Source organism: Arthrobacter sp. YAF34 (assembly GCF_052113245.1).
Taxonomy (GTDB): domain Bacteria; phylum Actinomycetota; class Actinomycetes; order Actinomycetales; family Micrococcaceae; genus Arthrobacter.
Genome location: NZ_JBFRCV010000019.1, coordinates 1 through 43,998, shown reverse-complemented (window position 1 = coordinate 43,998; position 43,998 = coordinate 1). Strand labels below are relative to the sequence as shown.

Annotated in this window: 39 protein-coding genes and 2 pseudogenes; 20 read left to right on the top strand and 21 right to left on the bottom strand. The window is 67.1% G+C overall.

Annotated elements, in window-relative coordinates:
- Positions 1–705: 705 nt before the first annotated feature.
- From rpsN to rpmB, 3 genes are read right to left on the bottom strand one after another with little or no spacing between them, the layout of a single operon-like run.
- Complete coding sequence (gene rpsN, locus AB4Y72_RS18600) at positions 706–1,011, bottom strand: 30S ribosomal protein S14 (protein WP_043485315.1); 306 nt, start codon at positions 1,009–1,011, stop codon at positions 706–708.
- Positions 1,012–1,015: 4 nt separating this feature from the next.
- Positions 1,016–1,183, bottom strand: a complete 168-nt coding sequence (rpmG, locus tag AB4Y72_RS18595; protein WP_003798558.1) for a 50S ribosomal protein L33 — start codon at positions 1,181–1,183, stop codon at positions 1,016–1,018.
- Positions 1,183–1,419, bottom strand: coding sequence for a 50S ribosomal protein L28 (rpmB, locus tag AB4Y72_RS18590; protein ID WP_011693744.1), 237 nt, complete (start codon positions 1,417–1,419; stop codon positions 1,183–1,185). The genes rpmG and rpmB overlap by 1 nt, the downstream gene beginning before the upstream one ends.
- Positions 1,420–1,924: 505 nt before the next feature.
- Between rpmB and AB4Y72_RS18585 the strand changes: the two genes are divergently transcribed.
- The 3 genes from AB4Y72_RS18585 to AB4Y72_RS18575 are packed head-to-tail and all read left to right on the top strand — an operon-like array spanning position 1,925 to position 4,714.
- Entirely contained in the window at positions 1,925–3,367 is a 1,443-nt protein-coding gene (locus AB4Y72_RS18585; RefSeq protein ID WP_441427613.1) for a ferredoxin reductase family protein, read from the top strand.
- Positions 3,364–3,927 carry an FMN-binding protein gene (locus tag AB4Y72_RS18580; RefSeq protein ID WP_441427612.1) on the top strand — a complete coding sequence of 188 codons (564 nt, stop codon included), beginning with the start codon at positions 3,364–3,366 and terminating at the stop codon, positions 3,925–3,927. The genes AB4Y72_RS18585 and AB4Y72_RS18580 overlap by 4 nt, the downstream gene beginning before the upstream one ends.
- A gap of 40 nt (positions 3,928–3,967) precedes the next feature.
- The gene (locus AB4Y72_RS18575) at positions 3,968–4,714 is read left to right on the top strand and encodes an FAD:protein FMN transferase (RefSeq protein WP_441427616.1); all 747 of its coding nucleotides are present in this window, start codon (positions 3,968–3,970) and stop codon (positions 4,712–4,714) included.
- 24 nt (positions 4,715–4,738) lie between these two features.
- Here AB4Y72_RS18575 and AB4Y72_RS18570 read toward each other — a convergent pair whose 3' ends face one another.
- Together AB4Y72_RS18570 and AB4Y72_RS18565 are read right to left on the bottom strand one after the other, a co-directional pair.
- Positions 4,739–5,500 carry an SGNH/GDSL hydrolase family protein gene (locus AB4Y72_RS18570; protein WP_441427611.1) on the bottom strand — a complete coding sequence of 254 codons (762 nt, stop codon included), beginning with the start codon at positions 5,498–5,500 and terminating at the stop codon, positions 4,739–4,741.
- A 62-nt stretch (positions 5,501–5,562) separates the two neighbouring features.
- Complete coding sequence (locus AB4Y72_RS18565; RefSeq protein WP_441427610.1) at positions 5,563–6,042, bottom strand: MarR family winged helix-turn-helix transcriptional regulator; 480 nt, start codon at positions 6,040–6,042, stop codon at positions 5,563–5,565.
- Positions 6,043–6,145: 103 nt separating this feature from the next.
- Between AB4Y72_RS18565 and AB4Y72_RS18560 the strand changes: the two genes are divergently transcribed.
- Entirely contained in the window at positions 6,146–6,433 is a 288-nt protein-coding gene (locus AB4Y72_RS18560; protein ID WP_441427609.1) for a YciI family protein, read from the top strand.
- Positions 6,434–6,486: 53 nt separating this feature from the next.
- Here the strand turns inward: AB4Y72_RS18560 and AB4Y72_RS18555 are convergent, their stop codons facing one another.
- Entirely contained in the window at positions 6,487–7,320 is an 834-nt protein-coding gene (locus AB4Y72_RS18555) for an SGNH/GDSL hydrolase family protein (RefSeq protein ID WP_441427608.1), read from the bottom strand.
- Positions 7,321–7,747: 427 nt separating this feature from the next.
- Here AB4Y72_RS18555 and AB4Y72_RS18550 point away from each other — a divergent pair, with 427 nt between their 5' ends.
- On the top strand, positions 7,748–8,242 hold the full coding sequence (locus tag AB4Y72_RS18550) for an FBP domain-containing protein (protein WP_441427607.1): 495 nt from the start codon (positions 7,748–7,750) through the stop codon (positions 8,240–8,242).
- Positions 8,243–8,356: 114 nt separating this feature from the next.
- Here AB4Y72_RS18550 and AB4Y72_RS18545 read toward each other — a convergent pair whose 3' ends face one another.
- From AB4Y72_RS18545 to AB4Y72_RS18530, 4 genes are all read right to left on the bottom strand, one after another.
- Positions 8,357–9,874, bottom strand: a complete 1,518-nt coding sequence (locus AB4Y72_RS18545) for an APC family permease (protein ID WP_441427606.1) — start codon at positions 9,872–9,874, stop codon at positions 8,357–8,359.
- 98 nt (positions 9,875–9,972) lie between these two features.
- The gene (locus tag AB4Y72_RS18540) at positions 9,973–11,406 is read right to left on the bottom strand and encodes an aminobutyraldehyde dehydrogenase (protein ID WP_441427605.1); all 1,434 of its coding nucleotides are present in this window, start codon (positions 11,404–11,406) and stop codon (positions 9,973–9,975) included.
- Between the two features lie 118 nt (positions 11,407–11,524).
- Positions 11,525–12,289: a cache domain-containing protein gene (locus AB4Y72_RS18535; protein WP_441427604.1), complete on the bottom strand. Its 765-nt coding sequence runs from the start codon at positions 12,287–12,289 to the stop codon at positions 11,525–11,527.
- On the bottom strand, positions 12,282–13,055 hold the full coding sequence (locus AB4Y72_RS18530; RefSeq protein WP_441427603.1) for a FadR/GntR family transcriptional regulator: 774 nt from the start codon (positions 13,053–13,055) through the stop codon (positions 12,282–12,284). Before AB4Y72_RS18530 ends, AB4Y72_RS18535 begins: the two co-directional genes overlap by 8 nt.
- A 297-nt stretch (positions 13,056–13,352) precedes the next feature.
- Between AB4Y72_RS18530 and AB4Y72_RS18525 the strand changes: the two genes are divergently transcribed.
- Positions 13,353–14,636: a CaiB/BaiF CoA transferase family protein gene (locus AB4Y72_RS18525; RefSeq protein WP_441427602.1), complete on the top strand. Its 1,284-nt coding sequence runs from the start codon at positions 13,353–13,355 to the stop codon at positions 14,634–14,636.
- On the opposite strand, the gene AB4Y72_RS18520 is transcribed toward AB4Y72_RS18525, so the two are convergent.
- On the bottom strand, positions 14,605–16,113 hold the full coding sequence (locus AB4Y72_RS18520) for a PucR family transcriptional regulator (RefSeq protein ID WP_441427601.1): 1,509 nt from the start codon (positions 16,111–16,113) through the stop codon (positions 14,605–14,607). The two genes, AB4Y72_RS18525 and AB4Y72_RS18520, sit on opposite strands and share 32 nt — an antisense overlap.
- Positions 16,114–16,381: 268 nt before the next feature.
- Between AB4Y72_RS18520 and AB4Y72_RS18515 the strand changes: the two genes are divergently transcribed.
- Positions 16,382–17,542 (top strand): acyl-CoA dehydrogenase family protein, encoded by a 1,161-nt coding sequence (locus tag AB4Y72_RS18515; RefSeq protein WP_441427600.1) that lies wholly within the window; start codon positions 16,382–16,384, stop codon positions 17,540–17,542.
- Positions 17,543–17,607: 65 nt separating this feature from the next.
- The gene (locus AB4Y72_RS18510; RefSeq protein WP_441427599.1) at positions 17,608–19,083 is read left to right on the top strand and encodes an aldehyde dehydrogenase family protein; all 1,476 of its coding nucleotides are present in this window, start codon (positions 17,608–17,610) and stop codon (positions 19,081–19,083) included.
- Positions 19,084–19,086: 3 nt separating this feature from the next.
- Here the strand turns inward: AB4Y72_RS18510 and AB4Y72_RS18505 are convergent, their stop codons facing one another.
- The 3 genes and pseudogenes from AB4Y72_RS18505 to AB4Y72_RS18495 form a co-directional block, all read right to left on the bottom strand.
- Positions 19,087–22,623 (bottom strand): ATP-binding protein, encoded by a 3,537-nt coding sequence (locus AB4Y72_RS18505; RefSeq protein ID WP_441427598.1) that lies wholly within the window; start codon positions 22,621–22,623, stop codon positions 19,087–19,089.
- Positions 22,624–22,925: 302 nt separating this feature from the next.
- Positions 22,926–23,732 (bottom strand): annotated as a pseudogene (locus AB4Y72_RS18500) (DUF4194 domain-containing protein); the annotation flags it as partial.
- Between the two features lie 2 nt (positions 23,733–23,734).
- Positions 23,735–25,204: a DUF3375 family protein gene (locus tag AB4Y72_RS18495; protein WP_441427597.1), complete on the bottom strand. Its 1,470-nt coding sequence runs from the start codon at positions 25,202–25,204 to the stop codon at positions 23,735–23,737.
- A 237-nt stretch (positions 25,205–25,441) separates the two neighbouring features.
- Between AB4Y72_RS18495 and AB4Y72_RS18490 the strand changes: the two genes are divergently transcribed.
- From AB4Y72_RS18490 to AB4Y72_RS18480, 3 genes are all read left to right on the top strand, one after another.
- Positions 25,442–25,780, top strand: coding sequence for a hypothetical protein (locus AB4Y72_RS18490; RefSeq protein WP_441427596.1), 339 nt, complete (start codon positions 25,442–25,444; stop codon positions 25,778–25,780).
- 63 nt (positions 25,781–25,843) lie between these two features.
- A complete protein-coding gene (locus AB4Y72_RS18485; RefSeq protein ID WP_441427595.1) occupies positions 25,844–27,847 on the top strand; it encodes an acyl-CoA dehydrogenase family protein in 2,004 nt (667 codons plus the stop codon).
- Between the two features lie 159 nt (positions 27,848–28,006).
- Positions 28,007–28,951, top strand: coding sequence for a hypothetical protein (locus tag AB4Y72_RS18480; protein ID WP_441427594.1), 945 nt, complete (start codon positions 28,007–28,009; stop codon positions 28,949–28,951).
- Positions 28,952–29,004: 53 nt separating this feature from the next.
- Here AB4Y72_RS18480 and AB4Y72_RS18475 read toward each other — a convergent pair whose 3' ends face one another.
- Positions 29,005–29,427: a YchJ family protein gene (locus AB4Y72_RS18475; protein ID WP_441427615.1), complete on the bottom strand. Its 423-nt coding sequence runs from the start codon at positions 29,425–29,427 to the stop codon at positions 29,005–29,007.
- A gap of 306 nt (positions 29,428–29,733) precedes the next feature.
- On the opposite strand from AB4Y72_RS18475, the gene AB4Y72_RS18470 reads away from it, so the two are divergent.
- From AB4Y72_RS18470 to AB4Y72_RS18455, 4 genes are all read left to right on the top strand, one after another.
- Positions 29,734–30,339 (top strand): hypothetical protein, encoded by a 606-nt coding sequence (locus AB4Y72_RS18470; protein ID WP_441427593.1) that lies wholly within the window; start codon positions 29,734–29,736, stop codon positions 30,337–30,339.
- Positions 30,340–30,379: 40 nt separating this feature from the next.
- Positions 30,380–31,384, top strand: coding sequence for an aldo/keto reductase family protein (locus AB4Y72_RS18465; protein WP_441427592.1), 1,005 nt, complete (start codon positions 30,380–30,382; stop codon positions 31,382–31,384).
- A 4-nt stretch (positions 31,385–31,388) separates the two neighbouring features.
- Complete coding sequence (locus AB4Y72_RS18460; protein WP_441427591.1) at positions 31,389–32,243, top strand: SDR family oxidoreductase; 855 nt, start codon at positions 31,389–31,391, stop codon at positions 32,241–32,243.
- A gap of 118 nt (positions 32,244–32,361) precedes the next feature.
- On the top strand, positions 32,362–33,513 hold the full coding sequence (locus tag AB4Y72_RS18455; protein ID WP_441427590.1) for a sulfite oxidase: 1,152 nt from the start codon (positions 32,362–32,364) through the stop codon (positions 33,511–33,513).
- Here AB4Y72_RS18455 and AB4Y72_RS18450 read toward each other — a convergent pair.
- Positions 33,510–34,391 (bottom strand): cytochrome c oxidase assembly protein, encoded by an 882-nt coding sequence (locus tag AB4Y72_RS18450; RefSeq protein WP_441427589.1) that lies wholly within the window; start codon positions 34,389–34,391, stop codon positions 33,510–33,512. The two genes, AB4Y72_RS18455 and AB4Y72_RS18450, sit on opposite strands and share 4 nt — an antisense overlap.
- Before the next feature lie 88 nt (positions 34,392–34,479).
- Entirely contained in the window at positions 34,480–35,259 is a 780-nt protein-coding gene (locus AB4Y72_RS18445) for an SDR family NAD(P)-dependent oxidoreductase (protein WP_441427588.1), read from the bottom strand.
- Positions 35,260–35,611: 352 nt separating this feature from the next.
- On the opposite strand from AB4Y72_RS18445, the gene AB4Y72_RS18440 reads away from it, so the two are divergent.
- The 3 genes from AB4Y72_RS18440 to AB4Y72_RS18430 all read left to right on the top strand — a co-directional run bounded on the left by AB4Y72_RS18440 (position 35,612) and on the right by AB4Y72_RS18430 (position 37,591).
- Positions 35,612–36,049, top strand: coding sequence for a hypothetical protein (locus AB4Y72_RS18440; RefSeq protein WP_441427587.1), 438 nt, complete (start codon positions 35,612–35,614; stop codon positions 36,047–36,049).
- A 112-nt stretch (positions 36,050–36,161) separates the two neighbouring features.
- Complete coding sequence (locus AB4Y72_RS18435; protein WP_441427586.1) at positions 36,162–36,644, top strand: hypothetical protein; 483 nt, start codon at positions 36,162–36,164, stop codon at positions 36,642–36,644.
- Positions 36,641–37,591 (top strand): hypothetical protein, encoded by a 951-nt coding sequence (locus tag AB4Y72_RS18430; protein WP_441427585.1) that lies wholly within the window; start codon positions 36,641–36,643, stop codon positions 37,589–37,591. Before AB4Y72_RS18435 ends, AB4Y72_RS18430 begins: the two co-directional genes overlap by 4 nt.
- A 49-nt stretch (positions 37,592–37,640) precedes the next feature.
- On the opposite strand, the gene AB4Y72_RS18425 is transcribed toward AB4Y72_RS18430, so the two are convergent.
- From AB4Y72_RS18425 to AB4Y72_RS18415, 3 genes are all read right to left on the bottom strand, one after another.
- Positions 37,641–39,506, bottom strand: coding sequence for a DUF4389 domain-containing protein (locus AB4Y72_RS18425; protein WP_441427584.1), 1,866 nt, complete (start codon positions 39,504–39,506; stop codon positions 37,641–37,643).
- Between the two features lie 154 nt (positions 39,507–39,660).
- A complete protein-coding gene (locus tag AB4Y72_RS18420) occupies positions 39,661–40,716 on the bottom strand; it encodes a zinc-dependent alcohol dehydrogenase family protein (RefSeq protein WP_441427583.1) in 1,056 nt (351 codons plus the stop codon).
- Positions 40,713–41,042, bottom strand: a complete 330-nt coding sequence (locus AB4Y72_RS18415; protein ID WP_441427582.1) for a hypothetical protein — start codon at positions 41,040–41,042, stop codon at positions 40,713–40,715. The genes AB4Y72_RS18420 and AB4Y72_RS18415 overlap by 4 nt, the downstream gene beginning before the upstream one ends.
- 319 nt (positions 41,043–41,361) lie before the next feature.
- Here AB4Y72_RS18415 and AB4Y72_RS18410 point away from each other — a divergent pair, with 319 nt between their 5' ends.
- A complete protein-coding gene (locus AB4Y72_RS18410) occupies positions 41,362–42,876 on the top strand; it encodes an amidohydrolase (protein ID WP_441427581.1) in 1,515 nt (504 codons plus the stop codon).
- A gap of 43 nt (positions 42,877–42,919) precedes the next feature.
- Here AB4Y72_RS18410 and AB4Y72_RS18405 read toward each other — a convergent pair whose 3' ends face one another.
- Complete coding sequence (locus AB4Y72_RS18405) at positions 42,920–43,429, bottom strand: hypothetical protein (RefSeq protein ID WP_441427614.1); 510 nt, start codon at positions 43,427–43,429, stop codon at positions 42,920–42,922.
- A gap of 234 nt (positions 43,430–43,663) precedes the next feature.
- Between AB4Y72_RS18405 and AB4Y72_RS18400 the strand changes: the two are divergent.
- Positions 43,664–43,998: pseudogene (locus AB4Y72_RS18400) on the top strand (HNH endonuclease); the annotation flags it as partial.

Sequence of the window (43,998 nt, the reverse complement as noted above, 5' to 3'; positions counted from 1 at the left end):
CCAGCGTTCATCCTGAGCCAGGATCAAACTCTCCGTTGAAGTAAAACAGACACACCATGCGCCCCCGGGAAAACGGGATGCACACAATGCACAAAATTTGAAACCAGCTAAAAACACCAGACCACACCACGGGGTGGCGGGCCCGGCACRATCAACCAATTCAATACAATAAATTGGTATCAACAAACTTGGCACACTATTGAGTTCTCAAACAACAGACACACCCGGCACCACCACAACCAACAAACAGTCGCGGATCGCTCCGGAGCAACTTTTCAAACTTACCCGAGTCCGGACCGCTTAGCAAATCAGCGTTTCCGCGACCCGCAAACCATCCAACCCGCCCCACCCGAACCCGGAGCGCACAAAACGCCGACCAGATCCGGTCTCGAAATTTAGGGGATTGGCCGCCTCCGGTTCCCAGCTTTCCGCTGGTCTCCCTCGCGGCGACTTAGAAAACAATACACCCACCACGCCCCCACCGCAAACCCGCCCCGGCGCCATCCCAAAACCCCGCCGCCACGGGCCGAAACCACCCCTGAAGCGCCCAACCCGGCTCCCGGCGTCGTAAATCAACGTTGTGTGGTGCGTCACCGCGGGAGGGGGTTCCAGGGGAGGCGTGGCGGCCGGCCTTAAACGCAAGAAGGGCCGGCAACCAATTGGTTGCCGGCCCTCCTTCAAGCCACTGGGTTCAGGGGTGCTGAATTACCAGGAAGACTTCGTGATGCCCGGGAGCTCACCGCGGTGAGCCATGTCGCGGAAGCGAACACGGGAGATACCGAACTTCTGGAACGTGCCGCGGGGGCGGCCGTCGATGATGTCGCGGTTACGCAGGCGAACCGGCGAGGCGTTGCGCGGCAGCTTCTGCAGGCCGAGGCGTGCAGCTTCGCGTGCTTCGTCGGTTGAGTTGGGGTCAACCAGAGCCTTCTTAAGTTCGAGGCGCTTTGCAGCATAACGCTCGACGATGACTTTACGCTGTTCGTTCTTAGCGATCATTGACTTCTTAGCCATGTGTTTAGCGCTCCTCTCGGAATTCGACGTGCTGGCGGATTTTGGGGTCGTACTTCTTCAGGACCAGGCGGTCCGGGTCGTTACGACGGTTCTTGCGCGTCACGTAGGTGTAGCCCGTGCCCGCGGTCGACTTCAGCTTGATGATCGGACGTACGTCCTTATCCTTTGCCATTAGAGCTTTACTCCTCGTGCCAGGATGGCGGCGACGACTACGTCAATGCCGCGTACGTCGATGGTCTTGATGCCACGCGCAGAAACCTGCAGCGTGACATTACGGCGCAGGGACGGAACCCAGTAGCGCTTCTTCTGGATGTTCGGGTCGAACCGGCGCTTGTTGCGACGGTGCGAGTGCGAAATGCTGTGTCCAAAGCCCGGCTCGGCTCCGGTCACCTGGCAGTGTGCTGCCATGACGACTCTCCTCAAAAGTTCAATGAAACGGCTAGCGGAGTTCCCGCTGGCCGTGCGCTTGGCGGCGTCCGCATCCGGCTCCCGCCCCCAACCGACAGTTCCGCAGGATTCTTGGCAGACGGCACAAACCGGCTGTTTCCTCATTGCGGCGAAGATTGTGGGCCACGGGCACCGGGCTTTGGCGGTCTGTGGGACAGCCATTGCGATGTGCCGGGATGCTGGGCGAATACAGGAATGCGCGCAACTTGAGCCCCTAACTACCGGCCGCCATGACCCCGGTTTCTCTCCACGGGTCCTGCCAACCGGAGCAATTGCACACGCTCCGCGCCACCTAGCGCCTACCAAGTCTACGAGTTCGATGAATTAAAGACCAATCCGACGTTGCATGGTGTATGGGGCGGTGCGCGCGAACCGGGCCGCGGCAAGGGGCCTGGCCCATGTAAGTCATATGCCGGACGAAGCATTTTCACAGCGAAATGAAAGGCGGGCGCGCGATTCTGGATACATGAACACACAACTTCTGACGACCCGTCCCGGGGTTCGCCGCAGCTCCCGTGGCGCCGCGAACCCCTTTAAGGGGCAGCATCGGCGGCGGTTGCTGCGAGCGGATCTGCTGACGGTCCTCTTCTGGGCGTCCCTGGCGGGCGCCGTCGCTTTGTGGCTGGCCGACGGCGGAGCGGCCGGCTTCCGGACTCCCGCCGGATCCTTCACCGCACTGGGAATTGTGGCCGGCCTGGCCGGCATGGACCTGGTGCTTCTCATGCTGCTCCTGGCGGCACGCATTCCCATCATCGACCAAACCGTCGGTCACGACCGGGCGCTTGAGTTCCACCGCAAGCTGGGCAAACCTGCCCTGTACCTCCTGCTGGCGCACGGAATCCTCATTGCGATCGGTTACGGCATGGCCGAGGGGCTGGACCCTGTCAGCGAGTCGGTTGCGCTGTGGGTCCTCGTGCCGGACATGTGGCTGGCCTATATATCCACGCTCCTCTTAATCGCCGTCGTGGTCACCTCCCTGGTGGCTGTCCGACGTCGGTTCCCTTACGAATTCTGGTACGCCGTCCACCTGCTCACCTACGCTGCGGTCCTGACGTCCCTCCCCCACCAGTTCAGCGTGGGCGGGCTCTTCGCCGAGGGCACATGGCAGCGCTGGTACTGGTTGGCGCTGTGCATCGCTACAGGCGCCGCCTTGCTCTACTACCGCGTGGTCCAACCCCTGGTGGCAACCTTCAGGCACCAGCTGACCGTTAAGCGGGTGGTGCGGGAGGCCCCCGGAGTTGTCAGCATTGAGATGACCGGCCTTCACCTGGATCAACTGGCAGGCAGCGGCGGCCGGTTCTTCATCTGGCGGTTCCTGGCCCCCGGCCTGTGGTGGCATCCGCATCCGTTCAGCCTGTCCGCAGAGCCCGTCCAGTTCGACGCATCCGGCCAGGGCACGCTGAGGATCACCGTCCGCAACCTCGGCCGGGGTTCGGCACAGCTGGCTTCGCTCAAGCCGGGCACCAAAGTGGCTGTGGAGGGTCCGTACGGGCTGTTCAGCACATCCGCGCGGAGCCGCAGCCGCGTGGTCATGGTGGGTGCCGGGATCGGCATTACGCCGATCCGCGCCCTCCTGGAGAGCACGCCGTTCCAGCCCGGCAACGCCACGGTCATTCTCCGCGGACACAGCGAATCCGAGCTCTACCTGGGCGCGGAAATCTTTGAACTCTGCCGTCGGCGCGGCGCCACACTATTCCACCTGACTGGCTCCCGCCCGGCCGGAGTCCGGACCTGGCAGCCGGAGAACTCCGAGCGCGCCGGCCACCGTCTGGCCAGCTACATCCCGAACGTCGCCGAAGCGGACGTCTACGTCTGCGGCCCGTCCGGCTGGGCGCAAAACGTGCTCGAGGATGCCCGCTCCGCCGGCGTCCGGGAAGACCAACTCCATTACGAAAGGTTCGACTGGTGAGAACTCGCGCAGCAGTTTCAGCAGCCCTGGCCTCCGCCGGCATCCTCATTGCAGGCTGGCAGTCGGGCGTCCACGTCGCCAATACCGGCAGCACCGTCGCGAGCACGGCAGCCGACACTACCGGCTCTACGGGCTCCACGGGCTCCGCAGGCTCCGCGGGCTCGAGCTCAGCGTCCGGCTCTGCTGGTTCCTCCGGGTCCACGGGAACGTCCGGATCAACAGGTTCCGCGGGCTCATCAGGCGCGTCGAGCGCGGCAGGCTCCACGGGGGCCTCGGCCAAGGCGGGCGGGACCTACGCCGGCGCCGTCGTCCAGACGCGGTACGGCTCCGTCCAGGTGCAGATCACGGTTCAGGCCGGAAAAATCACTGATGTCACGGCGCTGCAGTTGACCGACGCCGAACGCAGGTCCGTGCAGATCAGCAACGAGGCGGCCCCGCTTCTGCGCGACGAGGTGCTTCAGGCACAATCCGCGAACGTGCAGACCATCGGCGGCGCCACGGTGACTTCCGACGCATACCTGACCTCTCTGCAGGCGGCCCTCGATGCAGCCCACCTCTGAGGCGGGCGGTTCGGCCCTGACGGCCCGGACGTTTAGCTCCATGGGCACCGTCATCAGCCTGACCGTTCCTGCCGGGTCAGACCCAGGAACGGCCGGCGGGGCCGGGCTCGACGCCGCAACTGCCGCCGTCGAACGGGTGTTTACCGTGTTTGATGAAACCTTCAGCCTGTACCGCGCTGATTCCGAGGCCAGCCGGCTGGCGCGCGGGGAGTATTCGCTGCGGGAAGCATCCGCCGGGATGCGCGACCGCTACGCGGATGCGCTCAGCTGGCGGCTCATGACGGAGGGCGCGTTCACCCCGGAACGGCCCGACGGCGTGCTGGACCTTTCCGGGCTCATCAAGGGCTATGCGATCAGGCACGCCGGTGAGGCGCTGTGTGCCCGTGGCATCACCGACTGGTGCCTGAATGCCGGGGGCGACGTCTTGGTGATGGGCTCGCCCGTTCCGGGCAGCGGGGCCGCGTGGGCGGCCGGGATTGTCGACCCGCACGACCGGGCGGCGCTGCTTTCCGTATACGAACTCGGCGGCCGCGGCACCCGGCGGGCCCTGGCGACGTCGGGTTCGGCAGAGCGGGGTGACCATATTTGGACAGCGGGCGCAGCCGGCGCCGAGTTTAGCCAGGTCTCCGTCGCCGCGGCGGACATTGTCACCGCAGACGTGCTCGCGACGGCGATCGTCGCCGGCGGGCCCGCAATGCTGCGCCGGGCGACGGACGGCTGGGAAATCGATGTGCTCGCCGTGCGCCGCGACGGGGAACTGCTCGCGACGCCGGGATTCCGCGCCTAAGCTGCCGTCCTCCGCCCTAGCGGCCTAGAGGTGCGTGAGCTGGCCGTACTTCGGTGTCAGGCCATCTCCGGACGATTTGCCGGTGACGCGCCGGACAACCCACGGGGCGGCGAATTCGCGGACCCACCGAGCGTTGGCCCGGATGGCGTCTCCACGGCTCAACTCCGGCACCGGGGTCATGGGCGGGACGTCAATCGAGTGTTCGTGCGCCAAGACCGTGAGGACGCGCTTGGCCATGTTCGCGTGGCCGGCTGCGGACATGTGCATCCGGTCCGTGGCCCACATGCCCCAGTCGTAGTACTCGCTGAAGCGCCAGTAATCGACCAGCAGGGCACCGTGGTCACCGGCGATTCCGCGCACCAGTTCGTTGTAGATAGCGGTGCGGCCGCGCATGGTGCCGAAAATCTTGGAGCCGCGCGCGTCGAAGCCCGTGAACATCACGACGGTTGCCCCGGTAGCCGTGAGCTTCCGGATGCCGGCGTCGTATTCCGCGAGCAGGTCATCGATGTCGATCTTGGGCCGCAGGATGTCATTGGCACCCGCGTAGATGCTCACAAGGGTGGGCTTGAGCGCGACGGCGGCATCGACTTGTTCTGCCATGATCTGGCGGAGCTTCCTGCCGCGGATGGCGAGGTTCGCGTACCCGAGGCCCGGATCGGCGGCGCCGAGCTGCTCGGCCACCCGGTCCGCCCAGCCCCGGACGCCGTTGGGACGGCTGGGGTCGTCGTCGCCGACGCCTTCTGTGAAGGAGTCTCCAAGGGCTACATAGCGGGACGTGAAATCCATGAATCCAGTCTGCCAGCAGTTGCCGCGAGCAACAAAGACGCGAAGGAACCGGCGGTGGGCGCTCAGCTGTCGCGCAGGATCCAGTGGTCGTCGGCGAGGCGGCCGACGATCTTCTCGCCGATCCGGGCCAGGTCCGCGACATCCTTGGGGCTCAGGGCGTCGAGGAATAGCGACCGGACGGCCTCGACATGGCCTGGGGCGAGCTTCACGATCGTCGCCATGCCGGCGTCGGTCAGGTGCGCCGTGGTGACACGGGCGTCGCCGGGATGAGGCCGGCGCTCAAGCCAGCCGCGGTTCTGCAACTTGGTGACCACATGGGAGAGCCTGGACAGGGAAGCGCTGGTGCGCGCCGCGAGCTCACTCATCGGCAAGAAACGCCCCTCGGCCTCGGAAAGCATCGCCAGAACGTTGTAGTCGAACAGGGAGAGCTTGCCCGCGGCGTGGAGCTGGGTATCCAGGGCGGCCGGCAGCAGAGTGTTGATGCTCAGCTGGGCGAGCCAGGCCCGGCGTTCGTCGGCGTTCAGCCAGCGCGGTTCGGTCATGGCTACATTCTAGGAGACTCGAAGATTGACGATTCAACTTCGGCCCGGGAAATTCCGGAAAGGTCCCCGCCCGGTCCGCGCCCGCTACCGGTAGGCTGACCCCATGTACGTAGTCTCCCTGACTTATAAGGTCCCCGAGGACATCGTCGAGTTCCATCTCCCGGCGCACGTGACGTGGCTGCAGGCGGCCTTCGATGAGGGCGTCTTTATGGTCGCAGGGCGCAAAATCCCCCGCACCGGCGGCCTCCTGCTCTCCAACGCGGACCGGGCCAGCCTTGACGCCGCCCTGGCCAAGGACCCGTTCTACGTCAACGGCGTGGCCGACTTCGAGGTCATGGAGTTCCATGCCAACAGGGTGGCTCCGGGGTACGAAAACCTGTTGGACAGCTGAGCCGGGCCGGGCGCCCGCAGCCGGCCCTGCCGGCGCGGACCCAGCCCGCCGCCTCAGCTGGCGCGCTGTGGCGGTACCAACTTCTTTAGGCCGCCCTTGCGCGGGACCTTCACGGGCTCGGGCCAGCGTGGCCGAAGCTGGTCACCGAGGGTGACCCCGCGGATCTTCCGCCCGAACAAGGGCAGCACCCAATCGTGAACCCAGTGGCGCTGCCGACGCTCCCACTCCCGCAGGCCCGGCTTCACGGGCGGCTCCCACTCTTTTGGTTTGATTTTGTGGGGCACGCCGAGATGATCCAGGACCTGTGAGGCAAGGTACTTGTGGCCCGCCTTGGACATATGCAACCGGTCCGAATCCCACATCCGCGGGTCCTGGAAAGCATCGAAGCACCAGTAGTCCACCAGCACCGCGCCGTATCGTCCGGCGATCTCGCGGACGCGCCGGTTGTAGAAGGCGTTGCGTTTCTTCAGTGGTTCCAACAGGGCGGACACCTTGACGTCGAAGCCGGTGAACAGCACGACTGTTGCCCCCGTGCCGGCGAGCGCAGCCACCAAGGACTCGTAATCCTGCATGAGGGATCCGATGTCCGTGCCGAAATCGAGGATGTCGTTGCCTCCGGCGTACAGCGTGATGAGGGTCGGTTCCATGGCCCGGGCCGGCCCGAGCTGTTCGGCGGTGATGTGGCGCAGCCGTTTGCTGCGGATCGCCAGATTGGCGTACTCCCACCCCGGTTGCGCCTTTGCCAGCTTCTCCGCGACCCGGTCCGCCCAGCCCCGCACCCCATTGGGGAGACGCGGATCGTAGTCCCCGACCCCCTCGGTGAAGGAATCCCCTAAGGCAACATAGAGCCGTCGCCCGTCCGGGCGCGGCGTCAGGAAGTTCTCCACCCGGCCACGCTAGCCATCCCACCCGGCCAACAGGGAAAACCCGGGTTAACAAGTGGGGCATCCTCCGGTGGGTCCTGGAAGAAATTGGACAGCCATCCTGCGCTTTGCAAGGATAGGCTCGCCGGCGACTCGGAACCGGCGCATTGTTGAAACGCATTGTTGAAACCGAATTGTTGAAACGGGGGAAGTGAGCATGGGCATCGCAACGATGACTGCTGCCACGGTGAGCGGGGTGGCCGTTCTGGCCTGCTACGCGGCCGCGCCGCTGCCAGCCCTTCCCGTGCAATCCCGCCCCGCTGCGGGCTAAACCCGCGCGGACGCCCGGTCCCCACCGGAATCACAGGCTGGCACCGCTCTGCCCCTTTTCCGCTCTGTCCCGCCGCACGCTCGGGCGAGCCGGAGCCAACCGATTCCGAAAGTTACCACCATGCATAAATTCACGGCGCAACAGATTCGCTCATCCTTCATCAATGCGAGCCGGTCAGAAGCGGCGAAACTCAATCTGCCCAAGAACTTCGACACCCTCGACTGGGAACGCATCGACTTCCTGGCCTGGCGGGACGAAAAGATGCCGCTCCGCGGCTATCTCGTGGTTCCCGGGCCGAAGGGTCCCACCGGCATCATGCTCCGGGCACCTGAAGGCGGGGCCAAAAAGAACCGTTCCGTGCTCTGCGAGCTGTGCCGGGACGTGTTCTCCAAGGACGACGTGGTGCTGTGGGTGGCCCGGCGCGCAGGGCAGTCCGGCCGCAACGGCAACACCCTGGGCACCTTGATCTGCGCCGATTTCGTCTGCTGCCGCAATGTGCGGGTGGAGCCGCCGGCCAACGAGATCAACCCGGACCCCGCCGCCGTCGTGCTCCGGCAGATCGACGGCCTGGTGGCACGGACCGCCCAGTTCGTCCAGCGCGTACAGGGAACTTAGGGAACACAGGGAACGTAGCTCCGGCACCAGGCAACGCGGGGTCACTTGCGGCCCATTATGACGGCGTTTATGGACCGTAAATGACCCCGCGTTGCGGAAGGAAACCCCTCGCCTTCAGACCCCAGTAGGGCTGCTCGGCCGGACACCGCCGGCACGAAGCAGGGCGGCAACCTCAATAGCGTCACCGGTGGGCGCCGTCGACTTCGCGTCCGGGCGGGCCAGCAAGAGGTAGAGAAGACCGGTGCCCGCCACCACGGCCAGGCCGATCAGGACGGTCCAGTCCGTGACAAAGACGCCCGTCGATCCGGGCCACGCCAGCAGCACCATGGCAAAGATGCCGTAGCCCAGGGCGGCGACATTGATCGCGAGACCAGCGGCGCCCAGACTGAACGGGCCCGCCGGCCGCCAGCCCTTGAGCCGCTGGCGCAGGGATGCCAGCACCACGGACTGGAAGGCGATGTAGATGCCCAGGACCGCAAAGGACGTGATCTGCGTCAGCAGTTCATCGGAGCCCAGATAGATGATGATGCAGATGGCCAGCGGGATGCTGGCGGCCACGATGAGGGCGTTCGCCGGCACTCTGGCAGTGCCGGAAACCCTGGACAGCCAGCGGTGGCCGGGCACCATTCCGTCCCGGGCAAAGGAGAAGATCAGCCGGCTCGCTGCCGCCTGCAGGCTCAGCACGCAGGACAGGAAGGCCGTGATGGCAACCACCAGGAAGATCTTGGCACCCACAGGGCCGAGGGCCGATTCCAGGATGGCGGGGATCGGGTCCGGGTCCTGGCCGTTGACGATCTCCTGCAGGTTGGGCGCCGCAAGCACGTAGCCGCCGAAGGAAAAGAGTGCGGAGACGCCTCCCACCACGATGGTCATGATCATGGCCCGCGGGATCCGCCGGGCCGGACTGGCGACTTCCTCCGCCACGTCGCCACAGGCTTCAAAGCCGTAGAAAAGGAAGAGACCGGCCAGGGCGGCTCCCATAAAGGCGTGCAGGTAACTGCCATCGCCCTCCACGCCCATCGAGTCGAAGAACACGCCGAAGCTCTGCTTGCGCTGGAAAATCAACAGGTACAGGCCGACGGCGATCACGCCGATCAGCTCGGAAGCCAGCCCGATCCGGGCGACTCGGGCCATCGTCTTGGTGCCGGTGAAGTTCAAGGCCAGAGCCACAACAAGGAGCAGTACCGTCAGACCAAGCGTGGTTTCCCGGGTCACCTCAACCTCGAACAGGCTGGCCAGGAAGCCGCTGCCAAATTCGGCCACCGCCGTGATGGTGACGATCATGGCCCAGATGTAGACCCAGGCCGCCATCCAGGCGTAGCGCCTGCCCCAGAGCCGCCTGGTCCATGGATAGATTCCTCCGTGGATGGGGTATTGCGAGACCACCTCGCTGAATACGAGCGCCACCAGCATCTGTCCGGCCCCCACGATGAAGATCCAGAAGACCGACGGCGGGCCGCCGGCCGCCATGGCGATGGCGAAGAGGGAGTACACCCCCACCAGCGGCGATAGGTAGGTGAATCCGAGGGCAAAATTGGCCCACAGGGACATGGATCGGTCGAACGAGTCCTGGTAGCCCAGGACGGCAAGATGTTCACTATCGTTTAGCTCGGCGCGGGGTTCGGTAGACATGATTTCCTTCCGACGACTTTGGGGGGAGATTCCGGCGGGGGTGCCGGCGGCGGCCGCCGGTTGGGTGGCCGCCTTTGAGCGGCTGGCGGTGGCGCCGGCTAGCCGATGTAACTCATGACGTGCTTGATCCGGGTGTAATCCTCGAGCCCGTACATGGACAGGTCCTTGCCGTACCCGGAGTGCTTGAATCCGCCGTGCGGCATCTCAGCCACCAGGGGGATGTGGGTGTTGATCCAGACGCAGCCGAAGTCGAGGCGCTTGGCGAACTGCATGGCACGGGTGTGGTCCTTGGTCCACACCGAGGACGCCAGCCCGTAGTCCACATCGTTGGCCAAGGCCAGGGCCTCGGCGTCGGTGGAGAACTTCTGCACCGTGACGATCGGGCCGAAGACCTCGCTCTGGACGAGTTCGTCGGCCTGATTCAGTCCGGACACGACGGTCGCCTCGTGGAAGTACCCGACGTCCCCGTGGCGCTTGCCGCCAACTTCAACTGTGGCGTGTTCCGGCAGCCGTTCCAGGAATCCGGAGACGCGCTGGAGATGGTCGGCGCTGCTGAGCGCGCCGTACAGGATTCCCTCCTCGGCGGGGCCGCCAGTCCTGGCGTTCTGCCGCACCTCCTCGGTGAACGCAGCCACGAACTCATCGTGGATGTCCTCATGCACCAGCAGGCGCGTGGCCGCGGTGCAGTCCTGGCCGGCGTTGTAGAAGGACGCCGGGACGATGCCCGCCACGGCGGTGGCGATGTCGACGTCGTCGAACACGATAACCGGTGCCTTGCCGCCCAACTCGAGATGCACGCGCTTGACGTCGGCGGCCGCCGCCCCGGCCACCTCCATTCCGGCCCGCACGCTTCCGGTGATGGACACCATTTCCGGGGCTGCGTCCGCCACCAGGGCTTTGCCCGTCTCGCGGTCGCCCAGCACCACATTGAACGCCCCCGCCGGAAGGAACGCACTGGCCAGCTCGGCGAACAGCAGGGTGGAGCTCGGGGTGGAATCGGAGGGCTTGAGAACAACGGTATTGCCGGCGGCCAGCGCGGGAATGACCTTCCACGCCGCCATCATCAGCGGGTAATTCCACGGGGCCACCTGGCCGATGACGCCGATCGGCTCGCGCCGGATGGAGGAGCTGTGGTCTGCTAGGTACTCGGCGGTGGCCCGCCCTTCCAGCGTCCTGGCGGCGCCGGCAAAGAATCGGATCTGATCCACGAGTACGTCGATCTCATCCGCGACAATCCCTGCCCGGGGCTTGCCGGTATCTGCGCATTCGAGGTCCGCCAGCTCCTCGGCCCGGGCCTCGACGGCGTCGGCGATGTGCAGCAGCGCCCGCTGCCGTTCCGCCGGGGTGGTTTCGCTCCAGGTCTCAAACGCTGCCGCGGCTGCCGCATACGCTGCAGCGACGTCATCGGCGTTGGAAACGGGCGTTGTGGCGATGAGCTCTTCCGTGGCCGGATTGTGGATCTCCAGCCGGCTGATGGCGGCCGAGTCAACAAACTTGCCGTTGACGAAGTTCCGCAAATTCCGCACGCTCATGGGGTTCCCTTCGATGAAGTGGGTGGCCGGGCCGCGCCGCGGACCACACGTCTATGTGACCTACTTCACGGCCACATGGCGAGAATACACCTTATTCATCTGAAATGGGATGTTTATTTTATCGGTCTATCCGCATCCTGATGTTGAGGTCAGTTCCGGGGCAGGCAATGACGCCGCCGGCTGCCGGGCCGGCATCCGGGGCGGCATCCGGGGCGGCATCCGGGGCCACGAGGGTTCCTACGGGGAGCGCCGGATCGGTGGAGACCACCACCCTTCCCGCGGCGCTTACCAGCACGCTCGGAGCCCCCACGGCGCGCATCAGCGGCAAGGCGTCCCGCTCCAGCCGGCGCACCAGAAGGTCGGCGCCCACCACCCCTGCCATGGACCCGCCGACGTTGACCGGTACGGTGAGCGTCAGGATGTAGTCGCACGTGCACAAGTGGTCAACATAGGGTCCCGTGATGTGACGGGCACCCGTGGTTTCGGGCACCCGATACCACTCGAGAGCGCTGAGGTCCCGCAGATAGTCGGCATACTCGCGCGACGCCAGATCGAGGCGGCTCGGCTCCGTGGTGGTGCCCAGGATCGGGTTGTCCTCCAGCGGGCCCAGCCACCAGGCAAAATGGAGACCGCCGCCCCGCACCACGCCCGGCGCCGCGACGAATCCGGCGCCGATCAGCCGCGGGTCGGCCGCCGTCAGTTCCGGCTCGACCATGGCGTAAACGGCGGGGTCGATGTCCCCCGCGCCCCAGGCGGTTGAGGCCTCAACCAGGCTCCGCCACCGCTGCAGGGTGTCGAAGACGCCGCTGAACAACGCTCCGATGGCCGCGGCGCAGTCCTGCGCCCGGGCCTGAATGGGATCCGTCAGGTCATTGTCAGCCATCAGCCGCTGCTCCTCGTTCCAGCCGCTCCTTGGCTTCCAGCAGCCACACGGAAAGATCGCTGATCTGACCCCGGACGGAGGTGCGGGCCGCGGCGGCGTCGTGGGCGGTGATCGCCTCGGCGGTTCGCAAGTTTTGGGCATAGACCCGTGCCCGCATGGCGGGATCCGTCAAACACAACCACAGCATGGGCCCAAACTCCGCCTGAAGGCGGATCTGCTCCCGAACGAGCCGCGGCGACTGGCTGATCACGGCGATTTCGAGGTAGAAGCCGCCGGCGTTCCGGCCGGAATCGCTGGCGGAACCAAAATCGGCACCTTCAAGCCAGGCGGTGAGCCGCTGGGCCTCGTCGGCGGATGCCAGCTCGGCCGCCCGTTCCGCGCAACCGGTGGCCAGCACGCCAAAATAGACCGCGAGATCGGCAATTTCCACCTGCGAGAGGCCGCGCAGCCGGGCCTGCAGGAGTCTCTCCGGCGTCTGCTCTGTGGGCAGCACAAAGCTGCCACCCTCGCGGCCTCGCCTGGTCTCCACCAGCCCGGCCTCGCGGACAGCCCCCAGACCGTCGCGCGCCGTCACCAAGGCCACGCCAAACCGCTTTGCCAGCTCCGCCTCGCTGGGCAGCCGATCACCCGGAGACAACACGCCCAGCAGAATGGCATCGGTCAGCCGCTGGGCCACCTGCTCGGATCTGCCGGCGCCGGTCAGCTGGGCGAATACGGCGGCTCGGGCGCCGCGCGACGGCGCGGGGGCGACTGGTTCCCGAGTCACCGCAGCGCCTTTGGCCGACGGCGTTCGGAGCGGGCCCGGACCGAAGGATCTTCCATAGCGCCACTCTATCGGCCCCGCCGGCGCGGGTGGGAAGCGGCCGCGGATCCCCCGCCGCAGGAGTTGGCCGCACGCGTGGGGCGGATGATCCCCTTGCCGTCGGATGATGATTGTGCGGAGATGCCAAAGCCTGGATGGTTTATCCAATGATCTGCGGGTTGGGCCTTGTTAGGCTTCGAATCCTTGATCAGGTACCCGCGGCTCGGGGATGCGCCGCGGGCAATCCACGAAGGGAGTCCCATGACTTCGAGGCCCGGCCCGCAGCCCGGTTCCGCCGACCGGGGCGACGCCCACGAGCCCAGGGACACTTCTGCCGGACCCTTGTCCGGCCTGTTGGTGGCCGATTTCTCCCGGGTCTTGGCCGGCCCGCTGGCCACCATGACGCTGGCTGATCTGGGCGCCCGCGTGATCAAGGTGGAACGCCCCGGCGCCGGCGACGACACCCGCAACTGGGGGCCGCCGTTCTCCGCCACAGGGGCCACCTACTTTGAGAGCGCGAACCGCAACAAGGAATCGGTTTGTCTGGACCTTTCCGACCCCGGCGATCTGCAGCTGGCCAAGGAATTGGCCCTGCGCGCCGACGTCCTGGTGGAAAACTTCAAGCCCGGGGGCATGACGAAACTGGGCCTGGGCTACGCGGAACTCTCTGCTGGCAATCCCGGCCTGATTTACGCCTCGATCACCGGGTTTGGCAGCGCGGGCGGAGCCAACCTGATGGGGTATGACTTCATCGTCCAGGCGCTGGGCGGACTGATGAGCATCACCGGCGAGAAAGACGGCAGCCCCACCAAGGCCGGGGTGGCCTTGGTTGACGTCCTGACAGCCAAGGACACCACCGTTGGCGTCCTGGCCGCTTTGGCGGCACGGGCGGTCTCGGGGCGCGGCGCCCATCTTGAGCTCAACCTCCTCTCAAGCCTGCAAGGCGCGCTGGCAAACCAGGGCCAGGCCTTCCTGGGTGCCGGCAAGGTTCCGCACCGCATGGGCAGCGCGCATCCCTCGATCGTGCCGTACCAGTTGCTCGAGTGTGCCGATGCCCCGCTCGCGGTGGCCTGCGGCAACGACGGTCAGTTCGCCAAGTTGACCCAGGTTCTGGGCATTGCCGGCCTGGCCCGGGACCCGCGCTTTGCCACCAACAACGCGCGGGTGGAACACCGCACGGAATTGGTGCCCCTGCTGGAGCAAGCCCTCTCCGTGTCCTCCGCCCTCAGCTGGCAGGACAAGCTCATCGACGCCGGCGTCCCGGCCGGCCATGTGGCCGGCATCGATGAGGGTCTGGCCTACGCCGAGTCCCTTGGACTTAAACCAACCATCGAGGTCCACAACGCCGAGGGCCAGCCCGCCGGACGGCAGATCCGCCACCCCATTACCTGGACGCCGGCGTTTCCGGCACCAGCGACGGCCCCGCCGTCGCTGGGCGAACACAGCGAGCGCGTCCGGGCCTGGCTTGCCGACGGCGCCAGTGCCGGGAGCGCCGGTGCAGGTCGATACGGCGCTACACCCAGCGCAGCGCCAGCCACAGATTAGCGGCCACGTCGGGATCGTCCGGATCCGCCTGCAGCAGTTCGGTTGCAATTCCCATCCGGTGACGCAGCGAGTTACGGTGGATCCCCAACTCGCGGGCGGCGCCCTCCCACTGACCCCGGTGCCGCAGGTAGGCGCGTATGGTGCCGACCAGGTCAGCCCGCCGGTAACCGCGCAGCGCCGCCACCCAGCCCTGAACCCGCGGGTCAAGAGCCCCTGCCGGGGCCTCGATAATCTGCCCGGCCTCCAGCGCACGCACCATGGCCGCCAGCTGTCCGGCCTCATCGTTCACACGTTCTAGGGGCATTGGCCGGCTCAGCACCGCAGTGATCGTGCTGCTGCCGACGTCGTCCGGTTCCGTCCCGCCGGCCCCTGCCGTGTGGCCCGATCCGCCAGCGTCGGCGTGCTCCGCGTCCAGCAGGTAGTAGCTCAGGGTGCCGGCCGCATGGCGCAGACGGCAGGATCGCAGGGCACTGGCCGCCACTGGCCAGCCGGTCCCGGCGCGGAGCCGCGCCTCCAGCTCCGCGGAAGCTGCGGCGGCATCTGTTTCGCTACGCACCACCAGGACCCGGACGGCCCCGGTGGGCACAACGATGCCCAAATCCGGGGCCAGCGCCCGGCCGGCATCGACATATCCGGTCAGAAAGAGCTTGGTCACGGCCGAGCCGAGCGCGGCGGCGGTGGCGGCGCTTTCCTGCTCCTGGGCGGCCTTGAGCGAGAGCAGGACGCACACCGTCATGATGATCTGCCGGTCAGCCCGCGTCAGTTTGCGTCCGGCGCCAATGGCCAGAAAACCCGCCACCCGCCGCCCCACCAGCACGGGATACTCCACCACGTCTGTGCCATGGATCTGGAAGGTGGAGGCCGAATGCGTCACCGCCATGTCCAGCCGCGACGTCTCCCGGCGCAGCTGACTCACGATCGCGTGGTTGTCCGCCGGCCACAGCGTTTCCGCCCCGTTGTCCGCCGGAAGGTACGCCACCCAGCCACCCAGCGCCTGGGCGAGCGCCCTCACCACGGAAGGCAGCGCGTCCGCCTGCGTCGCCGCGCGGGCCAGGGCTGTCTGCGTGCCGAGGCTGGCAGCCAGATCCGCCTGCCCCTCCCGGCCCACCAGGTCCCAATAGGCGCGCGACACGTTCATGAACGGCGTGCCGTCGGGAACCACCAGCAGCTCCAGTCCCTCCGACGCGCAGGCGGCCAACAACGCCGGCGGCACCTCATTCACGCCGGCGCCCAAGCCAAGCCCCAGGGCTGCGACGTTGCGCTCCACCAGGCGCCGGACATAGGCCTGCACCTTGGCCTCTGCGCCCGAAACGGGGATGCCAGTAGTGAGGAGAAGCTCGCCGCCTTCCAAATACGGTGTGGGATCGTCGAGCTCGGATATGTGCACACCCGAGACCTGTCGGCGCGCCACCACGCCTCCCGCGGCGGGGCGCAGATCGCGGCCGAGTTGACTGTGAAGCTGGGCCAGACTGATCACGCGGTGACCCCTTCCGAGCAGACGCGAATCCTTTGTATATTCTAACCAAAACACGCCCAAATGGGGGCAGACCATCCAATGTCAGACGGCCAACGGCCCGCTACCTTGTTGTATATGACGAGTCCCGCCGACAGCCTCCCCCGGACCCGCCACCTTGCCGTCTTCATTCCCGGGGCGGCACCGGCCGCGCCTGCCGCGCGTGCCAGGCGCCGTCGGCGGCCTAAGACCCCGCCCCGCACACTCTTGGAGAACACCCTTGGAGAACACCGTGAACGAATCCTCTGACCTGCTGAACCTCGGTTCCCTCTTCAGCCCGGAAGAACTTGCCATGCGGGACAAGGTGCGGTCGTTTGTTGACAGCACCATCCGGCCCAACATCGCCTCCTGGTATGAGCAGGCCGTCTTCCCGGTGGAGATCATCAAGGAAATGGCCGCACTGGGGCTTCTGGGCATGCACTTAAAGGGCTACGGCTGCCCGGGCCGTTCCGCCGTCGAATACGGCATCGCGGCCATGGAACTTGAGGCCGGCGACTCAGGCCTGCGCACCTTCGTCAGCGTGCAGGGCTCGCTCGCCATGAGCGCCATCTACAAGCACGGCTCCGAGGAACAGAAGAACCAGTGGCTGCCCAAGATGGCCGCCGGCGACGTCGTTGGCTGCTTCGGCCTGACCGAGCCCACCGCCGGCTCCGATCCGGGCAGCATGAAGACCTTCGCCCGACGCGACGGGCAGGACTGGGTCATCAACGGCTCCAAGCGCTGGATCGGCCTCGCCTCGATCGCCCAGATCGCCATCATCTGGGCCATGACCGACGACGGCGTGCGGGGCTTCATCGTGCCCACCGACACCCCCGGGTTCAAAGCCACCCCGATTGAGCCCAAACTCTCCATGCGGGCCTCCATCCAGTGCGACATCGAACTCAGCGAGGTCCGGCTCCCGTCCGCCGCGATACTGCCGAACGCCAAAGGCCTCCGCGGTCCGTTCGAGTGCCTCAATGAGGCCCGCTACGGCATCATCTGGGGAGTCATGGGCGCCGCACGGGACAGCTACGAGACTGCAGTCAGGTACTCACAGGAACGCCTGCAGTTCGACAAGCCGCTGGCGGGGTACCAGCTGACCCAGGAAAAGCTGGTCAACATGGCCCTGGAAATCAACAAGGGCATGCTTCTGGCGCTGCAGATTGGCCGCCTCAAGGAAGCCGGCCAGCTCAAGCCGCACCACATCTCGGTGGGGAAGCTCAACAACTGCCGCGAGGCCATCCAGATCTGCCGCGACGCCCGCGCGATGCTGGGCGGCAACGGCATTACCCTCGACTATTCGCCGCTGCGGCACGCCAACAACCTCGAATCAGTCCGCACCTACGAGGGCACCGACGAGGTCCACACGCTGATCCTCGGCAACCACATCACGGGCATCCCGGCCTTCCGCTAGCCGCGGCCAGCACCGGAGCGCCAGCAAGGAACCCAGCAAAGGAACCCCAGCAAATGAACAAGGCAATGACTACAGCAGTGGAAGTGCGGCATTACATCTCGGGCACCTGGGTTCAGGGCGACGGCGGCATCATCACCTCCGCCAACCCGGCCCGCCCGGCCGAGACGGTGGCCCGTGGCCTGCAGGCCGGACCGGCCGACGTCGAACGCGCCATGGCGGGCGCCGTGGCCGCCAAGCATGGCTGGGCCCGCACTCCGGCCCATGAACGCGGTGCCGCGCTGCTGCGCACCGCCGCGGTCCTGGAGGACAACTCGCAGGCCTGGGGCCTGGAACTGGCCCGCGAGGAAGGAAAGACGCTGGCCGAGGGCCAGGGCGAGGTCCTGCGCGCCGCGCAGATCTTCCGGTATTACGGGAACGACGGCGACCGGGAGGCCGGGGCGGTGTATTCCTCGCCGCGCCGGGGCGAAAAGATTTTCGTCACGCGCAAGCCGCTGGGGGTAGTGGGCGTCGTGACGCCGTTCAACTTCCCCATCGCCATCCCGGCGTGGAAGATCGCGCCCGCACTGGCGTACGGCAACACGGTTGTCTGGAAGCCGGCCAGCACCGTGCCGCTGCTGGCCATGCGGCTGACCCAGGCGCTTGAACAGGCCGGGCTGCCCGACGGGGTGCTGAATCTGCTGATTGGACCCGGGACCGTTGGGACCAGCCTGGTGGAACACCCGGCGCTGGACGGGCTGTCCTTCACGGGGTCCACCGGCGTGGGGCGCACCCTGGCCGCCGCGGCAGCGGCGCGCGGCGTGCCCATCCAGGCCGAGATGGGCGGAAAGAATGCCGCCATCGTCTTGGCCGATGCAGACCTGGAACTGGCCGCGGAACAGGTCATGCTGGGAGCGTTCCGCTCCGCCGGGCAGAAGTGCACGGCGACGTCGCGGCTGATCGTGGCGGACGCCGTGGCCGATGAATTCCTCGCCGGGCTGGCGGCCAAGGCCCAATCCCTGCAGGTGGGCGACCCCGCGGACCCGTCCACCCAGATGGGACCCGTGGTCAGCGCCGACGCACGGGCATCCATCCAGCGCGGCGTCGTCACCGCGGTGGACCAAGGCGCCGGGCTGCTGACGGGCGGCCTCCCCTATGAAGATGCAGCCCGAGCCGAAGGCCACTTCGTAGCCCCCACGATCCTGGAGCTAACGGGGGCACATCATGCTGACATTTGGCGCAATGAGCTCTTCGGCCCCGTGCTGAGCGTCCGCCGGGCGGCCTCGACGCAGGACGCGTTTGACCTGGCGAATGACAGCGAATTCGGGCTTTCCGCTGCCCTCTTCACACAGGACGTCACTGTCGCGCTGGAGGGAATGGACGAGCTGGACGTCGGAATCCTGCACGTGAACTCCGAATCCGCCGGCGCCGATCCGCATGTGCCGTTCGGCGGGGCCAAGAAGAGCGGCTACGGACCCAAGGAACAGGGGCAAAGCGCCAAGGAGTTCTACACGCACACCACCACCGTCTATCTCCGGGGCGGCCGCGCCCCGTCCGGCGCGTAAGCGTCAGCGCAGCACGATGTCCACGGGGTTCGCCTCGGACCGCCAAGTGCCTTCCATACCGGGGCGAGGGGTAATCACAGGGGCGGTCAGGACGCCGGAGCGGTTGGTGCGCTTGTCCCGCAGGATCTCCGTCACTGACCCCAGGTGCCGGGAAAGGTCGATCACGTTCTCCGGCGCGGCCAGCAGCAGCTGGAAGCCGAACTCGTGCAGCGCCTTGATGCCCGCACCGGCGAATTCCTCCGAGGCAAGCACAAACGCCTCGTCCATCATGACGGTGCCGTAGGTGGTGAAGCCCTGCTCGGCGATGCCCAGCTGGTAGCTCAGCGCCGCTGCCATGATGAACGCGGTGAAGCGCTGCCGCTCACCGCCGGACATGGAGCCGGTGTCCGCGTGCATGAAGACCTCAGTCTTCTTCGCACCCGTCCCCGCGGCCTTGGCGCCGGCACCCTTGGAACCGGCACCCTGGACCTCGCGGTGCTCCTTGCACTGGATGAACAGGTGGCCGCGGACGTCCAGCACCTCCGCCCGCCAGCGCCGGTCCTCCGGGGTCTGCGAGCCGAGCCGCTTCACGAGCGTTTCAAGCGACTTGTAGCGGTTGGTGAGCTCGGCGTCCTCGTCCGTTTCCGTGCCCGCCGCCCCGGGCACGGCGGCGGACGCCGCAGTGACCGCCTTCGCCGGCCGGGCGTGCCGGACCTTGAGCGCATTCTGGATGGCGTCCTTGAACTGCTTCGCCGTCGCGGGCAGCGTCTGCTTGATGTCCAGTTCCAGGAAGCTGCCCTCGTGGAAGTTAACCTCGGACAGGATCCCGTTCAGCGGCAGGATGCGGCTCGTGATGGCGCGGCGTTCCTCGTCCAGCAGGTGCAGCAGGGTGGAAAAGGACTCGTGCGTGCGCTGGTTGAAGAACTGACGGAACTCGGCCTCCTGGGCGGGCAGACCGTCGCTGACAATCGCGTGGTAGCGGCCTTCGAACTCCCCCGCCGCCCCGATCGACGTGCCGTGATCCGCGGAAATCGCCGTGCCCCATTCGCGGACAAAGCCCTCGAAGATGCGGGTGAGCCGCTCCGAGGTGGCCTGCCCGCGGGACTCGGCACCGTGCAGTTCGGCGAGCAGCCGGGTGCGGACCTGGTTGGCGAGGTTGTCGAGTTCGTGCATCTCCAGGACGTCGCCGAAGCCGGTGAAGTATGGTTCCAGCGCGGCAATGCTGGCCTCCGACGGCGGCGACTGGGCCAGGCGGCCGCGTGCGGCGTCGAGCAGCGAATCAGCCGCGGTCATTCGCGCGTCGAGGGCCTTGTACTCGCTCTGCAGCACGGCCGCCGCCTCGGTGCTGGACTGGTGCTTCTGCCGCGCGGCTTCGACGTTGGCGCGCAGCGGCTCGAGGTCGGCCTGCGCCGCGAGGGCATCCTTGAGCCGCTGCTCGATCCGCTTCAGCTCTTCCGCGGCGACGGCCGCCGAGACCTGCTCCCAGGGCCGGTGGTCGTCGGCCACGCGGCGCAGGGCATCCAGCTGCCGGGTCATCCCCTGGTGGGACTCTTCCCGGCTCTGCGCCAGTTCGGCGGCCTTGGCCAGCTCCTGCTGCAGGTCCTCGACCTGGGCTGCCACGAGCTCCAGCTTGGCGGCGTTGTCGAATCCAAGCACGTAGTCCTGCCGGGAGGTGAAGCGGTCATCCTTTTCCACCGTGTGGCGGTTGCGCTTGACCACCCCGCCCAGGCTCAGGCCCTTGTCCAGGCCGGCGAGTTCGTCCGGGTTTTCCACGCACGGGTAGGCGAAGTCGAGCGCAATCCGTTCACGCAACCAAGCGCTGGCGTCCGCCAGCGCCTGGGCCTGGGGGCCGGCGGGCAGCCCGGCGTCGGTGAGGAAACTGAGCTTGGTCAGCAGGTCCCCGTCAGCCACGTCCTCGACAGCCAGCGCGCCGCCGGGCAGCGGCCTGGAGACGTCCACCGCGCGCAGCGCCCCGCGCACGGAGTGGTCATTGAGGTACCGGGTAACGGCGGCAAAGTGCTCCCCGGGCACCAGCAGCGTGGTGGCCAGGCTCCGGAGCGCGCGCTCGGCGGCCGGCCGCCACTGCTCCTGGCCCTCCGCGAGGTCGATCAGTTCGCCGCCGAAGGGCATGAATTCTTCGGGCACCCCGGTGGACGCAGCTATGGCGCTGCGGTTCTCAATGCTCGACGGCGGCAGCAGCGACTTGCGCGTCTTCAGCGAGACAAGCTCCTGCTGGGCCGCGGCGAGTTCGCGCTTCCTGGTCGCGTGGCCGTCAAACGCCTCGAACCTCAGCTCCCTGAGGGCCTCGGAGTCGTCCTGCAGTTCGGCTGAGCGCGCCGCGGCATGGGCGTGGGCCTGGTCCCAACCGGCGGCCGACCACTGGAGGTCCAGCCCGGCGTCGGACAGCGCCTTGCGGGTCGCTTCCTCGACCTCCTGGCGGAGCTTGAGCCCCACCCGTGCGTTCTCCAGCGACTGTTCTATCGCGGAAATCGCGTTGCCGCCCTGGTTGTTGTACTCCGCCTCCAGCTGACGGAGCTCCTTGGCGAAGCCGTCGCGGACACCGCGTTCGGCTGCCAGGTCGCCGGCCTTCGCCTGGGCGAGCCCCTTGAGCCGGGCCAGGGACTTCTCATGGACGGTGACGGCCAGCTGCTGCTTATAGGCCTCGAATTCCCCGCCGGAGAGCTCACGCAGCCGGTTCGCGTCCAGCAGTGCCTGCGCGTAGTCCTTGTTCAGCCCCGGTACGGGGGCCAGCTGGTCGCGCTGCTGGCGGACGTCCTCGAGGCGCTGCCGGATGGACATGAGGTTGCTGAATTCCTCGACGACGTCGTCCGCGGCGGCCAGCGTGGCCGGAGCATCGAGGACCTGGTCGCGGAAGAAGGTGTTGACGCTGCCGCCGAGCCCCTTGCCGGCCTGGATGACGCGCAGCAGCGGCAGGGCCTGATCCGAGTTGATGCCCAGGAGGCGGCGGAAGCGTTCGGCAAATGCCTTGTGGACATCGAAGACCTGGGCCTCCGGGAAGATCGCATCGAGCGCGGACTTGGTGAACCGCTTGTCCGCGATGCCCTCGATCGCCGTGAGGTCAAGCGGCTTGCTGTCGATCAGGTAGAACCGGCCGACGCTGGATTCCGTGCCGTTCTTGGGCAGGTCGAACAGCGCCGAGACCGTGACCCGGGTGCCGGCGGCGTTATCAAACGTCAGGGCGACGGCGGACCAGGTCGCCCCGGGGCGCTGGAACGCACTGGCCGAGCCCTCCCCGACAGCCTTGTCGCCTACCTTCCCGCGCATATACGTGAACGTGGTGCGCTTGTCCTCAACCGCGCCGCCGGCACGCTGCGCCGCGGCTTCGTTGGAGCGCGGACGGGCATCGAAGACCCGAAGCATGGCGTCGAACAGCGTGGACTTTCCGACGCCGGAGTTGCCGGTCAGCAGGGTGCCGTTGCGGTCCACGTGCATGGTGTGGGCGCCATGGAACGTGCCCCAGTTGACCACCTGGACGAGGGCCAGGCGCATCTGGCCGGGGTTCGTGAGCTCACCCAGCGGGAGCATGGTTGCGATGCTCACTTGGCTGCCTCCGTGTTTGTCGTTACCTTCGGCTGCGCGCCGGTGTGGTCAGGTAACGCCGACGGCGATGCCGCCCCCGCCCCTTCGCCGGACAGCATTCGTCCTGCGGACGATGCTGCCGGCTCCGACAGGCCCGATGCCACTCCCGGGGCGGCATCGCCGTCGTCGTCGCTAGTCAGGTCGCCTCGGGCGTCCGCAGCGGCTGCTGCGTCATTGTCATCGTCGCCTCCGCCGGCGACATCGCCGTCGTCGTCGGTGTTCAGGTCGCCGTCGACGACATCGGCGTCGTCCTCCTTGTTCAGTTCACCGTCATCGTCGCTGTCATCGTCGGCCGGGACTGCCGTGTCGGCGTCGAGTTCGATCAGGGGCTCCGTTCCTGCCTGGTCGGTGCTGGCTGCCACCAGGGCTTGGATCTGGGCCGGGATGTCGCCGATGTTTTCGAACGGGAGGGCCAGGGGGAGGGCGTTGGAGATCGTGTAGACCTCGTCCAGGCCTGTGGTTAGGAGGAGTTGACGGGCCAGGAGCTTGGTGATGGCGCGGTTGACGACGTCGGCGTCGCGCAGGGCGTCCTGCTGTCCGGCGGGTTGATAGTGGGCGACGAGTTCGGCGATTTCCTCGCGTGTGATCGTGGGGTCGGTCTGGGCGGTGACGTGGCGGTCCAGGAGCAGGCGCAGGCGGAGCAGGACGATGGTTTCGACCCGGCTGAGGGCGCGTTGCTGCCGCAGGATGCTCGAACGGGTGCTGCCGCCGATCGCTTCGGGGTCCACGGGGCGCAGCACGGCGACTTTGCGCTCGTGGTCCAGCTGCAGCGTCAGGAACAGTTCGGAGAGGCGGCTGCGCAGGATCAGCTGGTTGTCCAGGAGCGTGGTCCACAGTTTCTCGTCGCGGCCACCGTCAATGTAGGGACCCTTGAGAAGTTTCACGAGGGCCTGCCGGACCTTCATGGGAAGCACGCCCGTGTCGCCCGGGAAGAGGGCTGCGCCGTCCACGAATGTGTCCCGCGGGGTGACCGTGAAGGGGTCGCTCCGCACATGGTCGCCCTGGTGGGCGGGCTCGGTGGCTGCGCCGGCGTCTACCGCGTCAGGCTCTTCCTGGGCGAGTTCAGTCATCTTCAATCCTTCGTGAGCGTGACGACGGGCAGGTATGCGGTGCGTGTGGTGCCGTCGATTTGTTCGTATTCGATGGGGCCCCAGGTCCCGCGGTCGAAGCCGGCACCGTCGTGGAGGGTCTGTGAGAGAAGGGCCCGGATGGAGTTGATGTGGCGCTCCCCGGCCGGGAGCTGGGCCCAGGCCTCGGTGAGGGTCGAGGCGCCGGCGAGCGCGGCGCGGATGGCCTCCGGCTTGGCCTTGGCGGTCCGGGGCGAACGGGCCCGGTCCGACTCCGAGAAGGCGATGGGGTCCGCCAGCTTGGGCGGGGCCGCGAACTCGTCGGGGTCAAAGAGCTTGACCATGGCCAGCGACTCGAAGCCGGCGCTGAACAACACGGGGCCGGGCACCAGGCCGGGCCGTTCGCGCTCATATGGCAGGGACCGGATGGCCTGTTCCGCTTCCCGCAGGACCTTGCGGAGCCGGACAGACTGGCGGAAGTCATCACTCTGGACGTACGTGTTGAGGCTCTCGCTGAGCTTGCCGTAGATCCGCTGGATCTGGCTGTGCTGGCTGCGGAGTTCGGCCACCAGGTTCTTGAGGGTCTCGCGCTCGTCGTGGCTGAGCTCGTCCGCGAACTGCCGGCTCAGCACCTCGCCGATCGCGGACCGGAACCTCAGTTGCTGCTGCGGGTCCTCCAGGAACGCGGTGAAGGAGCGGAAGGTCCGGCCTTCGGGGCTCTGCCGGAGCCGTTTGTCGGCCTCGAGCACCTGGGCCATGGTGGCACCCTTGCTCAGCGATTCCTCGATGATCTGGTTGCGCAGCTCCCCCACGAGCTCCTCGATCCGGTCACGCATTTTCTTGTAGTCCGCGGGCAGGCTCGCGGCGAGGTCCAGGATGTTGCCGGCGGCTTCGACGGCCTCGTCGTCGTCGAGCAGTCCGTCAAAGTCCCCCGAGCTGATGTCCTCCATCAGCTGCCGGCGATCGTCGATCTCCTCTTCAAGGGACTCAAGCCGCGCACTCTGGTCCGGGTTGGTCTCGTTGGCCAGCTTCTCGACATCGCCGAGCAGCGTGCCCAGCCGGGAGCCGTTCAGCGTGGATCGTTCGCTGGACAGGCTGTCCAGGAAGGCGAGGACGCGGGCGGCCGGCTCGGTGACTTCGTAGATGATCTGGCCCGACTGGTTCCGGCGCGTCAGGAAGTTCTTGCGGGTCCACTCGTCCGCATATTTTCTACCGGAGGTCGCGCCGCTGGCCGTGACGCCCTGTTGCTCTCCCGCGGGGGCCTGCCGCCGAAGCTGCTCAAGGAAAGCGTCGACGTCGGCATGGAATTCTTCCAGCGGCAGCTGGGCTCGGGTGCGCGTGAAGGAGGCCTGGAGCACGGCGATCACCCACGGCGCCGAGCGCGTTAGCGCCCAGGCGGGCCCTTTGGTGAGGAGCTCGAGGTCACGAAGCCGGGCGCTCATGGCGTCGGCTGATGACACGGCGGAACGGGACACGCACTCTCCTTCGACTTCCAGGGCTTGGTTTGGGTGGTGTGGCGGGCAACGGAAACGCAAAACCGCCAGGTACAAGGTTAACGCAGGGCGCCGCGACCGCGCCGTGACCTACGCCCCGGTAGCATTTCGATCCCGTATCAAGAGGCGGGCAACATCCCAAGGACCCTAGTTCAGCATGCCTTCGGCCCCCTACGCTCGGGCTACTGAGTCAACCGAAGCAACGGTGCAGGGGGAAGAATGCAGTTCGACCTAAGCGCAGTAGAAACGGGCACGATGGTGGTCATCGGCACCCTCGTGTTCGCCCTGTTGATCGGCCTCTTCATGATGGTGTCCGTGTTTTCAGCCATGGTTCTTGTGGGTCTGGCCCGACTCGCCTGGTACCTCCTCGCCCGCGCGGTGGTGGGCTCGGTCCGCGGCATCAACCACGGCTGGGACCGCTTGGTCCACCACGCCTCAACGGTGGAGTTGCCGGGCGATTTCCAGGTCGACTTCGTCACGGACTTCCGGGCCGACTATCAAGGGCAGGCCGCCCCTAGCACTGGCACTTACCCGCGAGTAGTATTGCGGGACAGCTGAAGGGTCCTCCACCCGCGGCGGATCCAGGGCTCAAACCGGCCACCCGGTTAGAGGAGATGCCCAGTGAGCTCCGCCATTGAAGACCCCGCCACCGCTCCCCAAACTCCCGCCCCCGGCACTCCGGCGCCGGACCACATAGGCCCAGCGGCAACTGCTGCCGACGCACGGGCCATCGCAGAGGCCGCCCGCGAGACCAGTTGGAACCAGCCCAGTTTCGCCAAGGGCCTCTATCTGGGCAGCTTCGATGTGAGCCTGATCCACCCATGGCCTGAGGCTCCCGCGGACGACGTCGAACGCGGCGAGGCATTCATGGCCCGCCTGACGGCCTTCTGCCGCACGATGTCCGGCCGCACCATTGAGCGCGAGGACCGGATCCCGGACGAATATCTCCGGGGACTCGCCGAACTCGGCGCCTTCGGCATGAAGATTCCGCGGGAATACGGCGGGCTGGGCCTCACGCTCGTGTATTACGGCCGCGCCCTTGCCCTGCTGGGCTCGGTGCATCCGAGCCTCGGCGCCCTCCTGTCCGCGCACCAGTCGATCGGCGTCCCGGAGCCGGTCAAGGTCTTCGGCACCCCCGCCCAGAAGCAGGAATACCTGCCCCGCTGCGCCGCCGGAGCCATCACGGCGTTCCTGCTGACCGAGCCCGACGTCGGCAGCGACCCCGCCCGGATGGGCTGCACCGCGGTCCGCTCCGACGACGGCGATTCCTACGTCCTGGACGGCGTCAAGCTGTGGACCACCAATGGTGTCATCGCCGAACTCGTCGTGGTCATGGCACTTGTTCCGCCGCACGTGGACCCGGACGGGACAGCCCACAAGGGCGGCATCAGCGCGTTCGTGGTGGAAATGGACTCCCCCGGCATCACTGTGGAGAACCGCAACTCCTTCATGGGACTCCGGGGGCTCGAAAACGGCGTCACCCGCTTCCACGAGGTCCGGATCCCCGCGGCCAACCGGCTGGGCCGCGAAGGCCAGGGCCTCAAGATCGCACTGACCACGCTCAACACCGGCCGGCTCTCCATCCCTGCCCTGTGCGTCGCCTCGGGCCGGTGGAGCCTGAAAATCGCCCGCGAATGGTCCAACGCCCGCACCCAGTGGGGGCGGCCGATCGGCCAGCATGAGGCCGTGGGCAAGAAGATCGCGTTCATCGCGGCCAGCACCTTTGCCTTGGACGCGGTGTTCGAGCTCTGCGCGGAAATGGCCGACGCCGGGCAGAAGGATGTCCGGATCGAGGCGGCACTGGCCAAGCTGTGGTGCACCGAGATCAGCTGCCTTATCGCGGACGAGCTCGTGCAGATCCGCGGCGGCCGCGGCTTCGAAACGGCGGACTCCCTCGAAGCCCGCGGCGAACGGGCCGTTGCCGCGGAACAGCAGCTCCGGGATTTGCGGATCAATCGGATCTTCGAGGGGTCCTCGGAAATCATGAAGCTGCTGATCGCCCGAGAAGCCGTGGACGCACACCTGGCAGCGGCGGGAGACCTCGCCTCCGAGGACGCCCGCCTCGCGGACAAGGCCAAGGCCGCCGTGGGCGCCTCCGGCTTTTACGCGAAGTGGCTGCCCAAACTCGTGGCCGGCGCCGGCATGGACCCCAGGTCCTACAGCGACTTCGGCCGGCTCGCCAAGCAGTTGCGCTACGTGGAGCGTTCCTCGCGGCGGCTGGCACGCCAGACCTTCTACGGGATGGGCCGCTGGCAGGCAAAGCTTGAGCACAAGCAGGCATTCCTGGGCCGGATCGTGGACATCGGCGCCGAGCTCTTTGCGATGGCGGCGTGCTGTTCCCGGGCCGAGATGCTGCTGCGGACGCAGCCCGAACGCGGCGCCTCCGCCTACGAACTCGCCGAGGCCTATTGCGAACAGGCCCGTGTCCGCGTGGACGAATACTTCGACCGGCTGTGGCGCAACACCGACGACGCCGACCACGCCCTGGCCCGGAAGACGCTGGCGGGCGACTATGCCTGGCTTGAAGCCGGGGTTCTCGACCAGTCAGAAGGCACCGGTCCGTGGATCGCGGACGCCGGCACGGGCGCCTCAGTCAAGGAAGACCTGCACCGCACCTACCGCTGACGGGCCGCTGCCCGGCCGCTGCCCGGCCGCTGAGAGGTCGCTGATGCGCGGCTGAGGCGGTCTTGACGATAGTAAGCATCCTTGCTATCAGGATTCCCGCATGGTTAGGTGGAGCCGAGACCGGCATCCCCGTTCATTCAGCGAAAGTGAGCAGTCCCCATGAGCAGCACCGCAGGCCCCGACGACACGACGCCCCGCCATGCCGCGCCGGAGGCCGGCTCCGCCACGCGGGACGCCCGCATATACGACGCACGCCAGGACACCACCACACCGGTGTCCACAACGCCTGCGTCCACCACACCGGTGACAAAGACACCCGCGTCCACAACGCCGGTGTCCACCACACCGGTGGCAAAGACACCCGCGTCCACAACGCCGGTGTCCACCACACCGGTGACGGCAGTCCGTACACACGAGGAATCCGGCCGCACGCCCGTCCGCGACACTGCCGTCCGCGATACTGCCGTCGATCCCGTTGCGGCCGAGACTCCCACCCGCGAAACCGTCGTGGCCCGGGAGAAGGAACAGTTCGGCGGCATCAAGGTCGGCTCAGCATTCTTCGGCTGGCTAACTGCCACAGGCACTGCCGTATTGCTCACCGCGCTGGTGGCCGCCGGCGGTACCGCCGTCGGACTGGCCACCAACACCGATGTCAACGACGCCGTAAACCAGGCTTCAAATAACCAGACCGTCGGGCTGGCCAGCATCATCGTGTTGCTCGTGATCCTCCTGGTCGCCTACTACTGCGGCGGGTACGTTGCGGGCCGGATGGCCCGCTTCAACGGCGCCAGGCAGGGGTTCATGGTCTGGGTCTGGGCCCTGATCGCCGCGATCGTGGTTGCCGTGCTGGGCATGGTCGCCGGGCAGCGGTTCAACATCCTCGCGAGCTTGAACAGCTTCCCCCGCATCCCGGTCAACGAGGGCCAGTTGAACACCATGAGCATCATCGCCGCGATCGTCGTGGCCGTGGTGGCGCTGGTGGGCGCGGTACTCGGCGGCCTTGCGGGCATGCGTTTCCACCGCAGGGTGGACCGGGCGGGCTTCGCCCCGGCGCCGGTGGCCGAGGAGCGTCCGGTCGGTCACTCGTCAGTCGAGAACTCCTGAGCCAGAACACTTAAACCCGGGACTCCCGACCCCGCAACCGTTGGCTGGGCGGGTCAGCCGGAGACGACGGCGTCGAGGTAGTACCAGCGGCGGTCTTTGCGCACAAAGCGGCTGGTTTCGCGTTGCACGCCGCGTTCGCCGTCGTGCCGGTAGTGCGCCGCGAATTCCACCACTCCTTCGCTATCCAGCGGACCGCCCCGGACAGTGGAAATGATATCCAGGCGGCGCCACTGCAAGCCGGGGTCCAGTTCGAGTTCCCCGGGACGCGTGTCCGGGTGCCAGGTCCGCAGCAGGTAGCCCGCGGCCCCGACCACGAAGGCGCTGTACCGGGAGCGCATGAGCTGCTCCGCTGTCGGCGCCTCGGCGTCGCCTCGATGGAACCGGCCGCAACACAGGACGTATTGCTCGCCGGACAGACACGGGCAGTTCCCCAGATACGCCCCGGCGGGCGCACCCACGGCGGGGTCCGCTGGCAGCACGCCGTCGGGTGCGGAATCGGGCGCGGAATCGGCTGCTGCTGCGTGCGTCACACGGTGTCCTTCCGGCGGGCCGGACGGTACCGGCGGGGCTGTCTTTGACTATAGACGCCCGGTCCGCGGTGCCTCGAACCGCTCGTGGACAACGGCTTCGACACATCTTTGTCACATCTTCGCCGGATCTCCTTCCGGACCGCGCGGGGCGGCACGGGGTCGGCCGAAAAGTACGTATTGTTAAGGGGGCTCCTGCCGGCCACGTGCTTGCGGCAGGGACCACGCTGCAGCAGGCCGGCAAGGAGAGGTGACATGGAGGATCCAACGACCATTGCGCTCCATCTGACCTTTTTCGGGACCCTCGGCGTCGCCTTCATCATGTTCCTCGGTCTCTTCATCGTGTTCGCCGTGACCTTGGTGATTGCCGGGATCGGCCGGCTGGCAGTCGTTATCGTCGTCGCCCTCGCAAGGGTCTTCAGCGGGCGCCCCGCCGTGACTGCAAAGACAGCAAAGACTGCGAAGCCCGTGAAGACTGCGAAGACGGCAAAACCGCGCCGCCCCGCAAGGAATCCCGGCAAAAAGGAACCCGCACTTTCGCCGGAGTGGGCCGCCGCCGTAGCCCGGGCAGATGCCCGCGCCATTGCAAGGGCGAGGGCCGAAGCCGGGCCGGCCTTCCAGGTGTCCGTCCGGAACCTGCCGAGCCCCAAGGCGCCGGCGCGGGACATCACGGAAGTCTCGGCCCTCGTGGCCTCGGCCACTGAAGCGGCTGAATCAAGCGGCGCCGTCCCGCGGGCATTCAAAAAGCCCGCCATGCCCGCAGCGAAGTCCCTGCTGGACACCGGCTCGCTGGTATCGCTGCACGGCGGCCTCCAGGCCGCGAAGGTCAACCAGCCGACCCACGACCGCAAAGCCGGCTGAGCCCTTACCCCGGGCGGGCAAGTCCGCTACGTTGGAACCCATGGAATTCAGATACCTCGGGAACAGCGGCTTCAAGATTTCAGAAATCACGTTCGGCAACTGGCTGACCCATGGCTCCCAGGTGGCGAACGACGTCGCCACCCAATGCGTCCGGGCCGCGCTCGACGCCGGTATCAGCACCTTCGACACCGCCGACGTCTACGCCAACACCGTGGCGGAGACGGTTCTTGGCGAAGCCCTCAAGGACGAGCGCCGGGAGTCGCTGGAAATCTTCACCAAGGTCTTCGGCCCCACCGGCCCCAAGGGCCACAACGATCTGGGCCTGTCCCGCAAGCACATCATGGAGTCCATCAACGGTTCCCTGAAGCGGCTGCAAACCGACTACGTGGACCTCTACCAGGCCCACCGCTACGACTACGAGACACCGCTGGAAGAGACCATGCAGGCGTTCGCGGACGTTGTGCGGCAGGGCAAGGCCCTGTACATCGGGGTCAGCGAGTGGACGGCCAACCAGATCCGCGACGGCCACCACCTCGCCAAGGAACTGGGCTTCCAGCTGATCTCCAACCAGCCGCAGTACTCCATGCTGTGGCGGGTGATCGAAGCCGAGGTGATTCCGACGTCGGAAGAGCTGGGCCTGTCCCAGATCGTCTGGTCCCCCATGGCGCAGGGCGTGCTGAGCGGCAAGTACCACCCCGGAAAACCGGCACCCGAAGGCAGCCGCGCTACGGACACGAAGGGCGGCTCGCGGATGATCGAGCGCTGGATGTCCAACGACGTCCTCACCGGCGTCCAACAGCTCAAGCCGGTCGCGGCAGAGGCCGGGTTGACCATGGCCCAGCTCAGCATCGCCTGGGTGCTGCAGAACAAGAATGTGGCCTCGGCCATCATGGGAGCTTCCCGGCCGGAGCAGATCGAGAAGAACGTGGCAGCCGCAGGCGTGAAGCTGGATCCGGCAATCATGGAGAAGATCGATGCCGCCGTCGGGTCGCTGGCCGAACGCGACCCCGCGCAGACCAAGTCCCCCGCCTCCCGCGAGGCGTAGGCCCGTGTCCGACGCGCCAGAACTCGCCGTCACCGGATCCACCGGCCACCTGGGCGGCATGGTGGCCGGGCTGCTGGCCCAGGCCGGCAGCGAGCAACGCCTGCTGGTGCGGGACGCCGCCCGGGCGCCGGAGCTCGAGGGCGCCATCCCCTTCGTGACCACCTACGCCGACGCCGAGCGGGCCAAGGCGTCGCTGGCCGGCGCGAAAACTCTGTTCATGGTGTCCGCGGCCGAGGCGGAGGACCGGCTGCAGCAGCACTACACCTTCGTCGACGCAGCTGCGGCGGCGGGCGTCCAGCATGTTGTGTACACCTCGTTTTTCGGTGCGGCGCCGGACTGCACGTTCACCCTTGGCCGGGACCACTTCGCCACGGAGGAACGGATCAAGGCCTCGGGCATGGCCTACACCTTTCTGCGGGACAACTTCTACTTGGACTTCCTGCCGCTGCTGGCCGGCGAGGACGGCGTCATCCGCGGCCCCGCCGGAGACGGCGTAATGGCGGCCGTCGCACGCGCGGACATTGCCCGCTCAGCCGTCACCGTACTGCGCAGCCCCGCCCTGCATGAGGGTCAGACCTACGATCTGACGGGCCCGGAAGACATCTCCCTGGCTCGCGGCGCGGAACTCCTGACCGCCGGAACCGGCAGGACCATAACCTTCCACAACGAGACCCTGGCGGAGGCCTACGCCTCCCGCGCTTCCTACGGAGCGCCGCCCTGGCAGGTGGACGCGTGGGTGAGCACCTACACCGCCATAGCGGCCGGCGAACTGGCCGGCCCGACGTCCGCGGTGCATGAGCTGACGGGCCGGGAGCCGCTGAGCCTTGAGCAGTTCCTGGCGGAGTCGCACACGCTCTAGGGCGCGGCACTGGACTCACAGAACCCAGTATTGACGGCCTCCGGGCTGCGGCGTAGACCTGAATGCAGGTGGCACCGGCCAAAACCGGGCCAGTCCTTCAGCAGAATTGCGGCGCGCCATGCCAAAGCAAATGTCCCGACACTCCTCTGTCCTGAAGAGTCCGCGCCGGCAGGCCGGGAAGGCCGGCCCAAATCCCGGCGATCCGAGCCACGGCCCGCTGACCGGGGAAGAGCTCCAGCTCGCCGTGCGGAACCATTCCATGCCGCTCGAGGCCCTGCGGAAAGACACCACGCCGGCCGGGCTGCACTACGTGCTCACCCACTTCGACATCCCGTTCATCGACGCCGAACATTGGCATCTGCAGATCGGCGGCGCCGTACAGCGGTCCCTGGAGCTGAGCCTGCGGGCCCTGCTTCGGGCACCGAGCATCACCATCCCGGTCACGCTGGAATGCGCCGGCAACGGCAGGTCGCTGCTGCGGCCCCGCCCGCTGAGCCAGCCGTGGATGCTGGAAGGGGTGGGCACGGCCGTGTGGACCGGTGTCCCCCTCGCCTACCTGCTGACCCAGGCCGGGGTGGAGGACGACGCCGTGGAGGTGCTCTTCAGCGGGGCCGACGCCGGCATCCAGGGCGGCGTCGCCCAGCAGTTCGCCCGAAGCCTGCCGATCAGCGAGGCCCTGCGGCCCGACGTCGTGCTGGCCTACCGGATGAACGGCGCAGACCTGCCGCCGCAGCACGGCTACCCGCTCCGGCTGGTGGTACCGGGCTGGTACGGCATGGCGAGCGTGAAGTGGCTGTCCTCCATCAAGGTCCTGAGCAAACCCTATAAGGGCTATCAGCAGGCCGTGGCCTACCGCTACCAGCAGGACGCGGAAGACCCCGGCGCCCCGGTCACGTGGATGAAGATCCGCTCGCTGATGGTTCCTCCGGGGGTTCCGGACTTCTTCACCCGGAGCCGGGTTGTGCCCCCGGGACCGGTGATGCTGGCGGGCCGGGCCTGGTCAGGGCAGGGCGCCGTGGTGCGCGTCGACGTCGGGATCGACGGCAAGTGGGCCCCGGCCCACCTGGAGCACCCGGCCGCGCCGTTCGCGTGGTCCGCGTGGTCGATACCGTGGGTGGCCGATCCCGGCGACCACGAGCTCACCTGCCGTGCCACCGATTCCAGCGGCGCGGTGCAGCCGCTGGAACAGGTGTGGAACTACCAGGGCATGGGCAACAACGTGGTCCAGCGGATCAAGGTCAGCGTGGAGCTGCCGGGCGCAGGGACCTAACGGCCGCGCCGCAGGTGCTCCGCATTGAGTTCGTCGAGCTCCTCATCCGTGAGGTCATCGAATCCGCTCGCCTCGCGTTTGTCGCTGCGGGAGAACCGGATGAACATCAGGATGATCAGCGGCAGATCGACAATTTCGCAGATAAACCACAAGACATCCCCCGCCAGTTGCTGGTCGCGCAGGGCGTCGGGAAACCAGCCAAGCGCGGACGGCGCTCTCGTGACGTGATCGAGCACCTGGCCGTTGAGCCGCAGCAGGATCCCCGGCACGGCGTCGACCAGCAGCTCGATGAAAACGAACACGAATTCCAAGGTGAAGAACGCGCTGCTGCGGCGGAAATCTGCCTCCTCGATGATCGGCAGCGCCATCAGCATGCCGAGCAACGGCACACCAAATGTCAGCAGCGCCTCTGCCGCCGGGGCCGTGCGGAGGGTGTAGAACGCCGGGGTGAGGAAGGTCGAGAAGAGCGCGAGGCCAAGGAGCGGGGCGGCCATGGAATTGCCTACCAGCCGAACGGCCCGGTGCCCGAGCGCCCTGTTCAGCCGGTCGACGCCCCGCGGCGCGAGAGCCGCGCGGGCCAGGGAGATCGGCTTTCCCAAACCGATCAGCAGCGGCACCACGAAGAGCAACAGGGAAATCTTGAGCGTGAACGCCCACCGGAGCTGGGCACTGTAGACGCCGGGGAACCCGCAGGTCAGCACGGTCAGGGATCCCAGGCCCAAGAGGTAAAACGCCAGCGTCCGCCACACGGCCGGGCGGTGGCCGCGGGCCGTCGCGGCCCTCAGGCCGAGGGCATACAACACCGCCGACCCGCTGATCAGGACGGCGGCAGCCCAGTCGATCTGCCAGGCGGTGAGAAGTACATCAAGGGGCGGCACGGGCCCATGTTAGCCGCCTTTCCTTGGAAGACGCCGGGCCCGGGCGTTGTGCCGGCCTGTGGCAGCCGAGGTGTTGGCCGGAGCAGCCTCAGTAGTCCACGATCGCGCCGGCGGAGATATTGACCGTCGCGTCGGTAATGGCCGCCGCCTTGTCCGAGACGATGAACGAGGCCACGTTCCCGACGTCCGTCAGGGTGGCCGTGCGGTTCAGGTGGGCGGTTCTGGCGATCTCCACCACGATCTCCTCCCGGCTTTCGGCCTGCCAAGGGATGGTTTCGATGATGCCGCCGGTGACCATGGTGACCACCCGGATCCCGTGTTTGCCCAGCTCGAGGGCCCATTGCCGGCGCAGGCCTTCCATCGCGTCCAGCGCCACCTTGAACCCGCCCAGGCCGTGGGTGGTCTGCGGTCCCGAGCCGCCGAACATGAGCACGACGCCGGAGCGCTGCTTGACCATGTGCGCGGCCGCCGCGCGGGTGGTGAGAAAGTGAGTACGTGCGGCAAGGGTGATGGGCCGGGTGAAGTCATCCACGTCAATTTCCATGAGCGGCTGCTGGACGTCGCCGAACGAGATCACGTTGAAAGAGATGTCAATTCTTTTGCTCTTCTTCGCCACCCGGTTCACGAAGGCGTCCACTTGCTCTTCATCCAAGGCATCGACGACGGCGGTTTCGACTGCGCCGCCGGCTTCGCGAATATCGCTGGCCACTTTCTCCAGCCGCGCTTCGGTCCTTCCGGCGATGTGGACCGTGGCGCCTTCGGCCGCGAAGGCCCTCGCCACGGCTCCGCCGACCGCCCCGCCGCCGCCGTAGATCAGGGCGGTCTTGCCGTCCAGCAAGCCGTTTTCCGGAAGACCGTTGTTCAGCATGGTCGCCTGCCTCGTGCCGCGGGGTTCGTGAATTCCCTCAACTATGTTCTTGCATTGCGGCCGGTGGCAAGAGGACCGGGGCCCGCGGATCGACGCGGCTGGGCGGCGGGCCAGGTTCGCGGCCACGCCGGGACCCGGCCAGGCGTCCCCCCAATGCACAACTCCTGGCCGAACCGCGACGCATCGGGCGGCTCACCGCCGTCCCCCGCAGACGAGACATTGGACACGTCCAATTTCTCGCCCTGAGCGTACCCGGAAAGATTAGACATGTCTAATCTGTTAGAATTGCAGGCGAACTGACATCTCGTGACAAGCCGGATCGCATGAAATTCGATTGACGAAAGAGGCCACCGTGAGCAGCGACCAGACGACCTCCGCGCCAGGCCTAGCCCTCGCCCGCAAGCTGAACATCCTCCTCGACACCGCCGAGGCCGAGGGCCGGAAAATCACCTTTACCGACGTCCGGGACGCCATGGCCGCTGCCGGTACGCCGCTCTCGCGCGCACGGTGGCACTACATGCGGTCGGGCACCGGGCCGGCCGTCAAGAAGGTCGTCCTCCTGCAGAACCTGGCCAGATTCTTCGGTGTCAGCGAGAACTATCTGATCGACGGCGACGAGGAGCTTCCGCCGCGGGTGGAGGCCCAGCTGGAATTGCTCGCCTCCATGCGGGCCAACAAGGTGCGCAACTTTGCCGCCCGCCAACTGGACGGGCTCTCCCCGGAAACCCTGCTCCAAATCCGGGACCTGATCGACGAACAACTCTCCCGCGGGGAGCCGGACCAGCCCTAACCGTATGCCACCAACCATGCTTTGACCTGCGCTGATATGCTTCAGCCGAGGTTTGGCCGTCAGGAAGTGGCGGTCCAGGCTGACGCTCTATCAACAGTCAAGGACCCCGTACATGGACTACGACGCCGCCCGCTCGCGGGCACGGGAAGCAGAAGCAGGCCTGTCCCTCAGCGAGCCGGTCTCCCTTGCATCAATTCAGGGGCACCTTGAACGGCAGCGGAACCGCACGATCGTCATCAAACCCATCGAAGGGGCAACGGACAAGGTCTGCGGGTTGTGGTTCGGACTGGACCATATGGACCTGATCCTGCACGCCCGGGCGGCCTCGGAAATCCACCGGCAGCAGATTGTCCTCCACGAGTTCGCCCACATGATCCTGCACCACGAGCAGGAAATCGTGTCCGCCGAATACGCCGGCACGTTCTTCCCCGATCTCGATCCGGGGCGCGTCGTCAGAGCGCTCAAGCGGGCTGACTTCCTCAACGAGTTCGAGGTCGCCGCGGAGCTCCTGGCTGACCGTCTCGCCGCACGAATTAGAAGTTCCCAGGACCGCTTGGGCGGCCAACCTGGGAACTTCGGATCGGTTTTCGGATGATCCAGCTCCTGGCAGCTGCGGTACTTCTCATCCTTGCCGCGGCCCGGATCCCGGCGCTGATGCGGAACCGCCGCGACACGGTGTTCCTTTCGGCCTTGTTCGCCAGTGCCGGTTCGGTGCTGATGTCGCCGGACGTGTACGCCACAATCGATCACCGCATCGGCGGTATCAATCTCGCGAACCTCGCCTTGCATTCCTCGATGATCGTCAGCCTCTGGTACCTCCGGCGCGCAGTCCTTGAGGCGGTCGTGCCGGCCGACACGCGCCGGGCACTGGTGCGCTCCCTGCCGCTGATCCTCACCCTGGCGCTGCAATTGATGTTCTTCATCCTGACTGGCCGCACCACGACGACCGACAGCTGGGGGCTCTACCATGACCGCCTGCCCGCCGCCCTGTTTTCCGCCGTGCTGATCGTCTTTATCGGTTGGGTCTGCGCCGGGGTCGGCGTGGCCTGCTTCAGATACATCCCGCGGATGCGGCGCTCCTTCAAAGTCGGTTTCACCATGGTCGGCGCCGCCAGTGTCCTCGGCTTGTTCGTGGCGATCAAGTTCACGATCGGGCTACTGTCGGTCCCGATCCCGGGGCTCCTGGCCGTCCCGTTGCCCTCGGACGCCGTCATCCGGGTCATGGAGATGCTCACCCTCATCCTGGGCGGGGCGGGCCTGACGGTGCCCGCTGTGGCGGGCCATACGCGCCTCAAGCAGCAGGCCCGCTGGGCGTCCGACACCCTCGCCGGCGTCGAACCCATCAGGGAACGGGTCCTGCACCTTGTTGGCGACCACCGCCTCCTCGAAAGTGACCCGGCCGCCCCTGTCCGGGAACGGCTTCACCGGATGATCGTTGAGATCTGGGACGCTGAGCTTGCGTCCGGCGGGACGCTGACGCCGGGAGAGCGGGCTTTCCTCCTGGCCGCCGAAGAGCAGCTCGACCTGAACCGGCTCCCGTGACCGGACCCGGGGCGGCGTTCCCGGGTTGCTTCACCCGCCCGGCACCACGCTAGGTTGCGAGCGGCTCTTCCGGGCCTGCTCCGTCGCGGCCGGCCGCCGGGTTCGGGCCGCCGTCGCCACCCCGTCGGCCCGGGCCGCCCTCGGCTTCAGGCGCCTCGTGGTTGATGGAGGCCGCAGGGCCGCCGATGCCATAGAAGCCGGGCTCACCGCCAGCTGGCCCGGTCGGTGTGCCGCCGGGCGCTTCGGGGCCCGGGGCGGGGGCTTGGGGCGGGGCGCCCCCGGGCGGCGAATACGGTGCCGCGGTGGGAGGTCCGGCGGCGGGGCTGGGCGCGAGGCCTGTTGCGGGTCCAAGTCCGGGGACTGGTCGGGCGTAGGCGAGTGCCGGCAGATCGCCCGGATCAGCGGGACCCATATCGAGGTGGAACGGCGGGTACTCGTCCCGCATCAGGGATACGTACGCGATGACGCGGTAGATCCAGCGGTTCAGGCCGAGCAGGAGGTCGAACAATCCCCGCCAGTATTGCCCCGTGAACAACAGGATCACTCCGGCAATGAAGACCAGCAACCCCAGGAGCGAGATACCCACACCTTCCTGCACCCACTGGCCGTCACGGACCTCCCACGTCCTCGCAGTCCCCGTCAGCAGGCCAACGATCAACAGGTGCGGAATCGCCAGCAGCCACGACTTCACCAGCACCAGGCCGCGTGAGAGCCGTTCGGGATAGTCGACGTCGAAATCCGCCGGATAATCGGTGCGGGCCAAAGTGAAAGGCGGATAGACATCCGTGCCGATCGCGCTGTAGGCGTAAAAGGCCACGCGCCAGTTCCAGCGGATCACACCGACATTGAAGTTGAACAGCGAGCGCGGGTACCGGCCCGTGAACAGGATCGCGAACCACGCCACAAGAGTGACCACGCCGAAAGCGAACCAGAGGAAGAACAGGACAATGAAGTGCGGGATGGCCAGGAACCACTTCACGAGCCACATCCAACGGGACAGGTTCGGGTCGAGATAACCGCTGAGGCGTGAGGGATACACGTACGGTACCGGAGCGCCCGGCGACACCGGATACGGCGTTCCCGGCGGGGCGGCGTAACCCCCCGCCGGCGCTGCTGCACCGGTGGGCGACCCCATGGCGGCCCCGGACTGGTACATGCCCACCGGATACGGCTGGCCGGGCTGGGGTAGCAGGTGGCCGGGAGGAACACCGCTGCCCGGGCCGCCGCGGCCGGGTCCCGTGGCGCGGCCCAGGCCTACGGCGCCCAGGACGATCAGTGGCACACCGATCAGCAGCATGACCAGGCCGCCGATCAACAGGCCGATGAAGACCGGCCCGAGCAGATCAGAGCGCGCCCCGGCCTGCAGGTTCACCGCCACCGGGGCACTCGCATCGGCATTCATGACCACCACGGCCCAGTCTCCGGAGCGCAGGTCCCACGTCAGATCCTGCTCCCCCCGGCCGGCGGCAGTTGCGGCCCAGAAGCTCTGCTGCGCCGGAACAGTCGGGGCTTGGGTGCCGGACACTTCACGGTACAAGGCGCGGAAGGGGTCGAACCTGACGTCAACGATCTCCGTGTGCCGTACACCGGCCAGATACGCCGCGACGTCGGCCCGCGGGCCAATGCCGATGAAGATCTCCTTGGCGGGGTCGATGGTGGACCCGCGGACAAGTACGCTGCCCGCAATGTCTGCGGGCGTGCCCTCGGGCAGCCCGCCTCCGGTCATCATCTTCAGCCGCGGAGTGGTGAGTGCGTAGGAATCGCCGGAGAACGGCGCCTGCGGCGTGGTGAAGTACCTGCCGTCCCGCTGCTGGTAGTTGGCCCACCCCGCAACCCCGGCGCCCGCCAACAGCCCCAGGCCGACTAGCGCGCACAGCGCACCGATCACCAGCATGACTATCCGGCCTGCTTTCATGGCCGCCGTCCTTTCAGATGGTCCGTTGGCACGCCCGGCTGGGCGGGACTTCCGGGGGTGGGGGCGCCGGGGCGCCCGCTACTGCCAGGGCGGGGTCAGCGGGGACTTGGCCCCTTCGTGTTGCCGAACGCCAGTTCGTGGACGATGAACGCTTTCACGCCGTGATCACCACTTTGAGGGCCTTGGTTTCCGCGGCGCGGGCGAAGGTGTCGTAGGCCTCCATGAACTCGTCAAAAGTGAAGTGGTGGGTGGCGAAACTGTCAGCGGGGACTTTTTGCTGCGCCACGAGCTTGAGCAGCATGGGTGTGGTGTTGGTATTGACCAGTCCCATGCTGATGTTGATGTTGCGGATCCAGAGGTCCTCGACGTGCAGCTCCACGGCCTTGCCGTGCACGCCCACGTTGGCCACGTTGCCCCCGGGACGCACAATGTCCGTGCACATGCTGAACGTCGCCGGAACGCCGACGGCCTCGATTGCCACGTCCACGCCCTGGCCGTCGGTCAGGAGCATCACCTGCTCCTTCCAGTCCGCATCGCTGGAGAGGACCACATCGGTGGCCCCGAATTCGCGGGACTTCTCGAGACGGTTTGCGTCAAGGTCGACGGCGATGATCGTGGCGGCACCGTAGAGGCCGGCGGTAGAGATCGCTGCCAGCCCCACCGGACCCGCGCCGATCACGGCGACCGTATCGCCGGGCTTGACCCGGCCGTACTGCACGCCGATCTCAAAACCGGTGGGAAGGATGTCCGAGAGCATGACGGCCTGCTGGTCGCTGACGCCATCGGGCAGGAGGTGCAAGGAGTTCTCGGCGTACGGGACGCGTACGAATTCGGCCTGGGTGCCATCGATCAGGTGTCCGAAGACCCAGCCGATGCCGGAGGTGCCCTCGTCCCCCATGCAGTGGGAGTACAGCCCGGTCTTGCAGTTGACGCAGTGGCCGCAGGACTTGATGCAGGAGATGATGACGCGGTCTCCGACCTTGAGGCTGGTCACGGACGCGCCGATCTCCGTGATGGTGCCGACCCCCTCGTGGCCCAGGATGCGTCCCTTGGCCACCGCCGGAACATCGCCTTTGAGGATGTGCAGATCGGTGCCGCAAATGGTGGTGGTGTCCACTTTGACGATCACGTCGCTGGGACTCTGGATGGTGGGATCGGGGACGTCGGTCCAGGATTTTTCGCCAGGACCGCCATAGACGAGTGCTTTCATGCGTGCTCCTTGGTTTTGAGGATGACTAGCGGGTCTACGAGGCGCAGCCGGCACGGCGTCTCGGTGGCGTCGATTCCCGAATAGAGCCGCGAGACGCGGGCACGCTCACGCAGCTCATCGATGGCGGCGGCTGAAACGCGGGCGTGGGCGAGGTCGAGCACAAGTTCGAATCCCGGAAGCTTGCTCGTGACCCGGCGGCACACAACGTAGAGTGCCCGCACGTTAGCCACCGTCACCACGCCGTGCACCTCGATCCGCGCCGTTTCGGCGTCAGCGTCAAGGCGAATCAGAACTTTAAGTTTGGGGTCCCCAATATGGTGATGCATGAAACCGTCAGAGCTCCCAAACGGTTTCACGGGAGGCGGACAATCCCGTAGGCGGACTGTAGTTGTTCATTTGGCCGTGGTCTCCTGCCTTTTCCTGCTGAAGCCGGAAAGTGCAAAGCGCCATTTCCTTCCCCAATTTGCCGCGAGACCGGTACTGCATTCTTCGAAGCGGTTCTTCCCCCAACGTGTGGCCCCCAACTGGCCGTGCAGGAACCGCCCCCATATTTAGCTTGGGGGGACATGCGCTGCGGGGGTAAGGGGCGAAAGTCCCTTGCGAGCGTTTAGGTGCTTCGCCCGGTCCGCGCCTAGCCTGTTTCCTATGTCTGAACCGCTTCCACCCGGTACGCCGGATCTCGTGCTGACTTCCGTGCGGCAGCCCGGGGACGATGCATGCTCCGATGTGCATATAAGAGATGGGGCCGTGGCAGCGATTACGCCCACCGGTGCTAGTCCGGGCGTTTCGTCGCCTGCCGCCCGGATGGTGGATTTTGGCGGCCGCTTTGTTATCCCAGGGCTATGGGATGAACATGTGCACATGACGCAGTGGGCGCTGGCGTCCAACCGGCTTGATCTCTCCGGCGCCGGATCGGCGCGCGATGCTGCCGCCGTCGTCGGGGCCTGCCTCGCAGCGAGGGTAGACGGGAACGCGTCTCCGGAAGATGCCACGACGCTGGTGGGAGCCGGTTTCCGGGACGCCGTCTGGCCGGATGTGCCCAGCCTGGACCTCCTCGACAGCGTGACGCAGGGCCGGCCGGCCGCATTGATCAGCCACGACCTTCACTGTGTCTGGCTGAACTCCGCGGCGGCCCGACGCTACGGTGTGCCGGTGACCGCGGACGGGCTGCTCCGCGAAGAGCCCGCATTTGTCGTGACACGCGAACTGGGCCGGCTGCCGGCCAGGGTCGTGGATCCGTGGGTGCAGCAGGCCGGGCAGGCTGCTGCCGCGCGGGGCGTCGTCGGGATCGTGGACTTCGAAATGACATGGAACCGCGACGTCTGGCTTCGGCGGATCTCCGACGGCTTCGCCGCGCTGCGGGTGGAGGCAGGGGTCTACCCGCAGGATCTGGACCGGGCCGTGGCCGAGGGGCTGTGGACGGGGATCGGAGTGGCGGGCAGCGACGGGCTCCTGACCGTGGGCCCGCTGAAGGTGCTGATCGACGGCTCGCTCAATACCCGCACCGCGTTCTGCGTTGACCCTTATCCGGACGGCGGCCACGGCCTGCTGACGGTGCGCGGGACGGAACTGCTCGCCCTGCTTGTCCGGGCGCACACGGCAGGGTTCGTCCCGGCGGTTCACGCCATTGGCGACGCCGCCAATCAGGTCGCCTTGGACGCCTTCGAGGCGGCCGGTATTGCCGGGCGGGTGGAACATGCCCAGTTTGTCCGGAGCGAAGATCTCGTCCGCTTCGGCCGTTTGGGCGTGACCGCGAGCGTCCAGCCGGCGCACGCGCTCGATGACCGGGACGCCGCGGAGGCGAACTGGGCAGGCCGAACGGAGCGGGCCTTCCCGCTTCGTTCGTTGCTGGCTGCCGGCGCGACGCTGGCCCTGGGCTCCGACGCCCCGGTGGCTCCGCTGGACCCGTGGACGGCCATGTCCGCCGCCACAACCCGAGATCGGCAGGACGGCCGCGGGCCGTGGCATGCCGAGCAGTCTCTGACGCGGCAAGAGGCCTTGAGGGCCTCGGCCCGGGGCCGCGGCCGGCTACGGGTCGGGGATCCTGCAGATCTTGCAGTGCTCGACGGCGACCCGCTGACGGTTTCCGACGCCGAGTTTGCCGCGATGCCGGTGGCCGCCACGCTGGTGGCGGGACGGTTTACGTATGACGGCGGATAGCCGGCGTGAAGACGGCGTCTGGCTGGCGTAAGGCCGTAGCCTGTTAGGTGCCTTTAACTCGGGCCTGGACCAGGTTGGCATACGGCAGCCTGCCGTGCTCTTCCACGAACGCAGCGTGATACCCGGCCTCGGCCGCGTTGAGTTGCTCAACGGGAAGTTCTTTCCACGCAATGATCAGCCATTCGGGCGCCGCGAGCTGCCAGATCAACCGGCCGTCCCAGTGGCCCGGCGGCTTGCCTTCGCCGAAATCGACGAATTCCTGGATCTGCCGCCGGAGCCCGCGGTTGCCTTTGCTCCCCGGGCCCGCCTTGCCCACGAAGAGGACGTCGGCGCCGTCGACCCATTCGGCGTCGAGCGCTTCCGCTTTCAGTGTGGGGTCCTTCTTCTTGAAAACGCCGGCCGTGCTCCTGGCAAGGAACTGCGGGCGGTAACCTTCCGGCCGCAACACCGCGAAAATCCCGGGCTTCTGGGGGATCCGGTTGATCTCCAGGTCCCGGAGCGGCCGGAAACCGGTGAACCCGTCCTGTTTCAGTGACTGTGCGTTGATGGGCATGGGTTCCTTGGGTCGGGGCACGGGGCATTCCTTCGCTGCTCAATGGCGCGCGAATTCGGTGCCTCTTATCTTGTCAGAGGTGCCTGACACACTGGATTTGTGGACGGCAATCAGGGGCCCCACGTGGTTCCGGCAGCACCCGGCGGGACTGGCTTCAGGCGCGCAGGACACGACTGCGCGCCACGGCCCGCCACCGGGCACGACGGCCGGTCCTTCACCGCGGCCGTCGAGCTGGTGACCGCCGTCCCCGCGGCGACCGACAGTGCCGGGCTGATCGACCAGCTCCGGGACCTCGAGGACCTGAAATCCGCCATCGCAGCCCGGCAGGCCCGGATCGCTGTGGCTTTCGACCTCCTGCAGCGCCGCGAGCAGGCCGCCGCCGGCATGCCCGCCGCGAAACTCGGGGCCGGGGTCGGCGCGCAGATCGCCCTCGCCCGGCGCGAATCCCCCGCCAAGGGCGGTCGGCTGCTGGGCCTGGCCAAGGCCCTGATCACCGAAATGCCGCACACCCTCGCGGCGCTGGAATCCGGGATCCTCAACGAATGGCGGGCCACGCTGATCGTTCGCGA

Bases quoted from the DNA above. Each gene is read 5' to 3' on its own strand.
- AB4Y72_RS18535 (WP_441427604.1), bottom strand. From the start codon at position 12,289: ATGGCTGACAATGACCTGACGGATCCCATTCAGGCCCGGGCGCAGGAC.
- AB4Y72_RS18550 (WP_441427607.1), top strand. From the start codon at position 7,748: ATGCATAAATTCACGGCGCAACAGATTCGCTCATCCTTCATCAATGCG.
- AB4Y72_RS18435 (WP_441427586.1), top strand. From the start codon at position 36,162: ATGGACTACGACGCCGCCCGCTCGCGGGCACGGGAAGCAGAAGCAGGC.
- AB4Y72_RS18510 (WP_441427599.1), top strand. From the start codon at position 17,608: ATGACTACAGCAGTGGAAGTGCGGCATTACATCTCGGGCACCTGGGTT.
- AB4Y72_RS18585 (WP_441427613.1), top strand. From the start codon at position 1,925: ATGAACACACAACTTCTGACGACCCGTCCCGGGGTTCGCCGCAGCTCC.
- AB4Y72_RS18490 (WP_441427596.1), top strand. From the start codon at position 25,442: ATGCAGTTCGACCTAAGCGCAGTAGAAACGGGCACGATGGTGGTCATC.
- AB4Y72_RS18565 (WP_441427610.1), bottom strand. From the start codon at position 6,042: ATGACCGAACCGCGCTGGCTGAACGCCGACGAACGCCGGGCCTGGCTC.
- AB4Y72_RS18405 (WP_441427614.1), bottom strand. From the start codon at position 43,429: ATGCCCATCAACGCACAGTCACTGAAACAGGACGGGTTCACCGGTTTC.
- AB4Y72_RS18455 (WP_441427590.1), top strand. From the start codon at position 32,362: ATGCCAAAGCAAATGTCCCGACACTCCTCTGTCCTGAAGAGTCCGCGC.
- AB4Y72_RS18415 (WP_441427582.1), bottom strand. From the start codon at position 41,042: ATGCATCACCATATTGGGGACCCCAAACTTAAAGTTCTGATTCGCCTT.
- AB4Y72_RS18410 (WP_441427581.1), top strand. From the start codon at position 41,362: ATGTCTGAACCGCTTCCACCCGGTACGCCGGATCTCGTGCTGACTTCC.
- AB4Y72_RS18465 (WP_441427592.1), top strand. From the start codon at position 30,380: ATGGAATTCAGATACCTCGGGAACAGCGGCTTCAAGATTTCAGAAATC.
- AB4Y72_RS18540 (WP_441427605.1), bottom strand. From the start codon at position 11,406: ATGAGCGTGCGGAATTTGCGGAACTTCGTCAACGGCAAGTTTGTTGAC.
- AB4Y72_RS18525 (WP_441427602.1), top strand. From the start codon at position 13,353: ATGACTTCGAGGCCCGGCCCGCAGCCCGGTTCCGCCGACCGGGGCGAC.
- rpmB (WP_011693744.1), bottom strand. From the start codon at position 1,419: ATGGCAGCACACTGCCAGGTGACCGGAGCCGAGCCGGGCTTTGGACAC.
- AB4Y72_RS18470 (WP_441427593.1), top strand. From the start codon at position 29,734: ATGGAGGATCCAACGACCATTGCGCTCCATCTGACCTTTTTCGGGACC.
- AB4Y72_RS18575 (WP_441427616.1), top strand. From the start codon at position 3,968: ATGGGCACCGTCATCAGCCTGACCGTTCCTGCCGGGTCAGACCCAGGA.
- AB4Y72_RS18445 (WP_441427588.1), bottom strand. From the start codon at position 35,259: ATGCTGAACAACGGTCTTCCGGAAAACGGCTTGCTGGACGGCAAGACC.
- AB4Y72_RS18545 (WP_441427606.1), bottom strand. From the start codon at position 9,874: ATGTCTACCGAACCCCGCGCCGAGCTAAACGATAGTGAACATCTTGCC.
- AB4Y72_RS18430 (WP_441427585.1), top strand. From the start codon at position 36,641: ATGATCCAGCTCCTGGCAGCTGCGGTACTTCTCATCCTTGCCGCGGCC.
- AB4Y72_RS18570 (WP_441427611.1), bottom strand. From the start codon at position 5,500: ATGGATTTCACGTCCCGCTATGTAGCCCTTGGAGACTCCTTCACAGAA.
- AB4Y72_RS18420 (WP_441427583.1), bottom strand. From the start codon at position 40,716: ATGAAAGCACTCGTCTATGGCGGTCCTGGCGAAAAATCCTGGACCGAC.
- AB4Y72_RS18425 (WP_441427584.1), bottom strand. From the start codon at position 39,506: ATGAAAGCAGGCCGGATAGTCATGCTGGTGATCGGTGCGCTGTGCGCG.
- rpmG (WP_003798558.1), bottom strand. From the start codon at position 1,183: ATGGCAAAGGATAAGGACGTACGTCCGATCATCAAGCTGAAGTCGACC.
- AB4Y72_RS18560 (WP_441427609.1), top strand. From the start codon at position 6,146: ATGTACGTAGTCTCCCTGACTTATAAGGTCCCCGAGGACATCGTCGAG.
- rpsN (WP_043485315.1), bottom strand. From the start codon at position 1,011: ATGGCTAAGAAGTCAATGATCGCTAAGAACGAACAGCGTAAAGTCATC.
- AB4Y72_RS18480 (WP_441427594.1), top strand. From the start codon at position 28,007: ATGAGCAGCACCGCAGGCCCCGACGACACGACGCCCCGCCATGCCGCG.